The following is a 46,290-nucleotide window of genomic DNA, read 5'->3' on the forward strand; positions in this document are numbered from 1 at the left end:
TAAATAATGAATGATTAAATGAGGTTGTTTCAAAACAAAGCTTCTCCCCAGATCACTGGAGTGATTTGGGGAGATCTTATGAAACAACCTTATTTTTTTGGTCATACTAATAGGAGGTTATGCTTCTATTGCATTTTCACTTATAATGAGCGTGTAACTCATTATACATAGGGAGGATTCAAATGAAAAAGTACTTATTCTTAGCTTGCTCCGCTTACTTGTTCCTCTTCCTTACGGCATGCACAGCAGCCCAGGAAGAAGAGCAAGCAGGTAATGCTGAACCTGAGGGTGAAACTCAACAAGAAGAAGGAGATGGGCTCTATCCATACACACTTGATCCAAAAGAAAATCCGGTTGTAACGATTACAATGGAAAGTGGCGAAGAGATTGTCGCCCAATTGTATCCCGATATCGCGCCAAATACAGTGGTGAACTTTGTTTCTTTAGTGGAAGAGGGTTTCTATGATGGATTGATTTTTCATCGAGTGATTCCTGGTTTTATGATTCAAGGTGGCGACCCGAAAGGTGATGGCTCAGGTGGTCCGGATTATACGATTGCGGGAGAATTTATGGCAAATGGCTTTGAAAATCCGCTTCAACATGAGCGCGGCGTTCTGTCGATGGCAAGAACGAGTGACCCGAACTCAGCCGGTTCTCAATTTTTCATTATGGTTGATGCGTCCGCTCAATTGGACGAGCAGTATGCTGCTTTTGGAAAGGTCATAGAAGGGATGGAGACGGTTGATGCCATCGTTACGCAAGAACGTGACGCCAGAGATAAGCCATTTGAGGAGCAACGAATGGAAACTGTAACGGTTGATACGAAAGGCTATGAATACCCAGAGCCTGTAGTGAAGTAAAATAACAAAACGAGTACAACTTCTTACATTAAGTTTGTACTCGTTTTTTTGTAGGTACTTAAAGCACGGGTCTTTTGTATGATTATGAATGAGTGATTGCGATAATCTACCAATATTGCTAAACTAAAATCATATTATTTGTATGTTTATGCTGTTGGATATATTTTTACTATGAATCTAGTATTTATTGGTTTTTAACAATGGATCTTTCAGTGACACCACACCTTAGGATTTCTTACAATCATGTTTAAGTTTGATTCAAGGAGGTGATTACATATGAATAAGAAGAAGCTAATGATTAATCTTGCATACCTTGCAGCTTTTGCTGGTGTGATTGTTCCTTTAGGGTTCCACTTAGTATAAATTATTTTTGAAGGAGAGGCGTACAAGTCTTCTCCTTTTACTATTATAGTAGAGAGTTGAAAACGAATGAATAATAAGAGAAAGTTTCATCAAAAAGCGAATATGTATGTCATCATCGTATCCATTCTTGGGACCGCTCTCTTTGCTTTATTTGCAGATATGACGTTTGAGGCTTACTCGCCTAGATTATGGATGTTAATTGCTTGTTTAGTAACCGTCCTCGTTTTATGCAGGCATTATACGATCCTTCTTCCACCAAAGGGAAATGCCCTATCAATGGATTCAGCAATTTATTTAGCATGTACATTTGTGTTTGGTCTTGATTTTACATTAATGATTCTTTTTATAAGTAGCATCATTGGTGCTCTTTACCAAGTGAAAATTAAATGGTGGAAGCATCTTTTTAACTTTGCTACATTTTCAATTATGATTGTTGCAGCTTATGCCACTTTTATCTTATTAGGTGGGCAAGTTGGGGTCATTAGTCCAGCATTAATGCCTAGCTATCTTGTCACGCTAGCTGTCTATATGCTGCTAAACATCTTTTGTATAGGAATGTATTTCTATCTACTTGATGCAGACAGTTTTTTAGCGATGGTCAAGGGATTAATAAAGGAAGCGTTCTCCAGTTATATTAGCATTCTTATTTTGTCACTATTACTTGGGATATTGCTCATACATCAGCCGTTTTATGGGCTCTTTTTATTCACTTGTTTAATATTAGTTCTTTCCTTTGCATTCAAAATGCACTTTAAATTGTACGAAGAAGCATCAAAGAAAGCAAATGTTGATCACCTGACCGGTCTTTATAATCATGGCTATTTCAAAGAGCTTTTAGAAGAGCTTGTTAAAGAGAAAAAGGATGAGAACGTAAGCTTGGCGATGATCGACCTTGATGATTTTAAGAAATACAATGATTATTTTGGACACTTACAAGGCGATGAATTACTGAAGGGCTTTGGCTTGTTATTAAAAGAAGGCTGCAGTAGTCAAGGTAATTTCACTCTTGCGCGCTACGGTGGAGAAGAGTTTATCATTTTAATGCCTAATACGACTCAAAAAGACGCTTTCCACTTTTTAGATGGCTTGCGTAAGAAGATGAATGATACGTATTTCAAAGGGGTCGAAATTTTGCCACATGGGTGCTTATCGTTTTCTGCGGGAATTATTCATCAGGAAGGGATTATATATAATTCCGCAGAGTTAATAGGCAAAGCGGATCAGGCGCTGTATTATGCGAAGGCGCAAGGAAAGAACAGTGTTCACTTATTCGATGAAAAAGATGTTATTCAAAAGAACCTTGATGAAGAAAAAGAAATTGAATTGCTCGAGCAACAAGTTCGAATCTTTCTCTCAAAAGATATCTATACATACAAACATAGTAAGCGAGTCTATGCGTATGCCATTCGGTTTGCTAATATTTTAAAGTTAAATGATTACGAGAAGAAAACTCTAGTCATGGGTGCCTTAATTCATGATATCGGAAAGCTAGAAATTCCAAGAGATGTCATTAATAAAACAGGAAAATTAGAACCGCACGAATGGGAGATGATGAAAAAGCACGTAATCTGGGGCAAGGAAATTATATCAACAAATAAGGAACTCCTTGATTTAGTTCCATTGGTAGAACTGCATCATGAGCGCTATGATGGCAAAGGGTATCCATATGGTTTAAAAGGAGAAAGTATCCCGAAATTAGCACGAATCCTTTGTATTATCGATTCATTTGATGCTATGACAACCGAACGTCCATATCAGGCTACAAAAACGTTTGAAGAGGCCATTATGGAGCTGGAGCAGTGTGCTGGTAAGCAATTCGATCCAGAGTTTGTCCCGGTGTTTATTGAGATGATACGTGAGGAAGAGACAATGGAGTAGGGGAGGGGCATTAGATTAAAATAACGCTCGTACAAATAGGCATGAAAAAAGGGAATCTGGACCTTTTTTCATGCCTATTTTTGTATGTGTGGGAGGAAGTGTTCTCAATATGTTCGTTCCATTACGCTTCAGTCATTCGCTTTCCGCGGGGAGGTCTCGCCCCTACCTCTACATCCCGCAGGAGTCGAGTGACTTCCGCTCCATTTCACTACGAGGAAAAACGTTTCTTCACAGCAATAATCTTTACGAAAATAGCCTTTGTTAAAGAGGGTAGGGGAGAGTTGGAGGAATATGAACAACTACTAAAATCTCCCATTTTTATCGGTGTATACAAATTTGTATACAAGTAAACAAAATGTATACATGATGTGTACAAAAATGTAAACATGTATACAAAGTTGTATACATCCCTAAAGTACGCAATGTGTACAGTTTTGTATACATGTATACGAAAATGTACACATGTATACAAAAATGAATACAACTTAAGTATTATTGACGAATCTAGTACTCTACTATACTCTTATATATGTTGGAAAAAGTTTTAAAATCCTGAAACGAAAGGAAATGATTTGAATGAGTAAAACAAGAATTGCTGCAGTTGACGTAGGTAACGATTCTCTTAAAGCGTTATTTGGAAAAGCAGATTTTGAATTAAATGTCCCGAATGTTATTGCGAGAGATACAGAAGACCGTCCAGTTATTGGAATAGAAGATTTAAATGAGAAGGATCCTCTAGATGGAATACATATTCGCGTTCACTCCCCTGCCCTTCTAGAGAACAATGCGATTTATCGTGTTGGGAACTTAGCAACAAAGAGCAACAATCCGAATGAGCTTGATCCGGGCAGCAGTAAGTCGGAGGAAGATCAAACGTTAGTGATGCTTTTTGCTTCATTGGCTTTAGATGCTGTAAGAGAAGAAAATGCAAACCTATTTAAAAAGACAAACAATGTCATTGATGCTAACTACACGTTAGGAACAGGATTGCCTCTTCGTGAAGTAAAAGAAGGCAAAGATGTTGGTTACCGCTCGCAGCTGTTAAGCTCGGTGCACCAAGTAGAATTCCTCGTTACACCGAAGTACCAAGGAATCAAAGTTAATATTAAATTTGATGAAGTGAAGGTATATCCGGAAGGGTTTGCTGCTTACATCAACCTAGTTATGGATAATAACTTAAACATTATTAATAGAGACTTAGTAGATAAAAGCATTCTAATTCAAGACATTGGTGGCTTATCTACGGATATTGCTGTTATTAAAAATCGAAATGTTGATGATGATAAGGCACAGGGCTTTAATCTTGGAGTAGCTGAATCACTAGAGCAAATTAGAGAAGAAATTCGCTCAAAGCACGGCGTCGAGCTAGATAGCCGTCGTGATGTAGTTGATATTATTACAAAGAAGCATGATCGCAATCATATTATGGTACGCGGAAGTCGGACAAGCGTTCATGATATTACGGATCGTATTTTAATGGAACTTGCGAAGAAGCAATATCGTCACTTACGTAATGTATGGTCGAAGAACTCTCAAACAGAGATTTGCTACTTTGTCGGTGGCGGTGCCATGGTCTTAAAAGATTATTTAAAAACATTAAACAACAGCTTAGATGGCTTCAATATCGGTTTCTTTGAAGATGAGAAAGAAAGCATCTGGATGATGGCAAATGCCTATTACAAGTTGATTTCAGCTTTTGAAAAAGCAAACAATCCTGATCCAAAAGACAAAGAAAAAGATAAAAAAGCTGTAAAAAACTAATAAGGTGATTCTATGAGTACAAAGGGGACGACTGGAATCCAGAGGGGTCAGGCAATTACATTCCGTCTCCCTTCTGATACACCAGATCACTTACTTAAACAGCTCCAAAAATTAAAAGAGACAGAGAAACGCAACTTTTCAAGTAAGATTGCTGAATATGCCCTAGATGGTGTAAGTAACTCCTTGGCAAAGGAGCGGGAAACCGTTACGATCCCATTACCGAAGGCATTGAGCAAAGAGCAGCGAGACTGGCTGCGCCACTCGCATTCTGAAGCACTACTAGGAGCGATTGTGTTCCAGCTCTTAGCTGATCCTGTTCGAGCGACTTCCGTATTGGCTTCTCTTAATAGCAATGCCTTTGATATTGATGAGGCGCTTTATTTGCAGGAGAGTGAAAGATTTGCTGAGGTTACTCAAAAGGTACCCGATCTTCCAACAGAACCGCTAGACGAATCGATGGACGTGCCACTGCATGACGATGCAGGGCATGACCTAGAAGATGATCTAGGTGACTTTGATTGGAGTAAGGCACTGCAAGAGCATGCCGCAGCAAAAGAGGAAGCAGAGCCAGAGAAAGAAGAGAGCGCTGAAGATTTACTCGGTGGATTTCTTGCGAAGATGAATAAATAAAAGTGAGAAGAACGAGTATCGTTTAATTGTGTAAGTAGAATGTAGATTATAGTGTTTCTAACAAAATTATGTTTGTTCTCCGAAATGAATGATCTGATTTGTGACGTTTCAGTAAGGAAAAAGAGACTGTGTGCTATACTATGATAAAAAGTGCGGAGTTGATTGAAATGGAAGAAGCCTTGAAACAGATCCTAAACGAAATTAAAGGGATAAAGAAGGATATATCCAATTTAAAAGAAGGTCAAGATCGTATTGAAACAAAAGTAGATAGTCTATCATCTGAACTTCGAAGTAATTTTAAATATATAAACGACAAATTAGACGAGCATTATCATGTTTTTGAGTTGTATCTGATGAGATAAAAGGTCTGAAAGTTGATAGTGAATATTTAAGTTCAAAAACGGGCAGACACGATACAGAAATTAATAAACTTATGAATAAACTTAGAGGTTAGAATTAAAAAAGAGCTGCGATTTTAAGGTGAAATCAGCAGCTCTTTTTGATACCAATCTAATATATTATGTATTTTGTGGCTGGAGTACTCAAGTGACTCTTGAATATTTAATAACTACTCAGCAAACAGATGGCTTCCAATCGAAAACTTCGGTGTCGTCCAGTTAAAAATCCACTCAGACGTTGCGATAGTAGGATTGTAATAATATGTCGCTCCCTCAGAAGGGTCCCATCCATTCCATGCATCTCTCACGGCTTTATATGAAGTAGACGTTGGAGTGAGGTTGTATTGGCCGTCATGAACGGCTGTAAATGCGTTAGTTTGATAGATCACGCCTTCAACGGAAGATGGGAAATCTGGTGAGTTCAGTCGATTTTTGACAACCGCTGCTACGGCTACTTGTCCCTTATAAGGTTCTCCACGAGCCTCTCCGTGTACAATTCTAGCAATCTTTTCAACCTCTTTTAGTTGATGAATGGTTTGAGGTCCTGCAACGCCATCAGCAAGCAAATTAAATTCCTGCTGCATTTGGCGAACAGCTGCCTCAGTCAGCTCCCCATAATATCCAGTTGCATTACTATGTAAATATTCTAATGCGATTAACTTTTCTTGTAATTCGACAACGGCTTCTCCACGATCTTCTTTTTTCAAAAGCAGTTCATTTGCTTTTAACTCTTTAGGTAAAAGAGTCATGAAAACGAAGAAAACTGGAAGAAGCAGAATGATTTTTTTGTTCATCATATATCCCTCCCTATTCTATATTTTATACAAATGTTTAGATTTTCCTACCTTTATTTTTGAATTGATCGTTTAGTAGGAGATGAAAGCGGTACATTCGATAGAGGTTTTTTTTGATAGAATAAAAGAAAAAGATAGTAGGTGGAGTGAGTTGAGGCGAACAGCAATTATAACAGGTTCATCAAGTGGATTTGGGCTTGTGACAACATTAGAGCTTGCTAAGCGCGGATTTACCGTACTTGCAACGATGCGGAATGTCGAAAAAGCAGTCGCATTTAACTCGTTAACAGATGATGAGGACATCCTGCGGCGGATTGAGCCATTTCCTCTTGATGTCACAGAGGAAGATTCGGTTGCGCGTTTTTTGAAAAAGGTGCAATCAATGGAAAGAGTGGATGTTCTTATAAACAATGCAGGGTTTGCGATAGGGGGATTTGCTGAGGAAGTCGGGCTAGGCGATTACCGTAGGCAGTTTGAGACGAATGTATTTGGAGTCATGGCCGTAACACAGGCGGTACTTCCTGTGATGCGTAAGCAAAAGGCTGGAACGATCATTAATATAAGCAGTGTAAGTGGACGAATTGGATTTCCGGGTCTCTCTCCTTATGTTTCGTCAAAACATGCGTTAGAGGGTTATTCAGAGAGTCTTCGTTTAGAGTGCGCGCCGTTTGGCATCCAGGTTGCATTAGTTGAGCCGGGGTCTTATCGCACAAACATTTGGTCATCAGGTATGGAGGTGTCAAAGCATTCAATGGCTGAAGGGTCACCGTATTCTGATTACATGAATGGCATGACGAGTAAGCTGGAATCTAGTAAGAAAAAGCACGGCGAGCCACTGGAGGTAGCTGAGCTAATTTGCAATTTAGCAGAACGAGAAACCATCACAAAGCTCAGGTATCCCATCGGAAAAGGACTGAAGCTAACGTTGGTGCTAAAGCAGTTGATGCCGTGGTCATGGTGGGAGAAGATTGTGTTGAGGCAGATTTTGAAGAAATGAAGAAGGCTGAATGATGGTTGGACAGCAAATCGGCTAGATTGGATTGAATAAGGTGCAGTTTGGATTGAATCTGGCGTAGTTTGGACAGCATATGATGCAAACTCGACAGAACCAAGAAAAAAGGCTGGACGCATGCAACAAAAATAAGCGAATCCCTGCAAAGTAGGAGTGAACAATGGCATGCTTCTCATAAACGTGGACGTATACACAGAAACAAGTATCATAAAACAAGGGTATATTCAAATAAACGGTACAAAAATAGGAGCGATCGGAGCTGTAAGTGACTTAGATTTATCCACCTATCATGACAAAGTATTAGATGGTGCAGGACTAAAGGCGATCCCTGGTTTCATAGATGGTCACATTCACGGGGCAAATGGAGCTGATGTGATGGACGCCACGCCTGAAGCGTTAGCAACAATGGCTCAAGCGCTCCCGAGAGAGGGAACGACAAGCTTCTTAGCGACAACCATTACGCAATCGGAAGAAAACATCGATCAAGCTTTAATCAATGTGAATCAGTTTCAAGACAGCCCAAAAGGTGCCGAGCTGTTAGGTGTGCATTTAGAAGGACCTTTTATTGAAAAAAACAAAGCCGGCGCACAGCCGAAAGAGCATGTGAAAAAGCCCTCCATTGAGTTATTTTCAAAATGGCAAGAGCTTTCAGGCAATCAGATCAAGACGGTCACGCTGGCCCCGGAAAAAGACGATGGCTATGCCCTAATCACTTATTTACTTAATCAAGGGATCAATGTATCTGTCGCGCATACAGATGCGGGTATAGGCGTGATGAAAGACGTAGTTCGATTAGGTGTGAACCAAGTCACGCATTTGTGTAACGCAATGACGGGCGTTCACCACCGCGATATCGGAGTAGTCGGTGCCGCTTTATTACTAGAGGAACTCAAAGGAGAAGTAATTATAGATGGCATTCACGTTTCCCCGGAAATGGTTCAGCTTATTTATAAAAACATGGGGGCTAGTCGACTCATGCTCATTACGGATTCGATTCGGGCAAAGGGGCTTGCACCGGGTACATATGATCTTGGCGGACAAGAAGTTGCAGTTGATGATTATAAGGCCACTTTGCCAGATGGAACGCTGGCGGGAAGTGTATTAAAAATGATCGATGGGGTCAAAAATCTCTGTACGTTTACAGATGCAACACTTCAAGACTGCATTTATATGGCAAGTATGAACCCAGCTAAACAACTTAAAGTGGATGACCGAAAAGGTAGTCTAACGGTGGGGAAGGATGCGGATCTATTGCTTGTTGATGGAGAGCTGAACATTGCACATACATTTTGTAGGGGGGAGATGGCGTATTGTAGGGGGGGAGAGTTTGCGTGATTGATAGAAATGATGAGGTGTCGCTAATTAAAAGGAGGTTGGTCATATGAAAGCCATTCAAGTTACTCAATTTGGTGGACCTGATAAATTAGTTTATACAGACGTTGAGGATGTAGTAGCAGGAAAGGGAGAGGTGTGTGTTCGTTTATATGCAGCTGGTGTCAATCCGAGTGATACATACACACTAACAGGTACATATGCATTTTCTAAGCCTCAGTTGCCATATACCCCGGGCTTAGATGGTGCAGGGATTGTGGAGGCGATTGGAGAAGGAGTCGCAAATGTTGCTGTTGGTGATCGTGTATTTATCGCGTCCTTAATGGGGAGAAAAAGCACAGGGACCTTTGCACAAAAAATAGTATGTGATGCAACGGTGGTTCATTTATTGCCAGACCATGTATCTTTTGATCAAGGTGCAGCATTAGGGGTACCTGCAATGACTGCATATCGAGCTCTATTTCAACGTGCAGGCCTGAAGCCTGGTCAAACTGTATTCATTCATGGAGCCAGTGGTGGAGTTGGATTACAGGCTGTGCAAATGGCGAAATCTCACGGTGCTAAAGTAATTGGAACAGCCAGTAAGCCAGAAGGTAAAAAAATGGTTCAAGAAGCTGGTGCAGATGTTGTGATGAATCATGTAACAGAAACCACACTGGAAGAGGTGTTAGCCTTAACAGATGGCCATGGACCTGATGTCATTATTGAGTTTTTGGCAAATGTTAATTTAGAGACAGATTTAAAGCTGATTGCACCATTTGGTAAAATTGTAATCGTTGGAAATCGTGGTTCAATAGAAATAAATCCACGTCTTGCTATGCAAAAGGAATGTGATATTTTAGCCACCGCTTTATGGAACGCCCCAAAAGAAGAATATGAACAAAGTATTCATGGTGTCATTGGGATGCTAAAAAGTGGTGCACTTCATCCGGTTATAGGGACAACTCTTCCACTTCAGGAAGCATCGCAGGGCTTTGACCTGCTAGCCGAAGGTACAGGCCATGGGAAACTAGTTTTGAAAATTGACTAGTATTTAAAAAGCCAAAGAAATGAATTCGATAAGGCTTATGAAGGATAAAATCAATAAGAAAACCTACTCCATAAGCCTTCATCTATCAACCTGTAAGTCTTACCAACATAAAAACGCAATGGATTTCCCTTCAAATCCATTGCGTTCTCACCCTGAAAAACATTTATGAACTGGTAGATTAACTATTTAATCCACTCTTCGAATAATCACTTCATTAGCTGAATCGAGGTTGCGGTCGACCGCATCTAGGATGTTCTGTCTCATACGGTAAGCGCCTTCTTGTGTACCATCAACAATCACGCGGTATAGGTCACCATTTCCATTGCCGCCTCCATTAGAACCGCCTCCGCCTGAATTTGACCTTCTTGTAAGGTTAAAAGCACGTGCTATGCCATTCACATGACCACGAGCAACTCTTTCAAGCCAATTCGGATCTCGTAGTTTGGCTGCATCTTGAGCATTATCGATGAAACCGTTCTCTGTCAAAATAGCTGACATCCTTGTCTCGCGTAGGACGTGGAAATTAGCTTTCTTTTTGCCGCGATTGACAAGGTCATTAACCTTTGTAATCTCCTCATGCATAATGTCGCGGTACCTTGCAGTCTGTGATGAATCGGACAAGCTATTGTGAATAAAATCTTCATAACCTCTTGCAGAGCCATTAAAAGCGTTGACGTGTATCGATACGAAATAGTCTGCTCCCCAAGAGTTTGCGTCGCTTGTTCTCTGGGCTAAAGTAACACTTCTGTCTGTTGTTCGGCTCATTCGAATTTCTACACCTTCGTACTCGTTTCTCAACATATCACGAATACGCAGGCCGATGTCTAATACAATATCTTTTTCGTGCATTCCATTTGCGCTAGCACCACTATCTGAGCCACCATGACCAGGGTCTAAATATATTTTGACCATGAAATATCACCTCCTACATAAGAATGATATTCAATGGACCGACTACCGGAAACGGCTTGTCACATGGTGATGTACTAGGCAAATTACTTATTTTTAGAAAATAAGGTCAGACCCCAAACAAAGACCTAAACATAATCCGCTAAAAATAAGAACAGCAAAAAGTCCCTCAGGCAGCTGGCAATGGAGGAACTTTGGATAGGGATGATGAAATTGGACAGTTATTATACTAAATAAATCGCTGCCGTTAAGCAGTGACAAGAATTTGAAAAAGAAGAGTTTCCTTGAAAAAAAGCGATCCATTTTAAACATTTGTCAAAGAAATAGCCCTTTTTATCAATATAGCTAAGGAATACATATGTCTTATTGAACAAAATATTCATGGAGCACACTCCCTTTTTTTTCGGTAGTGTGCTTCACAATATGGTAATTATGCATAAAAAACACATATTTATTTTGAGCATTGCAAGGGGGCAACTCCGTCTAGGTATCAAGGAAACCACTGAAAACGTCCTTTTTGAGCAAATTCAAGGAAGAGCACTGAAAAAGGTGAAAATTGTAAGGCCACTGAAAAGTCCTTTTAGAAGATTCGAGGAAGCAGCAATGGCTCCACACGTTGCGCGCCTGCTACGAGAAACCCACTCATAGCAGGCTTAAAACAAAGCAACGGTTCCGCTCATTGCTTAAAAGGAACTGAAAAAGGTGAAAATCGTCCTTTTTCAGTGCCTTTTTTTAACAAACGTATGGTTAAAATCAATCGCCATCCCACTCCATCCCCAGCATTCTGGACCTTCCGTTGTCGTAACGCGATGGTCTTCCTTTACAAAGGTCATTTGGCAGCCAATCTCGTCTTCGATTTGCAAAGCAGTATTCCCATCTTTTTGAGCGTAGCCTTCCATTTCACCGACATGAGTAGTCGATACATGAATATCAAACTCAAAGCCCGTCTCATCTTCATTGTAAATGTTTAGCTCGCCAAAGACACCAGATTCTTCTGGAATGGTGTAGGTGCCGCTCCAATCCGCTGAAATTTCAGGTGTCTCCGTTTTGCTAACTAAAATCGTTTCAATCTCATTTTTATTCTTTTCGATATAGAGCGTATATGTGCCGGTATTATAAATCACTACTTCTGTATCGCCGTCAACTTGTTCATCTGGTTCGCCGAGAGTCTCGTAAAGGAGCTCTACATCGCCATCTATTAGTGCCCCTGGAATAAGAAGAGTGTTAACAGTACTCTCGCTGGATGCGGTTACAGCATAACCGATGTTATTAAAGATAAAGGTCTCAGCCCCATTTAACCAATCGGTAATGGCATCTGGTTCACCTTCTTGATCGAATATCTCTTGCAAACGAGTGCCAATGGCAAATGAGACGGAAGGAAAACGACCTTTCTCTACCTCGGCGAGCCAATCAGATGTGACCGGAATGGATGGGTAAGCAAAGGTGCTAGTTGGTTTATCCCTCCAACGCTCATACATCTCTTGTCCATACTGAACTCCATCAGCAAATGTCTCCTCATTGTAAACACTTTGGCTCTTTAGCGAAAGAGTAAGGGTGTCCTCGTCGAGCTCCCATGTAGTAAAGAACCAGCCGGTCTCGTTATCAGAGCTATATTCTACAGTTTGATAATAGCGATTCCCAATGTTACGCAATTCGCCGTTAATCGTACGGAGCTGATCGCCATCAACAGTCACTTCTTGCAGGATCCCACCTTCCAAAGCAAAAATTTGCAGCTCAAACTGATTGCTTTTTTCTTTTTGAGATAGGACAAGAAGATCTCTACCTGTTTGATGAGAGCTAACATAGGCGATCTCCTGTCTATCGCGAAAACGCAATGCATCATCGCCTTCAAAAAAGGTAAGATGATCTTGTAACACACCGTATGTTGCAAGGGCATCAGAAACATAAAGCTGATAATCACTAAAAGAAGAGTCTTCTTTTGGACTATAAATATGTATGTCATATGGTTCGTTGTGGTTATCTTTCAATTGGAATTGATAATGGCTATTGGCTTGTAAAACAGATAAAGGAACATCGGATTTACCCTCTTTCGTCAGTGGTGGCGATTTTATTGCTTCTTCGGTCTTTGTCTCTGTTGAGGTGCTTTGCCCACTTGAATCTTGGGTATTGGCACAGCCTAGTATAGAAAATAAACAACTAATGAAAAGAAAAGAAACGATCCATTGCTTCATTTTTATCACCTTCGTGAGTTCTTTTTCTTACTCGCAAAAAATAGACGCTTCAGACCATTTTATTTTGCAAACCAACAATCTATTCCTCTTTTTACGTGTAAAAAACCGAAAAATAGAACAATATTTTACCAAGAGGAATAAAATGTTACGGTTTTGTGAAAGAAAATCTAACAAACCCCTTCCATTTTAGTCATTTTCAGACTATTATAATAAATAAGAAAACAAATTGAAGGAGCGAATGGCCATGATGAAAAACGTAAAAGTAAAAAATCATTACTTAGCAGAGATTGAGCATACTGGCGAAAAAAACTACAAAAACCGTTGGACCTGGGACATCTATATTGCTGCTGATGAAAACCAAGAATATAGAGGAAAAGCACTAGCACCAGGCAAAGGGATTGAGATTCCTTGGACGAAACTTACAGGCAAAGACTTATTAGCTGAAATGATGGGACTTTGTGAATCACAAATGCCGAAGTGTTCATAATGGATAACAGCGACTATCACAATGGACAAGCAGATAAAATAAAAAACGAGAACCCCTAATGCTCTCCAGTAGCTGGAAGAGTGAGAGGGGTTTTTGTGTTATTTGTCATAAAAAAAGCGATCAACCAGTGGCTGTCGCTCGGTCAAAATAAGGAACAGGTGTTTTTGCATAATGTGTATTGTGCATATGATCAAACAATTTATAAAACAACAAATTACACGTTCTTACGTTCAACTTATAATAAAACGCCCCATCCCGTTCTTCCTTCGCTTCAATCTCACCGGTAAATGTACATTTCGAAAACAATTCGACTCGAAGAATAAAAGAGTTCTCGCTTAAAATGGGGAAGTCTAAATTCGTAGAAAAGGATAATCCTTCCGAGCTAATGTCAGATACAAGCACCTTTGTTTTGCTAGAATTAACGTCCACACCGTTTAACTCAGCGATGCTAACATCCGCACTCAGTGGTTTGTGAAAATTCAACGCCGGAAATAATCGATTTTCCATGACTGTCCCTCCATTAACATCATTATAACTATAAGCATAGTACAAATAATTTGCGAATGGTGTTGTTTTATGTAGATGGTTTGAAATTTTCTGTTAATTTTTAGAAGGAATTAGATACAATTTAATGAAGACTTTCTATAGCAGCAAGTCAAAGAGGATTCTTCATTTAATTCAGTCGTTGAAGAACCAGTTCTCAGTAAAAAAGGAGATGGGATTCATGATAGAGTTACAGTATTTTGATCGGTCAGATTTCAGGCAACTAATCAATTGGATTAATTCGCCTGTACTCTTACTGCAGTGGGGCGGTCCGGCGTTTTCTTATCCCTTGAATGAGAGTCAATTAGAAAAATATACGCATCAGGCTAATAATGAATACGCAGAAAGAATGATTTTTAAAGTAATTGATAAAGAAAGTGGTGAAACGATTGGCCATATTTCATTGGGGCAAATTGATCGAGAACACAAATCCGCAAGAATTGGAAAAGTATTAGTAGGTGAGCAAAACACAAGAGGTAAAGGAATCGGTCAGCAAATGATGAAGGAAATTCTTAAAATCGCATTTGATGAACTCAAATTACATAGAGTGAGTCTTGGGGTATTTGACTTTAATGCTTCTGCTATCGCTTGCTATGAAAAAGCCGGGTTTGTAAAAGAGGGACTGCTTCGAGATAGAAGTAAACATGGCGATGAATACTGGAGTTTATGGGAAATGAGTATGTTAGAAAACGAATGGTTGAAAGCCCAGAGTCAGTAGTCAATGAGCAAAGGAGGAGTTTTGGCACTTTGCTTCTTTTCTAAAGTCAGTGTGTAATCGACCTTTCTAAAGTGGTCAAACACAATCCTAACAGAAACGAAAATGCGTATCTTACAGTCGAGGTAAAAGGAATGATAGGGAATGAAGAGAGGACCAAAGCGTTAGCGTTATCGACTTTTTCTGATTACCATACAACGGCAATGGTTACAGCTTCATTAGCAAAAATCGCCCTTCAAAAAGAATTGAAAGGGATCGTTTGTCCTTTTGAAGTGACAAATGTAGATGAATTATTGTCTGTAATGAATGGCTCAAATGTACGAATAGAGGAAAGGGCGATTGTTCGATAAGGGCAATCGTTTTTTTATTGTAGGAATTAGAAAGAGGGGGCGAATTAAATGAAATAAACGGTCTGTTGGAAGTAAATGTTAATTTATATCTAGACAACTATATCGTAATCTGATATATTCTAATTAGATATATCGTAATCTGATATATTCTAATTAGATATATCGTATTTTGATATATTATTAAATGATAGATGGAGGTGATCTGTTGAAAACAACGGAGCAATTAACGGATTCAATGTTTTATATTATGGCGACTTTAACTCAACCTAGACACGGGTATGCCATCATGAATGTAATCGAAGAAAAAACAAAAGGGATCATTACGATAGGGCCTGCATCCATGTACACCATTATCAAAAAATTATTAAAGCAAGAATGGATTTACTTATACGATGGATCGGATTCAAGGCGTAAAACATACTTACTTACGGAACAAGGCAGAGAAATATTAGAAGAGAATGTAAAGTTACGAAGGATCATGCTTGAACTAGCAGAAACTGGATTGAAGGAGGAGAAAGGATGAGACCATCAAAATACGTAATGTCAGAAGGGTTAGCTTTTTCTGAGGAAAAGGATATGGACAAATTACGCAAACTTTCTTTAAAAGGATGGCACGTACATGATTTTAAGTTTATGGGGTATTCGCTTGAAAAAGGAGAAAGTGAAGAGTATATCTATAGTATTGATTATCGGTTATTAACGAAGGATGAAGAAGAGGAATACTTTAATTTCTTTGCATCTTCAGGCTGGTCCCATGTTGCCTCAGAAGGAGATACTCATTTATTTAGAGCCATTCCTGGTACCAAGCCTATTTATAGTGACAAGGATTCAGAAGTCGAAAAGCATAGTAGATCTGCAAATAAATTAAAGAGTTTAGCTATTCCGGTTATTCTAAGTACCGTGCTGTTATGGATCGCCACATTAGCTACTTCAGGAATTTTTCATACGATATTGATGGTTACCGCAGCGGTGGTTACTGTCATTGCCATGCCGCTTGCTGCGACAACGATTGCGTCCTTTGGCAATAAATGGCGAGTAGCAGGTAGGAAACAAACAGTCAATCTAGGATATCTTTTTTTAATCGTTTCTAGCATTAGTGTTGCTGTTATTTTATTAAATGTCGTTGATTCAAGCAATGCTCTTTTTCTCTTAGCTTACATGGTAATAGGGGGAGTGACCTTTCCGGTTGCGATTTGGGCTATTATGTCTATTGTGCAAAAGATAGGTGGAAGGAGAGTGTAATGATAAAAAGCTTGGAATGATAACCAAGCTTTTAGTGTTACAAGTTACTCTCATCTTAGTCAGGATATCAATTATCCAGCTATTTTTGGACTTTCATCTGATACATTGCTCGATCAGCTTCTTGAATCATTTGCTCGAAAGACATGGAGCTGACAGTGCAGGTAGCAGCTCCAATCGAAGCGCCGATTGTCAGTTCTTGACATAGATCAAGCTTGGTTAATTCTTCTTGAAGCAACATACTGTAATCGGTTGCGAAATTCTCATTAACTTTTGGCACAAGTACAATGAATTCATCGCCACCCCAACGTGCGATATAATCATCTTTTTTTGAAATTTTCTTTAAAATAAACGCAACTTGGGTCAGCAATTCATCTCCCTTTTGATGCCCAAGAGAATCATTAACTTCTTTAAAATTATCGAGATCAATTAATAGGAGCCCTAATTTTTTCCCGTGCTTGTTGCTTTTATGAATAAGCTTATGGAAGGATTGTTCAACGGTGCGTCTGTTGTAAGTGTTTGTTAATGGATCCTTTTCGGAAAAGTATTTCGCGCGGTCATATTGTTTCCCAGCCCACCAAGCAACCGATAAAAAGATAGCTGTTAAAATAAAAAAGCTAGCTTCAAAACGCAACCCTAAATAGTGATGATAGTAAAGGTACCGGAGTATATTAAATAAGCTTACGATACCGACTGAAATTAGCCTGCCTTTGTAACCCACAGAAATTCCCCATTTATTGTGATTTATGAATGATATTCTATCATACATCTTAGGGTGTCTTGTGCTTTTTTGAATAGAACTTTTCTTCTTATCCAAATTACTGGTAGAATCAAATAAGAAAAACGAAACTTACCGCAGTTTCCGTTCGTACAGATACAGGGGGTGTTAATGATGAACAAACCAAAAACGGATAAATTGCTAAAGGGGCTTGTCGGTTCAAGTGTAGCTCTTTTTGGATTAACAGGATGCTCACCTGGCCTGCAGGATGAACTCATGTCCGTGCCGACAGAGCCAGAAGCGAATGTCCAGCCCGATGCAGGCCCGCCTTCCCCTGAGGAAGCCGATTGTGATACGTGGCAATGGGACGAGGAAGCAGAAGGCTACCAATGCGTTGAGCCAGGAAACGAGAATCATGGCCATTATTATCATGGCGGGATGTGGTTTCCAACCATTGCTGCCTTTATGGCAGGTAGAGCAACAGCTGGTGGCGCGCGCGGTGGTGGTGGTCAAGTAAGACAGCCAGCTACAGGGACGCAGCCCGATCAAAATGTGAGCCAGCCGCGTCAGGACCAGAATCAAACAAGAACGCCAAACCGAGCAACCAATCCACGCTCAGGCATGGGTGGCGGTGGTAGCTTTGGTGGATAAGCATCGAAAGGCACGAGATCAATTTTACGCGAGCGTCCCATCTTTTTGGGATCGGTTGTATGGAATGGAATACGCTCTATATGATTGCCTGGCAATCTCTCAAGAGGCGTGTGATGAGATTCGAACGGCTACAGCAGAATCCTACAGCATCTATAAAAAAATCAATCAAATGGTTCGGCAAGCGCCAGATGAGACGCTGCTTGAATTTGGGTTTCCCGCAAAAGCGTTGCCTTTTTTACGGATGATGATGGTACCTTATGAAACCGTAATTGGGCGCTTTGATTTTGTTCAGACGGAAGACGGCCTTAAGATACTTGAATTTAACGCCGATACGCCGACGTTTATTAGAGAGCTCTTTGATGTGAATGGACTGGTTTGCAAGGAGTTTGGCATGATGAACCCAAACGAAAAGGAAGCAGAGCATCTAGGAAAATCAATCCGAAATAGCGTTTTCCATTGTGCGAGACAGATGGGAATGACTGATCATCCTTATGTGGTGTTCACCGCGCATGAAGAAGACATTGAAGACTGTGAAACCATGAAGTATTTAATGAAGGTCGCTCAAATTAAAGGGGCGACGTTTGTGCCGCTTAATCAGCTGCAAGTTGTTGATGGAGAAGGTGTCTATGATGTAGATGGCAACAAAATTGATGTTGTCTATCGTCATACCTATCCATTAGAAGCCTTGCTTGAAGATGTAACAGACGACCAATTCCCAATTGGAATCGAGTTTATGAAGCTAGTTGGGGAGCGAAAAGTCGGCATGTTAAACCCAGCCTCAGCCTTTTTAATGCAGAGTAAGGCCGTGATGGCAGCGATTTGGGGCATGCATGAACAACAGCATCCACTGTTCACAGAACAAGAGCATGATAAGATCAGCCGTTATTTTTTACCGACGTATTTAGACGAAGACCCGTTTCTTGAAACAGGGGATACATATGTGTCTAAGCCGGCCTTTGGCAGAGAAGGAGATACGGTTGAAGTCCGAAAAAGCGGGGAGACCCTCTTTGAGCAAAAAGAAAAATCCTACGATCACTATGTCAAAGTGTATCAAAAGTATGTGGACTTACCTGTAGCATCTGTGAAAACAGAGTTAGGAGTGAAGGAAGCCCATCTACTCATTGGCAGTTTTGTCGTAAATGAGAAAGCCAGTGCATTTGGCATTCGTGCCGGTGCACAAATTACTGATAATTTATCGTACTTTTTACCTTGTGGAGTGAAAGGAGCAAATGAATGGACTTAACGTTTTATTTACAAACCTTTGATCATTTTATTATTTATTTAGCAGTGTCCCTAGTGTTGTTTGCCATTGGAACCTATATTTTCAAGTTGGTTACCCCGTATTCCGAGCGTGCAGAAATTAAAAACGGAAACACAGCCGTATCACTAAAATTACTAGGGAAAATGGCCGGCTTAGTCGTAGTACTACAATCAGCCATTCGCCACTCAATCAATCTAGTCGATTTAGCCATCTGGGCACTAATCGCCATTGTCATCCAAATTGTCCTGCACCTAGTAATCGAGTACGTCCTCACCCGCAACACGAACTTAGCAAAAGAAGTAGAAAAAGGAAATATCGCCGTAGGATTACTCCTTGGTGGAGTTTCAGTATTAGTAGGAATGATTGTAGCAGCGACGATTAGTTATTAGAGTTATCAGCAAAAGGACGATTTTCCCTTTTGCTGATAACTCGAAGCATTGAGCGAAGCCGCCGTCATCTTTTAAGCCTAAAGGAGCGGGTTTCTCCTTTAGGCGCACGGCGAGCGAAGCCAATGCCCCATGTTCGCACTATTAAGAAGAAAACACCACCCTTATATACAACCTAGGGTGAAGCGCAGAATTGCCGTCGTCTTTTAAGCCTAAAGGAGCGCACTTCTCCTTTAGGCGCACGGCGAGCGAAGCCAATGCCACTATGTTCGCACTATTAAGGAGAAGCGCACTATCTTTAACAACATTTGAAGAAAGCACAAATCTTTTTAATAAAGGCTGTTTTCCGTAAAGAGTGATGCTATTAAACAGTTTTTCTCTTAGTGGAATGGAGCGGAAGTCACTCGACTCCTGCGGGATAGAGTGGGAGGCCACTGAAAAAGTGCTCGTTTATTTAGGACTTGAAAAGGAGCTTTGATCTCGCTCCCGGGATGGGGGACACGCTTTCCGCAGGCGGGCGTTGAACTAACCGGCTGCGCCGGTGGATTTCAACCTGCCCTTCCCTCCTGCAGGAGTCGGCCCCCCATCCCGTCCGCTTGTTGAGAGGAAAGATAGAAATTCCCTACATTTCAACGATCAAAAGAAACTAGGGGGAATAGCGCAAAGAAGGCACTGAAAAAGAAGTGCAAAACACAAGCTAAATCAGAGCTACATTACGAAAGGAGCCATGAACGGGTTCCTCGTTTAGCTTACAGAAACACCGAAAACATCTAATCACAACTCAAGAAAGGAGTCCCGCCATGCTTCCACACCACTCACTCACTGAACCATTTGAACCAAATCAGTATCTAAAACGCTGGCAAGAGGTCGAACGTAAAGCTGCGGCAAAAGGGTTCACATGGGCAACCTTGTACGAGAACTATGAAGACAATCAATACATGAGTGACTCGCTTCTTGTCGTGCCATCGTCTCTAGCTCGTGAAGTTGAAAATGCATCACGTGCAGCGAACGATGTTTTTCAAAAAACATACGAGCAAATCATGAAGGACCGCTCGATTATACATAGATTAGGCATTTCTGTTTTTATGTGGGATTTGCTTCTTGCAGAAGGGAAGGGTGCGTTTTCTTATTTTACTAGATATGATTTCATTGCCTCGGCCAATGGTTTAAAGGTGATCGAGGCTAACACGGATACACCGGTAGGAATCGTGGAGTCTGCAGTCGCGCAGGAGGTGCTTTGTCAGGAGCACGGTCAGCTGAATCCGAATGCACAGTTGGCTGCAAACGTGAAAAATGCATGGAATCAAATCATTAGAGATTACCGAATTGGCAGCGCTGATACGTTGTATTTTACTTGTGCAGACTGGCATGATGAAGACAAGCAGACGGTTCAATATTTAATGAATTTGTACCCGCAGCAGGCAAAATACGTTCCGCTTGAAGAGATCGTCGTTGGAAAAGACGATATTCAAACACCTGAAGGAGAAAAGATTGAGTTTTTATATCGGCTGTATCCTTTAGAGTATTTTCTAGAAGAAAAGAGTGGAACGGGAGAAAAGATTGGCGAGCAGTTTCTCGTTCATTTAATGAATGAGAAACTAAAGGTGATCAATCCACCATCTGCACTTCTCATGCAGTCAAAAGCAATTCTGTCGCTTATTTGGGAGAAAAAAGATGAATGGTATACGCGCATGGAGCGTGATGCAATCGAGAAGTACTTTTTGCCAACCTATGATTCACTCGGCAATATGAATTCCTATGTGAAAAAGCCTGTCCTTGGGCGAGAGGGCGGCGGAGTTCAGGTCGTATCAAACGGTGCTGTGATAGAAGAGGACGTCGATTATTATCAAGAACAACCAATGGTGTATCAAGAGTACTTCCCAATGCCGGACCAGACAATCGACACATGGGACGGACCATACACAGGAAAGTTATTGATTGGTTCACACGTGATTAACGGGGAACCAAGTGGCTTGTTCTTTCGTGTAGGTGGTCCAATTACCGGGAATTTATCAATGTTTGTCGCGTATACGACAAGGTAGCAATAAAGCAGGGTCAGTCCCCACTGCAGTTCACCACTGCCTGAAAGCGGGGTCTGACTCCAAAGAAAGGAGGATCCGATGCACTTTTTTCTGAAAATTAGCCTGGGCCTTATCCGAATGAAAAATGTCACGTTGTTTATTACAACAGCAGCATTCATCTTACTTAGTACAATAATCATGTATGCTCTTGAGCCCGATAATTTTGAGAGTCTACTAAATACCTTTTATTTTGTTATGACGACGTTCACGACAGTCGGCTATGGGGACTATTCACCAGTCACACTCCCGGCCAAAATCTATTCAGTGTTCATGTTTTTAATTGGGATTGGTTTGCTTGGGGTTGTGATTGGGAAGATCGTTGATTCGTTTACGTTATTTAGAAGAATGAGAGAGGAAGGGAGGATGACCTATATGAATGAGAACCATGTTGTCATCATCGGGTGGGGAAAAAAATCAGAATCGGCCGTGAAGGAAATTCTTGATTCGGACACGGAAGTCGAAGTAGTAGTCATTGACGAGCTACCTAAGGCACCAGAATTACTAATGAGCGACAACCGCCTGCATTACATCCAAGGCGATCCTACATCAGAAGAGCCTTATGCAAAAGCCAACCTAACGGGTGCAAACGCTGTGATTATCTTTGCTGATGATAACATTCAGGAGCCATCACTTAAAGATGCGAAATCATTGCTTGTCTCCATTACCGTAAGTCGACTCGCACCAAATGTCCATACTACCGTCGAGGTCATGGCAGAGAAAAACATCTCGAACTTCTCTCATGTTCAAGTGGATGAATTCATCCTTTCACAAGAAACGATTTCACGCTTAGCTGTCAGATCTGCTCTCTACAAAGGGGTGAGCCAAGTATACTCTCAGCTCATTAGTAGAGCGCATGGCGAAGACCTTTATCAAATTCCGAAACGAAAAGAGTGGGAGACGTATAATGATGCATTTCAGGATCTTCTTGCGCAAGGGGCAACGCTTATTGCCGATCGCAATCATTTAGATATTAATAGAAGATTGGATGAACAGATTCCGGATGAAGCGGTGCTTTATATTATTTGTAATAAAGAGACGTTTGAGAAGGTGAATATACCGGCGTCATAACATTAAAAAAGGTATAGTCGTTCCAATATGGAGTAGCTATATCTTTTTTATGTTTGCGGTACGACTACGCCGCTTATCTGTATTAAATGCTCCGGACAGCAAAAGGATGAGTTCCGACAGAAAAAGTCCAAGTTTGGACAGCAAATTCCCTCATTCCGACAGAATAACCGCCACTTCCGACAGAAAGCTCCCCAAAAACCCGAAATCAGCACACCAATTCAAAACACAGCACACCAATAACAAGAAAAATAACAAAAAGAGAGCATGAAGTCGCCCTCACGCTCTCAATTTAATGAAAATTCTTACTCTATGGTCTCCCTGGGTTTTCAGGCTTATTCGCTTGGCCTTGCTCTGCCCGCTCTTGCCCCTGCTGTCTTGCTTGCTCCGCTCGCTCTTGGCCTTTCTGTTTTTCCTGTTTTCCTTTCTCTTGACTGGCCCCATTGCCTTTTGCTCTTGCTTGGCTCCTAGCTTCTTCAGCTCTTTGCTTCGCTTTAGCCTGATTTTCGATCGCCTTTGTGATGCCAGCTTTGGCTTGCTCTGGAATGTCGTCTCTATCAAGTAAGGAACGGAGATTTTCGCTGCGCTTTTCCATGTTTTCGTTAATGATTACTTCCACTTCAGAAATATCTTTGCCACGTTCCTTCGCTTCAGCTAAGTTTTTTTCAATTGCATCCATATGCTCGTTGTAATCGTCTATAGAGCTTTCGGCCGCTTCTTCATTTCCGACTGCCAACATTTCTTCAGCTTCAAGCAAGCGATTTTTTGCATATTCATCTTCAAGTAGAGTTTTTTCACCAGGATCTTTGGTTAGCTCTATCGTTGTCTCTTCAATAACACGAACTGTTTCGTATAGCTCAGATTCTGGACTAACGATGTCCTTTTCTTGATTTGCGTGGACGACTCCTGCGACTAGAAGGAGGCAAACAGTAGTTGCGATGACGAGTTTTTTCATTTGAAATTCTCCTTTTGAATGTTAATAGAAATCAATGTGTTGCTTGAACTCTTCGATAGATTCTATCTTTTCTTCGTAGTCATCTAATGGTGTCATAAAGGTAAGAATAGTAACCTTTTGACCTTGCTGCTCAATGTAAATGTCAGCGCGTATGCTTTCTTTTCGCTCGGATTCAAAAGCAAAATAATGGTCTGTTTCCTCAATAATGGTAGAGGTACCCACGCCAATCATCAGCTCATTTTTTATGTCTTCTACATCCTTAATGGAATCTAGTACCGTGATAATCGCTTTTCCTTTGTCACTTTGAAAGATCACATTAAATTGATCCTTTTCTAATTGCTCCTCAAATTCCCAATTTGGGAGTTCATACACTTTTATTCCTTTATCGCTATTTTCATACATGACGACTTGTTCGTGTTCGGTGACTTCTTCTATGTCTGTTACTTCTTGACTTCCTGAGCCAGTAGCAGAAGCGCAGCCGCCTAGAAGGAGGAGGGAGCACATCAAATAGGCGAGAAGGGCTGTTACATGATTCTTTCTTTTCATAAAAACTCCTTAACGTGTACTGGTTCTACACAAAAATTCTTTCCACTTCCATGTCCATACCTTACTAATTATCTATTAGATTAGGAAGGCGGTCTATAGGAAATTTCATTCAAAAACGAAAAATCCCCATGCATTCTCATTTGCCAGCCTAGCAAACGAAGCCTCGGACAGCAAATCTTTCCGTTTGGATTGAATCGCACCCGGTTTGGACAGCAAATCCTTCCGTTTGGATTGAATCTCCCCCCATTTGGACAGCAAATCCCCGAGTTTGGACAGAACCCACGCTAATCACGCACGACAACAACAAAAAAAGAGCATGAGTCGCAACAAACAACTCATGCTCTTTCTAAAAACGTCATCGTACCTTCTTTTCTTGCCCTCTAAGCTCTGCCACCAACACATATCGCTCAGGAGCAGCTCCAACAAAGTTAAACGGATAACACGTAGATACCGTTAACGTCGCACGCGGCCTCGGTACGATCACGGTCCGGTCATCCTCATCGACAATCCGCACCCGCCGCACTTTGTATTCAAATTCTCCCGCTGCCGTTCGGACGATCAGCAGATCATTTTCGCCCACTTCACCTAGGCGGCGAAACACGGTATCGCGGTGTCCGGACAAGACGGAGTTGTCGTTCTCACCAGGAAGGACGCTGCCGGCATAATGACCGACGCCTTTTTCAAGCTCCTCCTCATCGGTCCCGTGGTAAATCGGCAACGTCGCATCAAGCTTCGGGATGTATAGCTCACCCATTAAGTCGCCAATTTGAGGATTGGCAGGAAAGTCACGCGTCTCCTCCTCGACGACCTCCTCTTCAACAACAGGATCCGTATCATCATCTTCCGGAGCTAAAGGAGGATCCGCAGACACCGCTGCCTCTGTTCCTGTCTTATACAAAAAATACCCTTTGAAAAATGTAAAAGTATTCGTACCAGAAAACCATAACCCGCCCATAATAAGCGCACTACAGAAGACAAGAAGAATGAATCGCTTCATTCGACTTACACACCTTTCACACGAAAACGACGATACAACGCAAATCCAGCGACCGCCACCGCGAGTCCACTAGCCGCATTCACGATAGAATTCGATGCGGTCTTCGGAAGCTTGGCACCTCGCTCCGTTTTCTTTACCGGCTTTTTCTCAGCAGGAGCAGGCTTCTTCTCAGCTTTTTTCTCTGATTTCTTTTCTGTTTGTTTGACAATCACTTCTTCGGTTTTCTTTAAGTCTTTTCCAGTCTCAACAATAATCTCAGAACCTAGCATATCCGCTGTAAATAATAGATCCGCTAAAAATTCCCCTTGTCTATTATAAAGTTCGATCAATAGGCCGTAGCCATCGGTTGTTGTCATCGTCATTAACGTCGCCAAGGAAACTGGCTTTTTCTCATCGTCTTTGACAAGGTAGTATTTTACATCAATCTCTAGCAAGTCTAGTGCTTCTTGGAAAATAGCGAGCAGCTCTGCAATTTGTGCGGCTGTGAGCTCAGATGCCTCATCAAAATCCTCAAACACCATCATCCGCTCAGCCAATCTTTCTAAGCGCTCCAAAAAGGCTGGATCCTCAAGATCAAGCGTGAGGAAGTGCTCAAATAATCGGTCTAGCTCTTCATATGTTAAGCCTAGTTGGTCAAAGAGGTCATCAATCTCTGAAAAATCGATCTCTTCCTCTTCCTCATAATAGTAAAGGTAGTATTCAACAGCCCACTCTAGGTCTTCAATGAACTCATAATAATCAAGCGAATCCCCGTGCTCTTCTAACAAAGCGATTAATTCTTCCAACGTTAGATCATAGGTTTCAAGGAGTTCTTGTAAATTCTCATCCGTAATCGGGGTTAATGTATAATAATATAAATCGATATCTAGGTCATCTACAAATGTATAGACATCCAAAATAGCTTGTCCTTCTTCTAATTCACCGTTTAAAATCAACAGCTCGGTTGCTTCTTCTAACGTTAAGCCATACTCAGCCAGAATCTCCTCTAGGGTCTCTTCTGTTAACACAGGTCCTAAAAAGGAAGATAAGTCTTCAAAATCATCAAAATCATCCAGCGTAAGTCCCCAAAAGTCCAAATACTCCTCTAACTCATCTTTCGTCCAACCAACCTCTTGTAGCAAGTCCTGCAATTGGGTTTCTTCAACTGCAGCAAACGAGTAAAGCGGAGACACAACAAGACCTAACACAACCAATAACGACATGAACAAGCCTTTCACATAACATTCCTCCATATATAAAAAATGTAAATTTCTAGATAATTATAACCTCATAGATTCAAAAAAGGTAGAAGATTTTTTAGAAGATTACGACCATTCTTTTTAGCCTAAACTAATCATGAGTACATGATCTAACCCTCCTGTGTAAGTCATATTAATTTCTATACGGATCGAATTACTTTTAGTTTCAAAAACGTAAAAGAGAGGGACGAAAGCTTTAGCTTAACGGATTCAGTTTTGGAAGTGAAAATGATTAAAAGATACTGTTTCCCGTATCTGGGATAGTGAGAGTCCGCTCTTATCGGCTGGGGATCTGGTTAAGAACCCGGTCTGATAAATAAACGGAGATATTCCCCTTAATTAGTAATTAGCACTGAAAATAGCTTAAATAGACGGAGATATTCCGCCTATTGACTCAGTAAATCTGAAATTGGGTCATTTTTCTTTGCGTAATCGGAAAAACTCCTCCTATATACCTCGGAACGAGCTCTATTTTGGAATTAACCGAAAAATCTCCGCTTAATTAACTATGGCCGGTAAGAGAGGCTTCTAGCCGCAGAGAAAACCACCCGTTACCACGGGTGGTTTTGATTGTATTCTAATTATAGTGTTCATTCATTTGGGATTGGAGTGTGAAATGTAATAGTTAACCTGTGAATTAACGTTTTCCCTCCCAAAACTGAACCCGTTAGCTTAAGCTCTCGCCCCTCTTTTTTATTGTCTCTCTGGCAGCTGATCGGCATAGCTATCGGACAAATTCAACAGTTGAATGACCCGCTCAAACTCATCCTGATAATCAAGACGACTTCCAATAATTTCTCCTGTATCAAGGTCATAAGCTGTCCCATTGTCGCCTTCTGAAGTTAACAAGACATCGCGATTAAAGAGGGAGCCTTGCGATAAGTAATAACGCATCCCAAGTAAATTCTCCTCGTTGTTGATGATATCTTGTCCAAAGTGAATGTGATCTTCTAGTGACAATCCAACCAAATTGGCCATCGTCGGCATCAAATCAATTTGTCCACCAACATTTGAGATCACTTCCGCCTCTAATGCGCCGGGGGCTGTTATCATAAGCGGGATATTTAAGCGATCCAAAAACCAATAATCTCGACCGTTCATCTCCGCTAACAGCTGTTGGTCAACCTCTGTAATTTGACTATGGTGCACCCCAGAATGATCGCCGAATGTCACGATCAAGCTGTTTTCCCATATTCCTTCTTCTTTCAACCGATCAATAAATTCACCCATGGCCTTGTCCGCATAATGAATCGATGTTAAATAATTTTCAATAAACGTTCCTTCAAATCGCTCTGGAAGATCAATCGCAATCTTTTCTTCTGGCAATTCAAATGGGTGATGACTCGTCATTGTAATCACATTCGCATAGAAAGGCTGTCTTTTATCAGCGAACTCAACAAACTTGTCCATCGTTTTCTCATAAAGTACTTCATCCGAAGCACCCATTAAAATATAATCATCTGTCCCGAAAAAGTCTTCATCATACACGTCATCAAAGCCAAGCGCCTCATACATTTCCGTACGATTCCAAAAGGAGGCTTTATTTGTATGGAAGGTAGCTGTATGATAGCCTTCTCGCTTTAAAAGACGAGGCAAGCTTGGCAAGAATTTGTCGCCATACACTTCCGAAGCACCTCGGCTGCCTGGTGGATACAGCGATGTATTTAATAAAAACTCAGCATCAGACGTATTTCCAGCACCAATTTGTTGATACACCTTTGGAAAATAGAGCCCCTCTTCAACGAGTTGATTTAAATGAGGGGTAATCTCCTGACCGTCTATTTCAAGTCCAATCGTAAAATCTTGCAAAGACTCAAATTGAATCACGATAATGTTTCGTCCTTCGGCAACACCGAAATACGTCGGATCGCCCGCTTCAGCATCGGCCTCTGGCAATCCTTTTAACTCACGGATCTGCTCATTCGTCAAGTCAACCCCAGCTAAATGATTCTCAACCGTTTGAATATCAGAATAGATTTCTGAGACTTGATAATTGAAGATCCCCATCTGCTTCGCTGCTGCAATCGAGTCGTAATTAACGGTTTTGCTAGATAAGAAGAGATGGAACCCAATAACGGCAAGCGACAATACTATGAAAGCAACCATCGTTTTCAAGCGCTGAATTTGAACAAAGCGTACTTTGGTAAAAGCATAAAGAAGTCCAAGAATGATAAAGTCAATAAAATAAAGAAAATGGATCGGACGAAGTAGCGTCCAGACACTATCACTCACATCCCCAACTTGGTGAATCTGATAGAGGGCATGATGGGACACCATGATCCCAAAGAAGTCAAAATAAAGAACCATGCTAAACAAAAGAAAAGAAAGAACCAAATTTACAAGTAAATAAAAAAACATCTTTCCTTTTTTCGCAAGAAGTTCAATCAACGCTAACAGCAACACAACATAGCCCATCTCCAACCAAAACATAGAGAGGACCTGATAATCATCAAAAATCAACACGCGGGTCAAAAACATCTTTATAGATAAAATCACTAAGAAAACCAAGTATAAATGAATATGTTTCAAAACGGTTATCTCCTATTCACGTAGTAACTATTTAATAAGCTATTATACCCCAAACTGAAAAGAAAGCATAGTGAAAAAATAGGGTTGGGGTCAGACCCTCCTTCACGACTTCACCGCATTAAAGAGGGGTCTGACCCCAACTCCCCTCTATTCAATCACCCCAACATAATCTTCAATATGTTCGACATCCACATCCCAGTCAAGCTCCTGCTCCTCTAAATGAGCTCGCTTCACTTCAATCAACGTATCAACGAGCGGTTCAGTTGATCCCTTTATCTCCTCAAGCAGCTTCTTCGTGTACAGCAGGTCATAATACGTCACAAGTCGGTAATCCTCAGACTGCAGCGTGCCGTCTTGATTAAGCTGGTAATACACATGCCCATCTGGCGCGATCCAGTCCTCGCCAATATCAACAATCCCCCGTAACATCGTATCTGCGACCATACGGTATGCCTCATTCCCTGATTTCAGATAAGCATCATACAAATAATTCATTAAGCTTAACGCATGATTGAGCGACGCATGAGGCAGTGCTTCTCCATCATCAGAAAAATAATCAACAAGAATCGCCCCATTGTCTGTTTCCACAACAAACCCTTCTTCAAACTTCTGCACCAAAAAGTCCGCATACACGAGATACTCGTCACGATACTCCTCAATCTCTAAATTTCGCGCCCGTCGCTCTTGATTCCGAAAGAGATTGTCATTATGACGCGAGTCGACATAATGAGTGACTATCCCATATTTCCGCTCAAGCCATGTGCTCGTGTAATTGGAATACCACAACCCGTCATCATCTCGAATCGACTCAAGCTGAACGAATGAATTCCAATTCACACTTTCAAAAAAGCGACACCCACTTGCCTCTAGTTCAAGCAACGACTTTTTTGCCCCTTGTCGCACAAGCGACCGGACAAAGCCTTGCTCATGATACGGGAAGATGGTCGAAGGTGCTTTGCTCAGAACATCCGTAGGCGTTAGCCATTTGTACTCATCAATCCCAATATGCTGAGCGCGCTTAAACGCCTCCTCATTTGAAAAAAGGGCCGCCTCACTAAGAAGATACCAAGAATGCCCCATGCCAGCCTCTGCAGCGGTCGTCACGTCCAAGCGAACACCCTCGCCGTCTTCCGCTACGACAAACTGATCCATTTCCCGAATCAGTTCATACACATGACTCGTCTTATCATGAAGGTCATCATACGTATGCAGCAACTCCTGAAATTGATATTGCCCACCAATTAAGACACTCCCGCTCACACCATCTGCCTCTGCAAACTCAACATAATGAAAAGAATTGGTCGTCGGATCAGGTAAGGTCCGTTCTTTTCTCTCTGGGTATACCTCCTCCGTCGGACTATCGAGCTCCCACGTTTTTGAAGCATGTCCGTCAAGAGAATGCTGCAACGTCAACTCTATCTCGTCCTCAAACGATTCGACTTCGACAAAAACAAACCAATCCGCAGTTGGCACCTGCCTCAACGTCACTGTAGCTGTCCCGAGCGCTTCACCCACGCCTTCTTTGATCGCTAACTCATAAACGAAATCCTTCACACCATAGCGATCCTGCTCATCCATGCTCGTAACATGAAGGTCGTATCCATCGGCCTTCACCATTAACTGAAAGGGCTCTCCGATTAGAAGATCACTCCCAAGACCCACCACCTCTAACGCCAACTCATCCCCCTTTTTACCGCCCGAACAACCTGAAATGATCAAACCTATTAAAAAGAAACAAAAGAATTTCCTTCCCATATACTCACCCTTACTCCATTCATCCTTCTTACAAATTTACCCACCTTTAGAGCTGCCCATACTGAAAAAGAACCTGATTGCGCGACCAAGCGCATAACCCCAATACTTCATGTAATCAAATAGTAATGAAAAAGATCGAAAGAAAATCTAGTAATCTTGTAAAAATAAAGGTAAAATTATCAATAAAATAGATAATTTTGGCGATTGAGGAGGTCTTATGTAGATGAAGGAAGCTTCAACACTTAAAAAAGTAGTACTTTCGTCGACATTTGCGACAGGTTTATTTCTAGTAACCCCGCAAATGGCAGACGCAGCACTTGGTGACCAAACCCTACGAACGGGGATGGACCACCCTGATGTAAAGGAATTACAAGATGCCTTAAAGAAAAAAGGTTTTTTTAATTTTGACCGATCAACAGGTTATTACGGATCCATCACAGCAGACGCTGTCCGTGAATTTCAGAAAAAGCATAAACTACAAGTGGACGGAATCGCTGGACCACAGACATTAAGCAAATTATTATCGGAGATGGGTGGACAAGCTCCTTCATCAGGCTCGAAGACATCAAGTTCCTCTTCAAAAAATTCGAGTAATTCATCAAGCATTACAGGCATGCTTCGTTTTGGCTCAAACGGTTCACAAGTCGAAATGCTTCAACAGAAACTAAAAGAAAAAGGCTATTACACGCATAAAGTCACCGGGCAGTTTGGTCGAGTAACCGAAGCAGCAGTGCGTGATTTTCAACGTGCCAATAACCTGTCAGTTGATGGGATCGTGGGACCGCAGACGCTTTCTCACCTTATTAATGAAGCATCGCAAAAAGAAACCGAATATACACCAGATCTTCCACAAAAAGAAGAACGAAACCAAGAGACAAAAAGTGGAAGCGTAGCGACATCCACACTACGTATTGGAAGCACTGGATCGGCCGTAACGAACCTCCAAGCTCAGCTAAGGTCTGTAGGCGTCTTTAATCAAGAACCAACAGGTTATTACGGAGATATTACAGCCCAAGCCGTACGCAGCTTCCAAAAAGCAAATAAGCTAACCGTCGATGGAATTGCTGGACCGAAGACAATCAGCAAGCTAAACGAAGTCGCAACCAATAAGTCAAGTTCAAACAACACCTCAAGTTCAAACGCAAGCAAGGAATCGTCATCAAAAGATAAATCATCAAGTGCTTCAGGTTCAAACAACAATTCAGCAGCACTTGTAACAAACCTTGTAGCAGAAGCAGCAAACCATATCGGAGTTCCTTACCAATGGGGAGGACAATCCACAGCTGGGTTTGACTGTAGTGGGTTTACTCAATTCGTGTTTTCTCAGCAAGGCATTTCGATCCCAAGAACCGTTGCTCAGCAATGGAATGCAGGGAAGGCGGTATCAAAGCCGTCTGTAGGAGATATGGTCTTCTTTGAAACCTATACAAGCGGTCCATCACATAATGGGATTTATATTGGGAACAATCAGTTTGTACATAGTGGATCGTCTACGGGTGTGACGATTACAAGTATGGATAATCCTTATTGGAAAGAGCGGTATTTGGGAGCGAAGAGGTTGCATTAAACCTAAAAGACTTGATTTCTGTTAGTGAAAACAGAACTCAAGTCTTTTATTATTGAGAAATTAAGCAAATAATGATTTTACTTTTTTTGTTCCGCGTATCATATAGACAATCGATTTAATATGTAAAGGATAGCCTTGAGTGTTGTTGATTGCATCTTCAACATCGATTAAGGAAGGGACAAAAACCTTTTTTCAATCTTTCTTTCATGCCAACTAGGTCAATGCGTAACTTGAATTTTTGGAGTTAACTTTTCATAGTGCCTTTTTTCTAAATAACTAACATAAAACTTTACTTGTTTATTCTTGTGTGTGTTTTTGACTAAGGAAAAATGTGATATAATTCCTGATAACATGAATTTTTAATATAGAGTAATGTCATTGAAACTCTAAAGGGAATAGGTCTAACTTATATAAGGATGTATTGATGAATAATAGGGTGGGTGTATTAAAAATAAAAAAAGCTGGTTTATAATATAGGACAGATGGAAATGGAATTTAATTTCCATAATTTTAATATTGTTTATTCGTTATTAATTGTGGTAACTTCAATATAGCAATTTTACGCGAGGTGTTCATTATATGCAAAAATTCGAGGAATTGCCTAAAACAGTAAAAAAAACAATCAGATATATTCTACAAGACGCTGATATGGAAAAAGTTGATGATATAGAAAATGTCATTAGTTATTATATAAAGAAAAGAAAAGAAATTTTAACAGGAGCCAGAGACTAACTAAAATTAATTCTCTGGTTTTTTTATGAGTATACAGATGAGTTGAATATTAGAATGACAACTTTCTTATAGGATAATAACTACAATATTTGACAAATTGTGTTATAATTCACTTTGAAAAGTTTTGATGGGGTCTTATTGGTAGTTTTTTGAGGTAAGGGAAAATCACTTTAGTATAGAAGTGTTGTTGAATAAGATGCTTATAAGTACAGGAGAAAATAGCCGTTTTTAAACTAATTAAGATAGTTAAAGAACTAAGAGTAAAAGGATTAAAAAATAACAAGCTGACAAGATTGAACCAATTTATTAACTTTAATTGGAAAAAATGTCATAAATAAAGTGGTTTTTTTGAGGAATTAGTCTTACTTTGTTATTAGAAAGATAGTATCCTAGACATGAAGTAAGTGAGCGAAAATTAATTATTAATTAAAGGTGATGCTAAAATAGTGTATAGAGCGATAAGAAATATGCTGAAACTAATTAATGATTCAGTCGTAGATATAATTCCTTTCAATATTTATGCTAGCATTTATTATAATGTTTCTGCTAACGTAAACACTTACCATGTAAAGAAACTCGCATTAAATAAGCGTTTAAAGCAATTGAAGGACCTAGATTACAAAAAGAGAAAGAAAAGTGATAAACTTTTTATTCTTGGTAGTGGAAGTTCTATAAATGATATTACTGCTGAACAATGGGGACATATTAATGAACATGACAGTATAGGATTTAATTTCTGGGTTGTTCATGACTTTGTACCTACGTTTTACGTTTATGAAGAAAATCTAGAATTAAATAGAAACCAAGTTTTCTACAATATCTTAAATGAACGAAAAGCGGATTACATTAATACTCCTTTAATAGTTAAAGATGTTGAATATAAAGGCTTATCTACTGACTTAATTCCTTCTGAGTTAATAGATAACATTTATTTATCAACTGAGATAGTTATCCCTTACTCGAATGAGTATCATGTTGAAAAGTTTCTAAACAAGGGTAAAGATTTTTTTGAGTCGCAAAATTCACACTCAGTGAACCTCCTTCTGAAAAAATCGGCTAGTATAAGCTATTTGTTACATTTATCTCAAGTCTTAGGTTATAAAGAGGTTATACTCTGTGGAATAGATTTAAATAATAGCTTATATTTCTATGAACATGAGAGTTATAAAAGTAAGGTTACACCTATACAAGATTATGAAACTAGTAAAGTGCACCCAACAAATATTAGAACGGAATCAAACCTTCCAATAGAAATAGTTGTTAATTTAATTAAAAATACCTATTTAAAAGATTCCAATATGAAATTATATGTAGCTAGTAAAAAAAGTTCACTTCATCCTAAGCTTGATTGTTACTTTTGATACGTTTATTAGCAGAGGGGGTGAAGTCTATGCCGTTTTCAGTATTAATGTCAATTTACTATAAAGATAATCCAACTCATTTAGAAGAAGCAATTAATAGTATAATAGTACAAACTATGCCCCCAGCAGAAATAGTTCTAGTAATAGATGGAGAGGTCCCTCATGAGTTAGAAAATGTTATTGCTAGTTATGAAAACAACTGGGGAAAGCTATTTAAAATAGTGAGGCTCTCCACCAACAAGGGTTTAGGTAATGCACTTGAAGTCGGCGTTAAGGCCTCAAGTTTTGATATAGTCGCAAGAATGGATTCTGATGATGTATCTATAGAGAGCCGATTTGAGAAACAAGTTGGATGCTTATTAGAACATCCAGATATAGATATTGTCGGTTCCTATATTTCAGAATTTGAGCATGATATCAACAATGTGGTCTCAACTAGAAAGGTTCCTACTAATGACAAGGAAATTAAAAAATTCGCAAAAAGTAGGAACCCCTTTAATCATATGACAGTAGTCTTTAGAAAAAGCAGTGTCCTTAAGTCGGGTAATTATAAAGAAATGCTTTGGTTTGAAGATTATTACCTTTGGGCTAGAATGATTGCTAATGGGTGTAAAATGTTAAACATTCCAGAAAGCTTAGTTTACGCTAGGGTTGATAATGGGTTTATCCTTAGAAGAGGCGGCAAGAGATATCTGTTAAATGAAATAAAGCTTCAAAAAAGATTTTTGGAAATGGGCTTTATTGATTTAAAAATATACTACAAAAACATTATGGTGAGAGCACCTGTAAGGGTACTACCCCCACCATTTAGAAAGTTTGTTTATGAGTTTAGTTTAAGAAGTAAATAAAATATATATATTTTTGGAGGATATTATGATTAAAAATAAAAACGTAATTGAAATTGGTAACAGAAAAATTGGACAAGGGTATAAGCCATTTGTTATCCCTGAGATCGGTATTAACCATGAAGGTGATTTTAACAAGGCAATCCAAATGGTCGATGATGCATATGCAGCTGGTGCTGAAATCGCTAAGTTCCAAAGTCATGTTATTGAAGATGAAATGATTCCTGAAGCTGGGAAAGTTATCCCGGGGAATGCGAAAGAATCTATCTTAGACATTATGACAAGATGTGCATTGACTTTAGATGAAGAAATTAAACTGAAAGAATATGTAGAAAGTAAAGGCATGATCTACCTTAGTACGCCATTCTCGCGTGCAGCAGCTGATCGCTTAGAGGAAATGGGTGTACAAGCTTATAAAATTGGGTCAGGTGAGTGTAACAACTATCCGTTAATTGATCATATTGCTTCTTTCGGAAAGCCAATTATCTTAAGTACAGGTATGAATAATATTGAATCTATTAAGAAGTCAGTAGAAATTTTAGAAAAACGTAATGTTCAATATGCATTGTTACACTGTGTTTCTATGTATCCAACTCCATACGATAAAGTACAGTTAGGTGCCATTCAAGATCTGAGCGAACAGTTCCCTAATGCAGTAACAGGTTTAAGTGACCACTCTATGGGTAACTATACGTGCTTTGGTGCTATCCCATACGGTGCAAGTATCCTAGAGAAACATTTTACTTCTAACAAGAGCTGGCCAGGACCAGATGTTCCAATTTCAATTGATCCTACTGAATTAAAGGAGTTAATTGAAGGTACAGATGCCATCTCTCTAGCTTTGGGTGGAAAGAAACAAATCCTGGCAGAAGAGCAACCTACTATTGATTTTGCATATGCGTGTGTTGTTACTACTAAGCCTATTAAAAAAGGTGAAAAGTTAACTAAAGAAAATCTTTGGGTGAAAAGACCTGGTACTGGTGAAATCAAAGCAGTTGATTTCGAAAAATGTTTAGGTCAAACGGCACAAACTGATATAGAAGAAAATATCCAAGTGAAATGGAGTATGATAAGCCAATGAAAAAAATAGTTTTCTTGACTGGTACCAGAGCAGATTACGGGAAAATCAAGTCACTAATGTCGCGAGTTGACAAAAGCCCTAATTTTGAGTTAAATATCTTTGTTACCGGTATGCATATGTTGTCTAAGTACGGGTCAACATATCAAGAACTCGAAAAAGATGGCTTTCAAAATATATATAAATTCGTGAACCAAAGAGAAAACCAAAGTATGGATATTACTCTGAGTAACACAATAGTTGGTTTCAGTAATTATGTTACTGAAATCAAGCCCGATTTAATTGTTGTTCATGGTGATAGAGTAGAAGCTCTAGCAGGAGCAATGGTTGGTGCTCTTAATAATATAAAAGTTGCCCACATTGAAGGTGGAGAAGTGTCAGGAACTATTGATGAATCTATTAGGCACGCTGTAACTAAATTTGCTCATCTACATTTTGTATCGAATGAAGAGGCGAAGAGAAGAGTTATTCAGTTAGGGGAGAAAGAAGAATCAATATTTGTTATTGGATCACCGGACATTGATATCATGTTCTCTAGTAAATTACCAACTCTTGAAACTGTGAAAGAACGCTATTCAATTCCTTACGATGATTATACAATTTTTATGTACCACCCTGTTACAACAGAGGTTCATAAGTTGAAAGATCATATACGGAATGTCGTTGATGCATTAATCGCTTCAAATAGAAATTATATAGTAATTTACCCCAACAATGATGAAGGAAGCCAAATTATATTGGATGAGTATAAGAGATTTGAAAACAATCCTAAATTTAAATTATTCCCTTCAATTAGATTTGAGAATTTCCTAACATTATTGAAAAATTGTGAATTAATGATTGGTAACTCTAGTGCTGGAGTACGTGAAGCTAGTGTTTACGGTGTCCAATCAGTAGATATAGGTATTAGACAACAAGGAAGATATGATATCTATGATTTAATAATTCATGTGAGGGAAAATAAGGATGAAATCTTGACGACACTAAATAATATTACCAAGCTAAATTTCGAAAGTACTTCTCCATTTGGTGACGGAAGAAGTGATGAGAGGTTTTTAGAGGCGTTGGAGAATGATTTTGTTTGGGATGAACAATTCCAGAAACAATTTATGAATATTGAGGTTTTAAAGCCTAGTCTAGTAGGTTAAAACAACAATTTGTAAGAAGAAATAAAATTTGATTTTATTTCTTCTTATCTTTATGAGTTATTATAAACTATAAGGATGATTAATATATGTATAAAGGGTCAAAAATATTAGCTATTATTCCTGCTAGGGGTGGAAGCAAAGGGATTCCAGGGAAAAATATAATAGATGTTAATGGTAAACCATTAATTCAATATACAATTGATGCTGCGAAAGGATCAAGATATATTGATAAGGTAGTTGTTTCAACGGACTCAACAGAAATAGCTGAAGTGGCAAAAAGTTGTGGCGCTGAAGTTCCTTTCTTAAGACCTGATTTCTTAGCCTCTGATTCAGCTAAAACAATTGATGCCTTGGTCCATTGTGTTAAAAAACTTCAGGATTGTGGGGAGAAATACGATTATATTGTATTATTGCAACCAACACAGCCACTCAGGACGAGTCTTCATATTGATGAAGCAATTATGGAGATTATCAATAGTGGTGTTACGTCATTAGTAAGTATATCGTTAGTAAAAGAACACCCAATCTTAATGAGAACACTTAATGCAGAAAAAGCAACTTTAAGTAACTTGCTGAAAACTCCTAGTACTGTTCGAAGACAGGACTTCCCCAATTATTATAAAGTTAATGGTGCAATATATATTAATTCAATTAAACATTTTAATAATACCATTAGTCTAAATGATAATAAACATGCGTATATAATGGATCAAAAGTACGATCTAGACATAGATGATTATAATGATTTGGAACTTTTACGAATTATTCTTAAGAGTAAGTCTCCTCATCAATAATTTAATATTGAAAAGGGTGTTTTAATTGAATTTGTTTATTGTGTCTAATCTAGGGCAACTCATTCAAGCTCAAAACGTTATTAAACAAAATGATTTAATTGATAATGTGTTAGTTGTCTTATGGACAAAAAGAAATACGGTGGTTCGTGATAATATAATAAATAATGTTGATAATCAATTTTTTAGTAATGTCGACACACTTCAGCTTCCTAATTTTCCAAATAAGTTTCATGTGAATAATTTAATGAAAATACGGAAAGATTATAATCATTTAATAGAAAACTATCCTTTTACTGATGTTTTTGTATGTAATTATAACTCTCATTATAATTTCCTCTATGACATAGCTAAGGCTAAGAACATAAATATAAACATTTTTGAGGAAGGCCTAGGAACATATAAGTTTAAAGTTGTGTTAGATAAAATGCAGGAAAATAATAAAATAAAATTCATAGAACGATTTACTATCGCACAAAATTTTGCCATTAAAGATTTTAAACAAGCTATTAAACAAACAGATCTATTTAAATGGTTAGTATTTTTATTATTATTTATAAAGAATAATTTATTCAATCCACTTTTTATTTTACTTAAAGGAATGGCTAGAATATGTTTATCTTTCTTCCCTATCGAGTTTGTAAATAAAATTAAAAAAATAAAAACGCCTAAAGAATTAAGAAGCTTTGATGGAACAATTCCAATGTTTGATAAAGCTTATTTTACATTCCCTGATCAAGGAAGTGAACTATTTAAGGCAAAGCAATATAATGAACTTAAATTAGATTATCAACTTAAAAAGGAAGTTGAATATTATCTAAAAAATAGCCAAACGCTAAGTTTATTAGATAGAAAATCAGTTATCTTTTTAGACCAAGTATATAATGTACCTCCTGAAAAGCATACAGAAATTATAATGAAATATTTAAATGAGTTTTATCCACAAAGAAATATTTTTATAAAAATGCATCCGCGAAGTAAAACTGAAGTTAGAAAATCTTTTGAGGATAAAATAAAGAAATATAATAATATTAGACTAATAGAGTTAGATGTAGAAATGCCATTTGAAGCTATACTAGTTGAAAAGAAGCCGAAAACAATTGTTAGCTTAACTTCAACGTCTTTAGTTTATGGTCCTAAATTAATATCTGGGACAGAAGTTGTTAGTTGTGCAAATTATTACCTAAGGAATATTAAGTCTGCGAATATAAAAGATAATGTTTTAAAAGAAATTGAGGTAGACAGAGATACATTGAAAGTTATTGGTGGAGTTACTTTTAATTAAGTATTTACTATTTTTTAGAGGTTGGGTTTTGTATGTGGAATGCACTTTGTAAATTATGGAAGAATAAAGATCTTGTCCTAACTCTGACAAAAAGAGAGATTAACTCCCAATATAAACAATCTTTCCTAGGGAAATTGTGGATTGTTTTTCAACCATTAGGTTTGGTTGCAGTTTATACAATTGTATTCTCTCTATTTGTTAGGTTACCAAGTGAAGGAGTACCTTATGCATTATTTTTTATAGTTGCATTACTTCCGTGGAGATTCTTTAATTCAACTATTGGGAGCTCTCCTAGAATTGTAACTGGTTACTCCGGTTTAGTAAGACAGAGAAGGTTTTACAGACCAGCATTAGTTTTTGTTAAACTTATATCAGAAACAGTTAGTTTTACTTATTCTTTAATAAGTCTAGTAATCTTAATGGTATATTTTATGTTTTTTCCTGGCGCTAATATATTTTACGTAATACCAATCTTTTTTATTCAATTAATATTATCTATTGGTCTAATGTTTTTACTTTCATCACTTAATGTTTACGTTAGAGATGTAAATCTTATGACGCCAATTATTATGAGAATGTGGTTCTACTTAACACCTATTATTTATTCATATCAGAGTGTGCCAATACAGTTTCAACCGTTATTAGCCTTAAACCCATTAACGGGAATAATAGATGGCTACAGAAGGGTTATAATTCATAATCAGGTGCCAGATTTTTATATGTTATCATATGGATTAATTTTTGGACTTACATTTCTTGCAATTGGTTGGGTTACTTTCTTGAAATTAGAGAAAAATTTTGCTGATGTTGTATAAGGGGTTTTATAGATGGAACATATTGCAGTAGAATTAGATGGAGTGAGTAAAAAATATTATAAGACTGGTTTGGTACAAGGACCTCGTGAATGGAAGAATATTATTCTTAAAAGAAAAAGTAGAAATGATATATATTGGGCTTTGAATAATATATCATTTAATATTATGCAAGGCGAATCAGTTGCTATTATTGGAGGAAATGGATCAGGTAAGAGTACCTTATTGAAGACAATTCTGGGAGTCACTACGCCTACCGAAGGTTCGGTAAAAGTAAATGGTGAGATAGGTGGATTAATCGAGTTAGGTGCTGGCTTTCATAAAGAGATGACTGGTAGAGAGAATATTTATATCAATGGAGCAGTACTTGGATTAAAGGAAGATGAAGTGGATGCGGTTATTGATAACATCATTGCTTTTGCTGAGCTAGAAGACTTCATTGACACACCAATAAAGAAATATTCTTCCGGAATGAAAGTGCGGTTAGGCTTTTCAATAGCTATCCATGTTCGGACAGATATAGTTTTGTTAGATGAAGTATTAGCTGTGGGAGATGCTAGATTTCGCAAAAAAGCCCTACAAGCAATAAAAGAATATTTAAAAGGGAAAACTATTGTTTTTGTTTCACACAATGCTAAACAGGTGAAAGAGGTCTGTGACAAGGGTATAGTTTTAGATAAGGGTAATATTGTTTTTATAGGCAATGTTGAATCGGCTTTAGAGTATTATGAGAATGAAATTATAAATAAATAATCTAAAGAGGGTGAGCTATAATGGCACCCTCTTACTTAATTTTCAAACTATAGTTTTAAATTAGGAGGATTTATGGCATTAATACATGAACTGCGTAATTTTGGTGTTTATGCAACTTTATCGAATCTAAATAGTTGGAGTACATTTGCAAAGTGCACGTGTACTTTCGAATCACCTGTTGATTTAAATGGTAAATATCCTGTTTTTGAAATTCAAAAGATTGGAGGATTTACTTATATGCAGGGAGGGACTTTTTTTGGGGTTGAATCTATTGGCAGATTTTGTTCCTTAGCAAAAAACATTTATACTGCTCCTGCAGAACACCCTACTACTTTTTTATCTTCTAGTCCATTATTTTATACGGATTCAAATGCAAGTAAGTGGCCAACTTCAAAGAATTTTGAGAGTTTCATAGAAAGAAATCAGACTCTAATCGCTAAGTCATATAAAAAAAAGGTGAATCAAACAAAGAAAGACTTAATAAGAATAGGAAATGATGTGTGGATTGGGCTAAATGTTACTATTCTTAAAGGAGTGACAATCGGTGATGGAGCTATTATAGCAAGTGGGGCGATTGTAACGAAGGATGTTCCACCATATTCAATCGTTGGTGGAGTGCCAGCTAAAATAATTAAATATAGGTTTAATAAAGATATTATCAATGCTTTGCTTAAAATAAAATGGTGGGATTACCAGATAGAGTTATTAGATAATTTAGATTGGACTGAAGTTAGAGAGATAATCCCTATCCTTGAAGATAGAGTTAAAAGTGGTAACTATAGCAAATTTAATTCCGAAACAATTGCCTTAGATAAGAACGGAAAGATTTTATCTTAAATAATAACTAAACGTGTTTCTAGGTTTATTCATGTATTTTATATATATTTGTCGAAAAATAGTCTCAAATTCCTAGTTTTGTGATAAAATTTTAATGAATATTAAATTAGGAGTTTTTATATGCTAAACATTAACCCAAATCGTTTGATGAGATTTTCATTAGTATTTGTCGACTTAATGTTAATTCTTTTCGCCTATATTTTGTCATTTGTGTTTGCTGCCCAGATTACTCTTATTGAGCAACGAAATATAGAATCATTTATTAACTTAATACCATGGATTCTATTAATTAGTGTTTTTTTATAGGAGTATTTGAACTTGATAGATTAGTACATTATGATGTTTGGGACCTTGTTCGTAAATTAATAGTAACGTTAATTTTTATAATGATCGTTACTATCGCTCTATCATTTTTATTTAGAGAATTCTCCTTACCGCGATCTGTCATATTGATGTCACACACTTTAACTTTTCTACTTCTATTTATTTGGAAGTTTTTTATAATTAGATACAATCAATATACTAAAGGGAAAGCTGTAATAATTGGGAATTATTATGAATTTTCTTCAATTAAAGAAAATATAAAAAAATTATTTAATAAGAAGGAAAGTATAAGTTTTATAGAAATGAATGATACTTTTGCAGTTATCACGAAAAAGTTGGCTCCTTATGAGGTGATCTTTGTAAGTTCAAGTGTAGATAATAGCTTAAAAAATAAAATCCTATATTATGCAATGAGACAAAATAAGAATGTTTTTGTTATGCCAACGGTTAGTGAATTATTGTTAATGAAATCAACAATTACTACGTTAGATGATACGATGTTACTTCAAGTAAAGCCATTTTATATTAACGGTGGGTTCTTGTTTATTAAAAGATTATTTGATATTATTTTTTCTATTTTATTATTAGTACTTTCATTACCGGTTATGATTTTGACCGCTCTTTTTATTAAATTTGAAGATGGAGGAAGTATTTTCTATAAACAGGAACGACTTGGAAAAAACAATAAGCCATTTAGAATAATAAAGTTCCGATCAATGCGTGAAAATGCTGAAAGAGAATCCGGACCTATCTTAGCACTAAATGATGATCATAGGATTACTAAGATTGGTAATGTTATTAGAAAAACTAGGATTGATGAATTACCTCAATTATTTAATGTTCTTAAAGGGGATATGTCTATAGTTGGACCAAGACCAGAACGTGACTTTTTTGCCGAGAACTTTCAAAAAGAAAATATTTGGTTTAGTTACAGATGTGCAGTTAAACCTGGAATAACAGGATATGCTCAAATTATGGGTAGCTATACAACCGATATGGAGAATAAGTTGAAGTTTGATTTGCACTATATTCGTAATTATTCTCTTTGGTTAGATATGATTATTATATTACGTACTATTTTAGTTGTTATAAATAAGGCAAAGGCAGATGGACAAGTTGCCCGAGATGCACAGAAAAAAAGTAAACCAATTTTTATTCGAGAGAGTGTAGAAAAGGAATAGCCAACTAGATCGCAATAAAAAAAACGAGACTGTTTACATATTCAGCCTCGCTTTTTTTATTTAATTTTTTTAATCAAGATCAGAAGACTTAAACACAGCTGTAATAGCCATATCCCTATTAATAGTAATTGAAAGTGACGGGTTATTTCCTGAGGCGTCTCCTTCCCAATGATCGAATTCCCACCCTTCAGCGGGTACTGCGGTTATTGTAGCGGTTGAACCGTCTGTGTACGAGCCATTTCTAACCCCCGAAATAGTACCATCTCCACTTATAGTGGTAGAAAGATTGAAATTTTTCGGTTCTTCTTTTGAAAATACAGCTCTTACATTCTTATTTTCATTCATTGTGATTGTTGCATTTCCAGATGTTCCGCTTATTGCTCCTTCCCAGCGATCAAATTTCCAGCCCGGGTTTGGTAGGGCAGTTAGGTTTACTTTAGTACCATTCTTAAATTGATTTCCGGATTGGTCTTTTCTAATCTGCCCACCTTCACTTGCACCTAAAGATAATGTGTAGCTAGGTGTGGGTGATTGTTGTTCTTGTGTTGGTTCAGGTTGTGGATTATTTTCCTTTTTAACAAATATTGCTTTGAATGATTTATTGTTGTTCATTGTTACAGTAATTCTGTCGTTTGTTGTTGGCTCAGAGCCCTCCCACCCTTTAAATGTCCAACCAGAACTAGGTCTAGCTGTTAGTGTGATGGTATCCATATGTGTAAATTCGGAATTCATGGAACTTCGAATTATCTCTCCGTCGCCAGTTTTATCTAATGATAGAGTATGAGTTAGTTCCTCTTCAAATATAGCTTGAATGTTTAAATGATCAGTAACTGTAATATTTGCAGGGTTTGATTCGCCTTCTAAATCTCCTCCCCAACCGATGAATTTCCATCCAGCTTTAGGACGAGCTTCAATAGTTACCAGACTATCAATTGGATACGAAGTTTGACCTGGAAAAATAATTACTTCGCCACCTCCGGTAGTTTCATACGAAATGGTTTTGTTTTCTCCCTCAATATTAAGATCAAATTGTTTTTGATAGTCTTCATATCTAATAGAAATAGTCGTTTGGCCTTCTTGGAATGCAGTGAAGGTACTTTGTAAACCGCTGCTTGTTTCCAATTCGCCTATTTTATTGCTCATTGACCATTCTGGATTAAAATCGATAGGGTTTCCAGCAGCATCCAATCCTTCAAGTGTTATGGAGAGCGGTTGTCCAATGGCTAATGTTTTATGTTCTTGCGGTTTCACAATTATATTTTCTAGGACTTGTTCACGAACAATTATCTGTTTATCTATAGAAAAGTCTTCAACATCAGCTCTAACAACAGTTTCACCAACTTCAATTCCAAAAAAATCAACGTGTTTGTCGTTTGTCTCACTTTCTTCAATAATACCAATTGAGTTATCCAGTACCTGCCAATTTGCTGTCAGCGGAATAGTTTCACCAGAATCCTTTTCCCAAACTAATTCTAATTTCCTACTATACTCTTTTTGTACTAGCGTCCTTGATTTTATAAAAATAGATTCATTTATTGACTCGTATGTTTCCTGTAATGAAGAAGAATCTGTTATTGAAATACCGTTTTCTAAAATTTTTAATGCAGCAATAACCTCGGATTCGCCTATATAAATATGCGCCAAATTTGAGTAGAAACTTTCTTCAATGGGGATTAACTCAATACCTTCTAATAAAATTGTTTTAGCTTGATCAAAATTGGAGATTGCCAGATATGCTTTTGATAGTCCTAAGCGAGCATTGACATTCAATGGATCCAATTCTAGAACATTGATATAAGCTTCGATGCTTTTTTCATACTCTTCCCTGTCAAAGTGATTATTAGCTATATCAAGTTGGTTACTAAGGTTATCAGAATGAATAGCATGAACAGTAAAAATACCCATTAAGGAAATTACTATGATACCTGATAGAATTAATAATATAAATTTCTTGTCCAAAAATAGCACACCTCATTTTAATTTTATTCAGTACTTATAATTATAATGAAAATTCCTAATTAAGGAAAGGATAATTGTGGTTTCTGTCGTTTTCTGTGATATTTTGTTAATTATATATCTAAATTAAATGCTCACATTCTTAATTGATATGAGAAAATGTGATAAAATACCGTGAAGTAAATATTTTTCTTTATAGAGGGTGTATTGATGGTTAATAAAATAAATGTTGCGGTAGATGGGCCAGCTGGAGCTGGAAAAAGTACTGTTGCGAAATTAGTAGCTGAACAGCTTTCTTTATTATATATTGATACAGGTGCGATGTATCGTTCATTAGCATATTCGGCTTTAGAATCTCACATTGACTTACAAGACAGTGGCGCTATTAAAGATTTACTTGTTCAACTTAGTATTAAATTAGTAAATGACAGCGAGAAATCAACGGTTTTTGTAAATGATCAAGATGTCTCTGTAGAGATTCGTACCCCAGAAGTAACTCGATCTGTTCCAATCGTAGCAAGCCATGAAAGTGTAAGATTAGAAATGCTTAAGCGTCAAAGAAAGCTAGCGATAGGAGAAAATTCAATATTAGACGGTAGAGATATCGGAACTCATGTATTGCCTGATGCTCAGGTTAAGGTTTTCCTAACTGCTACAGTTGATATACGTGCAGAAAGGCGTCACGAAGAGTTACTAAAAAGGGGCTTTTCTTCAAACTTAGACCAGTTGAAAGAAGAGATAGCTAAACGTGATGAGTTAGATGCTACGAGGGAAGTAGCGCCATTACGTAAAGCTGAGGATGCAATTGTGATTGATGCAACAACATTATCTATACCGGAAGTTGTTGATGCGATTGTTAACCTTATAAATATCCCTGTCTCTCAGGATTAACAAGGATTAATGTATAAACAGAAAACTATGGAAATTACAGGAGGGAATTATCTA

General features: G+C 38.4%; 44 protein-coding genes. 32 read left to right on the plus strand and 12 right to left on the minus strand.

Features of this window, described 5'->3' with window-relative positions:
• The first annotated feature begins 182 nt into the window (after positions 1-182).
• The 5 genes from LQ50_RS18360 to LQ50_RS18380 all read left to right on the plus strand — a co-directional run bounded on the left by LQ50_RS18360 (position 183) and on the right by LQ50_RS18380 (position 5,854).
• On the plus strand, positions 183-860 hold the full coding sequence (locus LQ50_RS18360; protein ID WP_052144851.1) for a peptidylprolyl isomerase: 678 nt from the start codon (positions 183-185) through the stop codon (positions 858-860).
• Positions 861-1,289: 429 nt separating this feature from the next.
• Positions 1,290-3,101, plus strand: a complete 1,812-nt coding sequence (locus LQ50_RS18365; protein ID WP_034632041.1) for a diguanylate cyclase — start codon at positions 1,290-1,292, stop codon at positions 3,099-3,101.
• A gap of 576 nt (positions 3,102-3,677) precedes the next feature.
• Positions 3,678-4,862 carry a ParM/StbA family protein gene (locus LQ50_RS18370; RefSeq protein WP_034632044.1) on the plus strand — a complete coding sequence of 395 codons (1,185 nt, stop codon included), beginning with the start codon at positions 3,678-3,680 and terminating at the stop codon, positions 4,860-4,862.
• 12 nt (positions 4,863-4,874) lie between these two features.
• Complete coding sequence (locus LQ50_RS18375; RefSeq protein WP_034632046.1) at positions 4,875-5,492, plus strand: hypothetical protein; 618 nt, start codon at positions 4,875-4,877, stop codon at positions 5,490-5,492.
• A gap of 167 nt (positions 5,493-5,659) precedes the next feature.
• Positions 5,660-5,854, plus strand: a complete 195-nt coding sequence (locus LQ50_RS18380) for a hypothetical protein (RefSeq protein ID WP_237563750.1) — start codon at positions 5,660-5,662, stop codon at positions 5,852-5,854.
• A gap of 206 nt (positions 5,855-6,060) precedes the next feature.
• Here LQ50_RS18380 and LQ50_RS18385 read toward each other — a convergent pair whose 3' ends face one another.
• On the minus strand, positions 6,061-6,684 hold the full coding sequence (locus tag LQ50_RS18385) for a cell wall hydrolase (protein WP_237563751.1): 624 nt from the start codon (positions 6,682-6,684) through the stop codon (positions 6,061-6,063).
• Positions 6,685-6,835: 151 nt separating this feature from the next.
• Between LQ50_RS18385 and LQ50_RS18390 the strand changes: the two genes are divergently transcribed.
• From LQ50_RS18390 to LQ50_RS18400, 3 genes are all read left to right on the plus strand, one after another.
• Complete coding sequence (locus tag LQ50_RS18390; protein WP_237563752.1) at positions 6,836-7,681, plus strand: oxidoreductase; 846 nt, start codon at positions 6,836-6,838, stop codon at positions 7,679-7,681.
• Positions 7,682-7,861: 180 nt separating this feature from the next.
• Entirely contained in the window at positions 7,862-9,031 is a 1,170-nt protein-coding gene (gene nagA / locus LQ50_RS18395) for an N-acetylglucosamine-6-phosphate deacetylase (protein WP_034632050.1), read from the plus strand.
• 46 nt (positions 9,032-9,077) lie between these two features.
• Positions 9,078-10,058: an NADPH:quinone reductase gene (locus LQ50_RS18400; protein WP_034632052.1), complete on the plus strand. Its 981-nt coding sequence runs from the start codon at positions 9,078-9,080 to the stop codon at positions 10,056-10,058.
• Positions 10,059-10,244: 186 nt separating this feature from the next.
• Here the strand turns inward: LQ50_RS18400 and LQ50_RS18405 are convergent, their stop codons facing one another.
• Positions 10,245-10,970, minus strand: coding sequence for an N-acetylmuramoyl-L-alanine amidase family protein (locus tag LQ50_RS18405; RefSeq protein ID WP_034632054.1), 726 nt, complete (start codon positions 10,968-10,970; stop codon positions 10,245-10,247).
• Positions 10,971-11,686: 716 nt separating this feature from the next.
• Positions 11,687-13,159 carry a hypothetical protein gene (locus LQ50_RS18415; protein WP_034632058.1) on the minus strand — a complete coding sequence of 491 codons (1,473 nt, stop codon included), beginning with the start codon at positions 13,157-13,159 and terminating at the stop codon, positions 11,687-11,689.
• 244 nt (positions 13,160-13,403) lie between these two features.
• On the opposite strand from LQ50_RS18415, the gene LQ50_RS18420 reads away from it, so the two are divergent.
• The gene (locus LQ50_RS18420) at positions 13,404-13,646 is read left to right on the plus strand and encodes a hypothetical protein (protein ID WP_034632060.1); all 243 of its coding nucleotides are present in this window, start codon (positions 13,404-13,406) and stop codon (positions 13,644-13,646) included.
• A 120-nt stretch (positions 13,647-13,766) separates the two neighbouring features.
• Here the strand turns inward: LQ50_RS18420 and LQ50_RS18425 are convergent, their stop codons facing one another.
• Positions 13,767-14,153, minus strand: coding sequence for a hypothetical protein (locus LQ50_RS18425; protein WP_034632063.1), 387 nt, complete (start codon positions 14,151-14,153; stop codon positions 13,767-13,769).
• Positions 14,154-14,370: 217 nt separating this feature from the next.
• Here LQ50_RS18425 and LQ50_RS18430 point away from each other — a divergent pair, with 217 nt between their 5' ends.
• From LQ50_RS18430 to LQ50_RS18445, 4 genes are all read left to right on the plus strand, one after another.
• Positions 14,371-14,907 (plus strand): GNAT family N-acetyltransferase, encoded by a 537-nt coding sequence (locus LQ50_RS18430; RefSeq protein ID WP_034632065.1) that lies wholly within the window; start codon positions 14,371-14,373, stop codon positions 14,905-14,907.
• A 131-nt stretch (positions 14,908-15,038) separates the two neighbouring features.
• The gene (locus LQ50_RS18435) at positions 15,039-15,254 is read left to right on the plus strand and encodes a hypothetical protein (RefSeq protein ID WP_034632068.1); all 216 of its coding nucleotides are present in this window, start codon (positions 15,039-15,041) and stop codon (positions 15,252-15,254) included.
• Between the two features lie 205 nt (positions 15,255-15,459).
• On the plus strand, positions 15,460-15,777 hold the full coding sequence (locus LQ50_RS18440) for a PadR family transcriptional regulator (RefSeq protein WP_034632070.1): 318 nt from the start codon (positions 15,460-15,462) through the stop codon (positions 15,775-15,777).
• Complete coding sequence (locus LQ50_RS18445) at positions 15,774-16,496, plus strand: DUF2812 domain-containing protein (RefSeq protein ID WP_034632072.1); 723 nt, start codon at positions 15,774-15,776, stop codon at positions 16,494-16,496. The genes LQ50_RS18440 and LQ50_RS18445 overlap by 4 nt, the downstream gene beginning before the upstream one ends.
• Before the next feature lie 79 nt (positions 16,497-16,575).
• Here LQ50_RS18445 and LQ50_RS18450 read toward each other — a convergent pair whose 3' ends face one another.
• Complete coding sequence (locus tag LQ50_RS18450) at positions 16,576-17,214, minus strand: GGDEF domain-containing protein (RefSeq protein WP_034632075.1); 639 nt, start codon at positions 17,212-17,214, stop codon at positions 16,576-16,578.
• Between the two features lie 171 nt (positions 17,215-17,385).
• Between LQ50_RS18450 and LQ50_RS18455 the strand changes: the two genes are divergently transcribed.
• From LQ50_RS18455 to LQ50_RS18475, 5 genes are all read left to right on the plus strand, one after another.
• Positions 17,386-17,862 carry a hypothetical protein gene (locus LQ50_RS18455; protein ID WP_034632076.1) on the plus strand — a complete coding sequence of 159 codons (477 nt, stop codon included), beginning with the start codon at positions 17,386-17,388 and terminating at the stop codon, positions 17,860-17,862.
• Positions 17,855-19,105: a glutathionylspermidine synthase family protein gene (locus LQ50_RS18460; protein ID WP_034632078.1), complete on the plus strand. Its 1,251-nt coding sequence runs from the start codon at positions 17,855-17,857 to the stop codon at positions 19,103-19,105. The genes LQ50_RS18455 and LQ50_RS18460 overlap by 8 nt, the downstream gene beginning before the upstream one ends.
• Complete coding sequence (locus LQ50_RS18465; protein WP_034632080.1) at positions 19,096-19,512, plus strand: DUF350 domain-containing protein; 417 nt, start codon at positions 19,096-19,098, stop codon at positions 19,510-19,512. The genes LQ50_RS18460 and LQ50_RS18465 overlap by 10 nt, the downstream gene beginning before the upstream one ends.
• Positions 19,513-20,309: 797 nt before the next feature.
• Positions 20,310-21,551, plus strand: a complete 1,242-nt coding sequence (locus LQ50_RS18470) for a glutathionylspermidine synthase family protein (RefSeq protein WP_034632082.1) — start codon at positions 20,310-20,312, stop codon at positions 21,549-21,551.
• A gap of 78 nt (positions 21,552-21,629) precedes the next feature.
• Positions 21,630-22,658 (plus strand): potassium channel family protein, encoded by a 1,029-nt coding sequence (locus LQ50_RS18475; RefSeq protein WP_034632084.1) that lies wholly within the window; start codon positions 21,630-21,632, stop codon positions 22,656-22,658.
• Positions 22,659-22,965: 307 nt separating this feature from the next.
• Here the strand turns inward: LQ50_RS18475 and LQ50_RS18480 are convergent, their stop codons facing one another.
• From LQ50_RS18480 to LQ50_RS18505, 6 genes are all read right to left on the minus strand, one after another.
• A complete protein-coding gene (locus tag LQ50_RS18480) occupies positions 22,966-23,610 on the minus strand; it encodes a DUF5667 domain-containing protein (RefSeq protein ID WP_034632087.1) in 645 nt (214 codons plus the stop codon).
• A gap of 21 nt (positions 23,611-23,631) precedes the next feature.
• Positions 23,632-24,156, minus strand: coding sequence for a hypothetical protein (locus LQ50_RS18485; RefSeq protein ID WP_034632089.1), 525 nt, complete (start codon positions 24,154-24,156; stop codon positions 23,632-23,634).
• Between the two features lie 355 nt (positions 24,157-24,511).
• Positions 24,512-25,153, minus strand: coding sequence for a class D sortase, LPxTATN-specific (srtD, locus tag LQ50_RS18490; protein ID WP_052144853.1), 642 nt, complete (start codon positions 25,151-25,153; stop codon positions 24,512-24,514).
• Positions 25,154-25,158: 5 nt separating this feature from the next.
• On the minus strand, positions 25,159-26,370 hold the full coding sequence (locus LQ50_RS18495; protein ID WP_034632095.1) for a processed acidic surface protein: 1,212 nt from the start codon (positions 26,368-26,370) through the stop codon (positions 25,159-25,161).
• A gap of 714 nt (positions 26,371-27,084) precedes the next feature.
• Entirely contained in the window at positions 27,085-28,920 is a 1,836-nt protein-coding gene (locus LQ50_RS18500; protein ID WP_084138934.1) for an LTA synthase family protein, read from the minus strand.
• A gap of 147 nt (positions 28,921-29,067) precedes the next feature.
• On the minus strand, positions 29,068-30,675 hold the full coding sequence (locus LQ50_RS18505; protein ID WP_152608253.1) for a hypothetical protein: 1,608 nt from the start codon (positions 30,673-30,675) through the stop codon (positions 29,068-29,070).
• 223 nt (positions 30,676-30,898) lie between these two features.
• On the opposite strand from LQ50_RS18505, the gene LQ50_RS18510 reads away from it, so the two are divergent.
• The 13 genes from LQ50_RS18510 to LQ50_RS18560 all read left to right on the plus strand — a co-directional run bounded on the left by LQ50_RS18510 (position 30,899) and on the right by LQ50_RS18560 (position 43,389).
• On the plus strand, positions 30,899-32,242 hold the full coding sequence (locus LQ50_RS18510; RefSeq protein ID WP_034632102.1) for a C40 family peptidase: 1,344 nt from the start codon (positions 30,899-30,901) through the stop codon (positions 32,240-32,242).
• A 579-nt stretch (positions 32,243-32,821) separates the two neighbouring features.
• Positions 32,822-32,974, plus strand: coding sequence for a hypothetical protein (locus tag LQ50_RS25825; protein WP_202595393.1), 153 nt, complete (start codon positions 32,822-32,824; stop codon positions 32,972-32,974).
• A gap of 446 nt (positions 32,975-33,420) precedes the next feature.
• Positions 33,421-34,335: a hypothetical protein gene (locus tag LQ50_RS18515; protein WP_034632105.1), complete on the plus strand. Its 915-nt coding sequence runs from the start codon at positions 33,421-33,423 to the stop codon at positions 34,333-34,335.
• A gap of 29 nt (positions 34,336-34,364) precedes the next feature.
• Complete coding sequence (locus tag LQ50_RS18520) at positions 34,365-35,183, plus strand: glycosyltransferase (protein WP_034632109.1); 819 nt, start codon at positions 34,365-34,367, stop codon at positions 35,181-35,183.
• Between the two features lie 25 nt (positions 35,184-35,208).
• Positions 35,209-36,261 (plus strand): N-acetylneuraminate synthase family protein, encoded by a 1,053-nt coding sequence (locus LQ50_RS18525; RefSeq protein WP_034632112.1) that lies wholly within the window; start codon positions 35,209-35,211, stop codon positions 36,259-36,261.
• The gene (gene neuC / locus LQ50_RS18530) at positions 36,258-37,406 is read left to right on the plus strand and encodes a UDP-N-acetylglucosamine 2-epimerase (RefSeq protein ID WP_034632114.1); all 1,149 of its coding nucleotides are present in this window, start codon (positions 36,258-36,260) and stop codon (positions 37,404-37,406) included. Before LQ50_RS18525 ends, neuC begins: the two co-directional genes overlap by 4 nt.
• A gap of 86 nt (positions 37,407-37,492) precedes the next feature.
• Positions 37,493-38,200, plus strand: a complete 708-nt coding sequence (locus LQ50_RS18535; RefSeq protein ID WP_034632116.1) for an acylneuraminate cytidylyltransferase family protein — start codon at positions 37,493-37,495, stop codon at positions 38,198-38,200.
• Between the two features lie 25 nt (positions 38,201-38,225).
• Positions 38,226-39,482, plus strand: coding sequence for an alpha-2,8-polysialyltransferase family protein (locus LQ50_RS18540; protein ID WP_034632117.1), 1,257 nt, complete (start codon positions 38,226-38,228; stop codon positions 39,480-39,482).
• Between the two features lie 32 nt (positions 39,483-39,514).
• On the plus strand, positions 39,515-40,297 hold the full coding sequence (locus tag LQ50_RS18545; RefSeq protein ID WP_034632119.1) for an ABC transporter permease: 783 nt from the start codon (positions 39,515-39,517) through the stop codon (positions 40,295-40,297).
• Between the two features lie 12 nt (positions 40,298-40,309).
• Positions 40,310-41,047 (plus strand): ABC transporter ATP-binding protein, encoded by a 738-nt coding sequence (locus tag LQ50_RS18550; RefSeq protein WP_034632121.1) that lies wholly within the window; start codon positions 40,310-40,312, stop codon positions 41,045-41,047.
• 72 nt (positions 41,048-41,119) lie between these two features.
• Complete coding sequence (locus LQ50_RS26325) at positions 41,120-41,884, plus strand: CatB-related O-acetyltransferase (protein ID WP_084138936.1); 765 nt, start codon at positions 41,120-41,122, stop codon at positions 41,882-41,884.
• 120 nt (positions 41,885-42,004) lie between these two features.
• Positions 42,005-42,190 carry a hypothetical protein gene (locus LQ50_RS26070; protein WP_052144854.1) on the plus strand — a complete coding sequence of 62 codons (186 nt, stop codon included), beginning with the start codon at positions 42,005-42,007 and terminating at the stop codon, positions 42,188-42,190.
• 80 nt (positions 42,191-42,270) lie between these two features.
• Positions 42,271-43,389, plus strand: a complete 1,119-nt coding sequence (locus LQ50_RS18560) for a sugar transferase (RefSeq protein WP_237563753.1) — start codon at positions 42,271-42,273, stop codon at positions 43,387-43,389.
• A 69-nt stretch (positions 43,390-43,458) separates the two neighbouring features.
• On the opposite strand, the gene LQ50_RS18565 is transcribed toward LQ50_RS18560, so the two are convergent.
• Positions 43,459-45,348: an InlB B-repeat-containing protein gene (locus LQ50_RS18565; protein WP_034632123.1), complete on the minus strand. Its 1,890-nt coding sequence runs from the start codon at positions 45,346-45,348 to the stop codon at positions 43,459-43,461.
• A 207-nt stretch (positions 45,349-45,555) separates the two neighbouring features.
• On the opposite strand from LQ50_RS18565, the gene cmk reads away from it, so the two are divergent.
• Entirely contained in the window at positions 45,556-46,236 is a 681-nt protein-coding gene (gene cmk / locus LQ50_RS18570; RefSeq protein ID WP_034632124.1) for a (d)CMP kinase, read from the plus strand.
• Positions 46,237-46,290 lie beyond the last annotated feature (54 nt).

Origin of the sequence: Halalkalibacter okhensis, assembly GCF_000787375.1 — a bacterium.
Taxonomy (GTDB): Bacteria; Bacillota; Bacilli; order Bacillales; family Bacillaceae_D; genus Halalkalibacter; species Halalkalibacter okhensis.

Bases quoted from the DNA above. Each gene is read 5' to 3' on its own strand.
- LQ50_RS18465 (WP_034632080.1), top strand. From the start codon at position 19,096: ATGGACTTAACGTTTTATTTACAAACCTTTGATCATTTTATTATTTAT.
- LQ50_RS18430 (WP_034632065.1), top strand. From the start codon at position 14,371: ATGATAGAGTTACAGTATTTTGATCGGTCAGATTTCAGGCAACTAATC.
- LQ50_RS18470 (WP_034632082.1), top strand. From the start codon at position 20,310: ATGCTTCCACACCACTCACTCACTGAACCATTTGAACCAAATCAGTAT.
- LQ50_RS18420 (WP_034632060.1), top strand. From the start codon at position 13,404: ATGATGAAAAACGTAAAAGTAAAAAATCATTACTTAGCAGAGATTGAG.
- LQ50_RS18400 (WP_034632052.1), top strand. From the start codon at position 9,078: ATGAAAGCCATTCAAGTTACTCAATTTGGTGGACCTGATAAATTAGTT.
- LQ50_RS18445 (WP_034632072.1), top strand. From the start codon at position 15,774: ATGAGACCATCAAAATACGTAATGTCAGAAGGGTTAGCTTTTTCTGAG.
- LQ50_RS18415 (WP_034632058.1), bottom strand. From the start codon at position 13,159: ATGAAGCAATGGATCGTTTCTTTTCTTTTCATTAGTTGTTTATTTTCT.
- LQ50_RS18525 (WP_034632112.1), top strand. From the start codon at position 35,209: ATGATTAAAAATAAAAACGTAATTGAAATTGGTAACAGAAAAATTGGA.
- LQ50_RS18485 (WP_034632089.1), bottom strand. From the start codon at position 24,156: ATGAAAAGAAAGAATCATGTAACAGCCCTTCTCGCCTATTTGATGTGC.
- LQ50_RS18375 (WP_034632046.1), top strand. From the start codon at position 4,875: ATGAGTACAAAGGGGACGACTGGAATCCAGAGGGGTCAGGCAATTACA.
- neuC (WP_034632114.1), top strand. From the start codon at position 36,258: ATGAAAAAAATAGTTTTCTTGACTGGTACCAGAGCAGATTACGGGAAA.
- LQ50_RS18480 (WP_034632087.1), bottom strand. From the start codon at position 23,610: ATGAAAAAACTCGTCATCGCAACTACTGTTTGCCTCCTTCTAGTCGCA.
- LQ50_RS18425 (WP_034632063.1), bottom strand. From the start codon at position 14,153: ATGGAAAATCGATTATTTCCGGCGTTGAATTTTCACAAACCACTGAGT.
- LQ50_RS18550 (WP_034632121.1), top strand. From the start codon at position 40,310: ATGGAACATATTGCAGTAGAATTAGATGGAGTGAGTAAAAAATATTAT.
- LQ50_RS18405 (WP_034632054.1), bottom strand. From the start codon at position 10,970: ATGGTCAAAATATATTTAGACCCTGGTCATGGTGGCTCAGATAGTGGT.
- LQ50_RS18475 (WP_034632084.1), top strand. From the start codon at position 21,630: ATGCACTTTTTTCTGAAAATTAGCCTGGGCCTTATCCGAATGAAAAAT.
- LQ50_RS18380 (WP_237563750.1), top strand. From the start codon at position 5,660: ATGGAAGAAGCCTTGAAACAGATCCTAAACGAAATTAAAGGGATAAAG.
- LQ50_RS18520 (WP_034632109.1), top strand. From the start codon at position 34,365: ATGCCGTTTTCAGTATTAATGTCAATTTACTATAAAGATAATCCAACT.
- LQ50_RS18385 (WP_237563751.1), bottom strand. From the start codon at position 6,684: ATGAACAAAAAAATCATTCTGCTTCTTCCAGTTTTCTTCGTTTTCATG.
- LQ50_RS18535 (WP_034632116.1), top strand. From the start codon at position 37,493: ATGTATAAAGGGTCAAAAATATTAGCTATTATTCCTGCTAGGGGTGGA.
- LQ50_RS18545 (WP_034632119.1), top strand. From the start codon at position 39,515: ATGTGGAATGCACTTTGTAAATTATGGAAGAATAAAGATCTTGTCCTA.
- LQ50_RS25825 (WP_202595393.1), top strand. From the start codon at position 32,822: ATGCAAAAATTCGAGGAATTGCCTAAAACAGTAAAAAAAACAATCAGA.
- LQ50_RS18560 (WP_237563753.1), top strand. From the start codon at position 42,271: ATGATCGTTACTATCGCTCTATCATTTTTATTTAGAGAATTCTCCTTA.
- LQ50_RS18370 (WP_034632044.1), top strand. From the start codon at position 3,678: ATGAGTAAAACAAGAATTGCTGCAGTTGACGTAGGTAACGATTCTCTT.
- LQ50_RS18510 (WP_034632102.1), top strand. From the start codon at position 30,899: ATGAAGGAAGCTTCAACACTTAAAAAAGTAGTACTTTCGTCGACATTT.
- LQ50_RS18365 (WP_034632041.1), top strand. From the start codon at position 1,290: ATGAATAATAAGAGAAAGTTTCATCAAAAAGCGAATATGTATGTCATC.
- LQ50_RS26070 (WP_052144854.1), top strand. From the start codon at position 42,005: ATGCTAAACATTAACCCAAATCGTTTGATGAGATTTTCATTAGTATTT.
- LQ50_RS18455 (WP_034632076.1), top strand. From the start codon at position 17,386: ATGAACAAACCAAAAACGGATAAATTGCTAAAGGGGCTTGTCGGTTCA.
- LQ50_RS18505 (WP_152608253.1), bottom strand. From the start codon at position 30,675: ATGGGAAGGAAATTCTTTTGTTTCTTTTTAATAGGTTTGATCATTTCA.
- nagA (WP_034632050.1), top strand. From the start codon at position 7,862: ATGCTTCTCATAAACGTGGACGTATACACAGAAACAAGTATCATAAAA.
- srtD (WP_052144853.1), bottom strand. From the start codon at position 25,153: ATGAAGCGATTCATTCTTCTTGTCTTCTGTAGTGCGCTTATTATGGGC.
- cmk (WP_034632124.1), top strand. From the start codon at position 45,556: ATGGTTAATAAAATAAATGTTGCGGTAGATGGGCCAGCTGGAGCTGGA.
- LQ50_RS26325 (WP_084138936.1), top strand. From the start codon at position 41,120: ATGGCATTAATACATGAACTGCGTAATTTTGGTGTTTATGCAACTTTA.
- LQ50_RS18360 (WP_052144851.1), top strand. From the start codon at position 183: ATGAAAAAGTACTTATTCTTAGCTTGCTCCGCTTACTTGTTCCTCTTC.
- LQ50_RS18435 (WP_034632068.1), top strand. From the start codon at position 15,039: ATGATAGGGAATGAAGAGAGGACCAAAGCGTTAGCGTTATCGACTTTT.